Here is a 55,265-nt window from a genome sequence, read left to right on the forward strand (position 1 = left end):
TCGGTGCCCTCGATGGTGCCGTCGGTCTCGATCGTCATGACGTCCGGCTCGGCGGCGCCCAGCGCCTGGGTGCTGCTGCGCCCGCCCAGCAGCAGCGCGATCACCGACTCGAACAGCCGGATGCCGGTGCGCCGGGGCTTCTCGGCGTACCAGCGGTCGAAGACGGCGATCAGCCAGTCCGCGTACGGGGTGGCGGGGTCGTCGGGGTGGCGCCCCGGTGGGGGAGCGGACCAGTTGCCGTGCGGCAGCAGCAGATCCAGGCCGGGCGGGTCGAACTCCCGCAGGCCCTCGTAGACGGCGATCGGGTCGTTGGCCAGGTCGACAGTGCACAGCAGACCGGCGTAGCGGGCCCGGTGTTCGGGCCGGGCCAGCAGGCGCAGCGCGGCGGCCACCTCGTCGAAGCTGCCCCGCCCGTCGGCGTGGCGGCGGTGGCGGTCGTTGGCGGCGCGGTCGCCGTCCACGCTCACCCCGACGTCGATGCCGTGCGTGTGGCACAGGTCGAGCGCCGCCTCGTCGAGCAGCAGCCCGTTGGTCTGCATCGCCACGTCGAGCATGACGCCGGAGGGCATCGCGGCGCGCAGCGTGCGGACCGCCCGGTCGAGCACGGTGAGGCCGGCGAGCAGCGGCTCACCACCGTGCAGCACGACCCGGACCCGGTCGGTGCCGTGCCGGGCCACGTGCGCGGCGAGCCGGTCGGCGACCCGGCGCACGGTACCGGGGGCCATGACCCGTGGCCGGGTTCGCCAGTCCTGGTCGGCGTGTTGGTAGACGTAGCAGTAGTCGCAGGCCAGGTTGCATCGCGAGTGGACCTTCAGCACCACCTGGCGGATGCGGGGCGCGGCCACGACAGGGCGGTGTCGGGTGGCCGACGGCGGGGCGTCGGCCGGCACGGTCAGAAGCTCGACTCGAACGCCGACACGTCGCCGGGCCGCCCCGGCTCACCCTCGGCTGCCAGCGTGCCCAACACGTGGGCCAGCACGCCGTCACCGGCGCCGGCCAGCAGGTCCGCCAGGGGTACGTCGCCGAGCTGCACCAGAGCGGTGCCGACAGTGCGGGGGATGGGCGGCTGGTCGTGGTCAGCCACCGTGGACCGTCCTTCGGTCGAAGACCGGCACCTGCGTCACCGCTGCGCTCACTCCGCCTTTCTACACCATCGCACCCGGCCCCGGACGGCGCGACACCGCAGCCCGTACGCGCTGGCCACCGTGCCGTTACCTGGCGTACGACAGGCCCCGCTGCCCGACGGCCCTGGGCGCGCGTCCGTCAGCGGGGTAGGCCGGGAAGCGCGGTCAGGGCGGCTGTCATCTGATCCAAGCCCAGCGAACCCAGCTCCAGCGCCTGACGATGGAACGCGCGTCGGTCGCCGGGGAACGACGAGCGGCCTGCCAGCCACACGCGCTCACCCACCTTGTAGGCCAGCGCCTGCCCCGGCCGGCCCAGGTAACGCCCGAGCTCGGCGGTCGCGTAGGGGCCCTGGTGACAACGGTCCCGCAGCAGCTCCAGCGCGGCATCCGGCGTCCACACCGCTCCGTCACCGGAGGGCACCGGCAGTCGCAGGTGCAGGCCGATGTCGAGCACAACCCGGGCCGCCCGCAGGAGCTGCATGTACAGATGGCCCAGTCGAGCACCCGGCTGTTCATAGAACCCGAGCTCGTCCATGAACCGCTCGGCGTACAGTGCCCAGCCCTCCTGGCTGCCGGAGAGGCCGCCGAGCAGGTTCAGCCGCTGCCCGAGGCCTCCCCGGCAGGCCTCGGAGCCGAGATGGAGGTGGTGGCCGGGAACGCCCTCGTGGTAGGCGGTGCTGTAGGCGTACCAGGTGGGGAAGGACGCCGCGTCCTCCGGCAGGGACCACCAGACCCGGCCCGGCCGCGTCAGGTCCCGCGACGGCCCGATGTAGGCAATCCCGGACGATGTGGTCAACCGCGATTCGATGCGCCGCAGTGGGGCGGGGATGTCGAAGTACACGCCGTCCAGCCGCTCGGTGGTGGCCTCCAACAGCTCCTGCAGCCACGCGCCGAACGCCTCCCTGCTGTGCAGCGTTCCGGGTGCGTCGGGGCCGGCGAGCCAGGCAAGTACCTGTGGCACGCTCCCGCCCAGGGCTTTCGCCTCCGCGATCAGCTCTGCCTCTGTCGCTCGGAACTCGTCCCAGCCCCAGTCGTACAGCTCACGCACATCAGGTTGAGCCGCGAGGAAGGTGCGCACCCACAGTGTGTACCGCTGCTGACCGAAGGCTTCCTCCTCGACAACCCGCGGTGCCAGGTCCGCGGTCAGCATCTCGGCAAATTTCTGGTACGCCTCTCGCGCGCCCGTCGCTGCGGCCCGCAACGACGCCCGCTGACGCCCCTCGCCGTAGCGATCCACCAGGGCGACATCCTCGTCGACCCAGTTGTCGCACCGCTGCGTGACGAGCTCCACCTGACGCCGCGTCGGCAGATTGCCGCGCTCTGCGGCGAGTAAGAGGCTGCGGGCGTACCCGTCCAGGGCCGCCGGGATCGCGGCCAGGCGCACGCCGACACGAGCCCAGCCCTCCTCGAAGACCGCGCCCTCCGCGTCGAGGCCGGGAATCGCGGCCTCGACGGCCTGGCGGACGAGCTGGAGCGGACCGGTGGCCGCCGCGTGCAGTTCGCGCAGGTCCTCCCCGGCGTCGTGGAAGGCGAGACGCGTGTGCAGCCGTTCGGCGAGGTGGGCGTGCAGCGGGGTCACGGTCGGCAGTGCGTCACCCAGGAGATCGAGCTCGCGCAGGGCACGGGCCGCGAGGTCGGCGCGGGCCTGGTGGCCCTCCGGGCTGTAGTCGGTAAGCCCGTCGACATCCTGCTCGCCAGCCTCGACGACAGCTGTGCAGGGGTCGAGGCGGGCCATCTCGTACAGGAGCCGATCCGCGAATTCCTCGATCATGCGGGCAATGCTAGGGGTATTGCCGCCTCGGGGTGGGGGCCGTCGAGGCGTACCGGACGGCCGTCGCACTGACGGACAACGCGGCCGAACGGGCGTTCCTCACCGCACGCGCGACGGCCCTGAGCGCGCGTTTGTCACAGGGGTAGGCCGGGAAACCCGAGCGGCCGGCCGAAGCAGGGGATGGGAGGGGCCATGGCGTACCGTCCGACGACCGTCGAGACCGCGCCCGACCTCGGCACGCTCACCCTCGGCGTCGAGGAGGAGTTCCTGCTCCTCGACCCGAACAGCGGGCGGAACCTGCCGGTGGCCGACGAGGTGCTGGCCGCGCTGCGCGGTCCGGCCCGCGACCAGAGCCGTCAGGAGTTCCGGCACAGCATGGTGGAGATGGTCACCCCGGTCTGCGCCGATCTCACCGAGCTGCGCACCCACCTGGTCGCGCTGCGTCGATCAGCCGTCGAGGCCGCCGCCGCGGCCGGGGCCCGGCTCGTGGCGGTCGGCGCCACCCCGGTGACCGAGCCGCGCCGGACGGTGCCCGACCGGCCGCGCTATCACGCCATGTCACGCCGGTACGGGCCGGTGGCACACGACCCGGCGGTCTGCGGTTGTCACGTGCACGTCGGGTTGCCGGACCGGGAGCTGGCCGTGCAGGTCTGCAACCAGCTGCGGGTGTGGCTGCCGGTGGTGCAGGCGATCACCACCAACTCGCCGCTGCACGACGGGCACGACACCGGCCACGCCAGCTGGCGGTCGATGCAGTTGGAACGCTGGCCCAGCATCGGCCCCACGCCGTACTTCGACTCCGTCGCCGACTACGACCGCACGGTCGACGAGCTGATCGCCGCCGGCATCATGCTGGACGCGGCGATGGTCTACTGGTACGCCCGGCCGTCGTCGGCGTACCCGACGGTCGAGGTTCGTGTCGGTGACGTCTGCCCGACCGTGGACGACGCCGTGCTGGTCGCCGCCCTGGTCCGCAGCCTGGTCGCGACACTTGCCGACGACGTACGCGCCGGGGTGCCCGCCCCGTCCGTGCGCGACTGCCTCGTCGCCGCGGCGCACTGGCGGGCGGCCCACGACGGCCTGGACGGCGAGCTGATCGACCTGCGGGCCGGCGGTACCCGACCGGCGTGGGACCTGGTCGACGAGCTGATGGCGACGATAGCCCCGGCGTTGCTGCGCCACGGGGATCTCGGTTACGTGCTGGCCCAACTGGCCCGGCTGCGCCGTGACGGCACCGGCGCGACCCGACAACGACGGGTGCTGGAGGGCACCGGCGACCTGCTCGCGGTCCTCGACGACCTCGCCGTCCAGACCGCCGCCGCCTGACGGGCGACCCGTGTCTCGCGGGCACGGCGCTGCGGTTCACCGGATGTCGTGGGTCTGCAACCACAGTTCCAGCAGGCCGAGCTGCCACAGCTTGTTGCTGCCGGCCGCGGCCTCGGCCCGGTCCGGCTCGGCGAGCAGATGGGCGACGTACTCGGGGCGGAACAGGCCCCGCTCGCGCGCGACCGGTGCCTGCAACGCCTCGGCGACCAGCTCGCGCACCGGCCCGTCCACGTTGCGCAGCGCCGGCACCGGGAAGTAGCCCTTCGGCCGGTCGATCACCTCGGCCGGCAGCACCTCCCGGGCGACCTCCTTTAGCACACCCTTGCCGCCCTGCGCCACCTTGTGCTCAGGTGGGCAGTGCGCGGCGAGGGTGACCAGGTCCTGGTCGAGGAAGGGCGTGCGCACCTCCAGCCCCCACGCCATGCTCATGCTGTCCACCCGCTTGACCGGGTCGTCGGGGAGCATGAGGTGGGTGTCCAGGCGCAGCACGGCGTCCAGCGCGGTCTGCGCGCCGGGCGCGGCGAGGTGCTCGGTGAGCAGGTCCCGGCTGGCGTCGTGCTCCAGCGTGTACGCCGGGCCGACGATGGCGCGCAGCTCGTCGTGGTCACGGTCGAAGAACGCGGCGGCGAACGTCTCGGCGGCGCCGTGGCGGGGCGCCTCGGTCAGCGGCTGGTGGTAGCCGTAGCCGGCGAACACCTCGTCGGCGCCCTGCCCGGACTGCGCCACCTTCACGTGCCGCGCCACCTGCTCCGACAGCAGGTGGAAGGCGACCACGTCATGGCTGCCCATCGGCTCGGTCATGGCCAGCACCGCCCGTCGTACGGCGGGCGCCAGGTCGTCGTCGGCGAGCCGGATCCGGTGGTGGTCGGTGCCGTACGCGCGGGCCACCAGGTCGGAGTAGTGGAACTCGTCGCCGGACTCGTCGCCCCGGCTGTCGAAGCCGATGCTGAACGTGCGCAGGTGCTCCTGACCTGCCTCGGCGAGCAGCGCCACGATGAGGCTGGAGTCCAGACCGCCGGAGAGCAGCACCCCGACCGGGACGTCGGCGACCAGCCGTCGGCGTACGGCCGTGCGCAGCGCGTCGCCGACCGCGGCCCGCCAGTCCGCGGCGTCCATGCCGGTGTCGGACGGCTCCCGCACGTAGTCGGGCCGCCAGTACACCCGCTCCCGGCTGCGTCCGTCGGCCTCGATCACCCGTACCGTGGCGGGGGGCAGCTTGCGGACGCCGCGCAGCACGGTCCTGGGCGCCGGCACGATGGAGTGCCAGGACAGGTAGTGGTGCAGCGCCACCGGATCGATGCCGGTGTCCACGTCGCCGGCGCGCAGCAGCGCGGGTAGCGTGGAGGCGAACCGGAGCCGCCCGGGGGTCTCGGCGAGATAGAGCGGTTTGATGCCGAGCCGGTCGCGGGCCAGGACGAGCCGCCGCCGGGTCCGGTCGACAAGCCCGATCGCGAACATGCCGACCAGGTGGTCGACGAACCGTTCACCCCAGTGGGCGTACGCCACCAGGATCACCTCGGTGTCGCTTGTGGATCGGAACGCGTACCCGGCGTTCTGCAGCTCCTCGCGCAGCTCCGGATAGTTGTAGATACACCCGTTGAACACCAGGGCCAGGCCCAGGTCGTCGCGCACCATCGGCTGGCCGCCGGCATCGGACAGGTCGATGATGGTCAGCCTGCGGTGCCCGAGGATCACCCAGTCGTCGGCGCACAGGCCCTCGTCGTCCGGGCCGCGTGAGCGCATCGCCTCGCTCATCCGGGTGACGGCAGCCGCGTCGGGCCGCTGGCCGTCGAAGCGCGCCTCCCCGCTGATCCCGCACATCAGCCGGGACGGTGGGACGGGTGGGACAGCAGCGGCACGAGCGTCCTCCTGTCACCTCTCCCCGGCTGGTGGTGGCGGGGCCCGGCGAACGAACGGGGCCGCTGGCTACCCGTGCGCGGCGGGGGCAAACCCGCTGGTCTCAGGCGCGCAGGGTGCGCAGGATGCGGGCCAGCTCGGCGCGGTCGCTGTCGTCGAGGTGGCCGAAGAAGCGGTCCGCCTCGGCGCGGCGGGCGGCCCGGATGGCGGCGCTGATCCGGGTGCCCTCGGCGGTGAGCGCGACAAGGGTCGCCCGCCTGTCGGCCGGGTCGGGTCGGCGCTCCACGAGCCCTCGGGTCTGCAGGTCGTCGATTACCTCGGTGGCCGAGCGGGGCGCGATGTGCAGGTGCTCGGCGAGCGTGCCGGGGCGTACCTCCCCGTGGCGGCCGAGCACCCCGAGCGCCCGGGACTGGCTGGGGGTGACGTCCCACGGCGCCAGTGATTCCCGGGTCTGTCGGCGCAGACGGGACGCGACAGCCCAGAACGTCTCGGCCAGGCTCTCGTCGCCGTTGTCGGTGGTGTCCTCGGTCACCGGAATACGGTAGCAGCCGATGCCGTTGTTCCCTCATGTTGAGGTAACCTCAACATATCCCGACCGAAAGGCAGTGCCCCTTGGAACCCACCCCCATGCGCCGCGACCGCGGCCACCGCACCGTCAGCCCCGAAGAGAAGACGCAGGCCCGCCAGGTGTCCCTGCGCCGCATCGGCAGTCTGTTCACCCCGCACCGACCCGCGCTTGTCATCGTCACCGCGATCATCGTGCTCTCCTCGATCGTGGCGATGGCCAGCCCGTTCCTGCTGCGTACCGTCATCGACCGGGCCCTCCCGCAGGGCGACGTGACCCTGCTGGTCTGGCTGGTCCTCGGCATGGTGGCCGTGGCCGCCGTGACCGCCGCGCTCGGCGTCGTCCAGACCTGGATCAGCACCCAGGTCGGGCAGCGGGTCATGCACCGGCTGCGCACCGACGTGTTCAGCCATCTCCAACGGCAGTCGCTCGGCTTCTTCACCCGCACCCGCACCGGCGAGGTGCAGTCCCGCATCACCAACGACATCGGCGGCATGCAGTCGGTGGTCACCTCCACCGCCACCGCCGTCGCGGCCAACCTCACCACAGTCGTCGCCACCGCCGTCGCCATGGTCGCGCTCTCCTGGCAGCTCTCCCTGGTCTCGGTCGTGGTGCTGCCACCGGCCATCTGGCTGACCCGCCGGGTCGCCCGGATGCGCCGCGAGATCACCGACCAGCGCCAACGCGAGCTCGCCGACCTCAACGTCACAGTCGAGGAGGGGCTGTCGATCAGCGGCGTGCAGCTCGCCAAGACCCTCGGCACCGGCCCCGCCCTGATCGAGCGGTTCACCGCCTCCTCGGCCCGCCTCGTCGACCTGGAGCTGCGCAGCGAGCTGGCCGGCCGCTGGCGGATGGCCTCGATGAGCATCATCTTCGCCGCCGTACCGGCAGTCATCTACCTCGCCGCCGGCCTCCCCGGCACCGCAGGCACGCTGAGCATCGGCACCCTTGTCGCCTTCACCGCCCTGCAGGGCGGCCTGTTCCGGCCCCTGATGGGCCTGCTCAACGTGGGCGTGTCACTGACCGCCTCGCTGGCCCTGTTCGCCCGCATCTTCGAGTACCTCGACCTGCCCATCGACGTGGCCGACCCCGCCGATCCGGTTCGCCTCGACCCCGCCCGGGTTCGCGGACACCTGCGCCTGTCCGACGTCACCTTCGGCTACCCCGGCAGCGACACGGCAGCCCTCGCCGGCATCACCCTCGACGTGCCCGCCGGCAGCAGCCTCGCCCTCGTCGGCGAGACCGGCTCCGGCAAGAGCACCCTCGCCGGCCTGGTCAGCCGCCTGCACGACCCGACCGCCGGAAAGATCACCATCGACGGCGTCGACCTGCGCGACCTGCGCCTGGCCGACCTGGCCGCGATCGTCGGCGTGGTCAGCCAGGAGACGTACCTGCTGCACACCACCGTCCGGGAGAACCTGCGCTACGCCCGGCCGGACGCCACCGACGCCGAGATCGAGGCAGCCGCCCGCGCCGCCCAGATCCACGACCTCATCGCCGGCCTCCCCGACGGCTACGACACGATGGTCGGATCCCGGGGGCACCGGTTCTCCGGAGGCGAGAAGCAACGGCTCGCCATCGCCCGTACGCTGCTGCGCGACCCGCGCATCCTGGTCCTCGACGAGGCCACCAGCGCGCTGGACACGGAGACCGAACGCGCCGTGCAGAGGGCATTCGACGTGCTCGCGCAGGGGCGTACCACGATCACCATCGCCCACCGCCTGTCCACAGTCCGCGACGCCGACCAGATCGCGGTGCTCGACCACGGCCGCATCGTCGAGTCCGGCGACCACGCCAGCCTGCTCGACCGCAACGGCCGCTACGCCACCCTGGCCGCCTGACCCGCGCGCCGCGCCCCGCGCCCCGCGCCCCGCGCCCCGCGCGCCGCGCCCCGCGCGCCGCGCCCCGCGCGCCGCGCCCCGCGCGCCGCGCGCCGCTCCATGATCATTGCCGCCTGGGCGACTCGACACGCCGGGCACGGAGCTGCTGAGCTGCCAACGATCGGCGTGGGCTAGCACAAGGTGGGCGAGTGCGGGGGTTTTCCACACCGGGATCGCCGTCCACAGAGGTCGAGGTGGATCGTTGCGGACGCGGGGACGGAGCTGCACGGTTCGGGGTGTGAACGAGGTGCTGCGGAAACTGGTTGAGCTGTCGGGAGGGTTCGTGACCCGCGCGGCGGCCACGCAGGTGGTGCCGGAATGGGTGCTGGAGCGGGCCTGCGGCAGTGGCGATCTGGTGCGGGTGCTGCCTCAGGTGTACGTGGCTGCGCGCTTGCTGGACAGCCAGCGGGGCGCGCCGGACCTGAGGCAGCTCGACCCCGCGGTTGCCCACCGCGCGGCTCTCGCCTGGGCGCGTGGAACCGCCGCACTCAGCCACCTCAGCGCGCTCGCCTTGTGGGGCCTGCGTCCGCAGAATGCTGGCGAGCCGGTGCATCTCAGCGCACCGATGAACGTCGGCCCACGTACGCGACCGGGAGTGGTCGTGCATCGGCGCAGCTGTTTCCTGATCGAAGCGCCGCACGTGGTCGTGCGGAGAGGGCTGCACGTCACCCGGCTCGAGCAGTCCATCGTCGACTCGTGGCCGATGTTGCCATCCGCCGAGCGACGGGCGCCCGTGATCCGGGCGGTCAACGACTGGCTGACCACGCCTGAACGACTGACCGAGGCACTGGGCACCGCGCCGAAGTTGATTGGCCGGGCAGAGTTCCGAACACTGCTGGCGAGGCTCGCCGGCGGCTGTCGCAGCCCGTTGGAAATCTGGGGGCACGAGCATGTCTTCACCGGCCCGGGCATGCCGGCATTCCGCCGGCAGGTGCCGATGCGCCTCGGGCCGCGCACCGTGTACCTCGACCTGTTCGCCGAGCCGGAACGGGTCAACATCGAACTCGACGGGGCCACCACGCACGGCGACCCACGTCAGCGGGAGATCGACCTGCGCCGGGATGCGCTGCTGGCGACCGTCGGGGTCCTGGTGGTCCGCTTCGCCCACCGCCGCCTTGTTCACGAGGCCGACGACGTACGTCGGGAAACGCTCGCCATCCTGGCGAGTCGTATGGCGGCCTGACAGTCGAACTGAGCGACTCGGTCGGCATCTTCTGGGGCCGAGCGCGCGGGCGGAGGAATGACGTGCTGCGGGGTGGTCGAGCGTGCCCGATGCTGGCAGCCTCGGCGGCGTGAGCACGCTTCTGACGCAACTGCCGGCGCTCCTCGGCGTGCTGGTGGGCACCCTGGGGACGATCCTCGCCACCTCACTGGCCGACCGCGCGCGGTGGCGGCGCAACCAGAGCGTCCGCTGGGATGAGCGACGCCTCGACGCGTACGTCGAGTTTGCGCACGCCCTCAAGGAGAGCCACGCGGTGGCGCTGCGGATGACGGCGGACCTGCGCCCGGGGTCGTACAGCCACCCGATCGACCGGGACGAGGGCCTGGCCCGGTTGGCCGAGTCGGACGCGCGGCGCACCCTCGTCTGGGAGAACCTGCTGCTGCTCGGCGACGAGCCGACGGTGGTGGCCGGTGCGAACTGGCGCGACACGATCTGGCAGGTCGAACGAGTCGCCCGGGGGATCGTCGACGTGCAACCGGACATCGTCGAGATGGTGAGCCGGGTGAACGAGGCCCGCGACATCTACTACCGGGCGGCACGGCACAGCCTCGGCGTCCGAGGTGGGTCGGTGGAGCAGTCCGCCGCACTGCGGCAGGCACTCCTCAGCCGGCCCAGCGCGACGCCCACCGGCGGGACAACCGGCGATGACGGCTGACGAATCGTGGAAGCGGATCTCCCCACACTTACTCACCTGGCCGGAGGTCGCCCCCGATCAAGCTGACTGGTCGCTGTGGTCGAACCGATTGGCGGGCGGTCGAGTGGCGGCACCCCGTGCGTGGCCGATTACCCGACTGTGCCCGCAGTCCCAACGGCGTACCGTCCCGGGTCAAGCATGGGAGGAGTCGGATGAGTTTCCTGCAGCAGGCAGAACAGTCAGCGGACACCGAGCGGATGTTCGATGTCGACACGAAGGCGATGGGCTACCTGCCCAACTACACGAGGTTGTTCGCCCACAACCCGGCGGTGTATCAGGCATGGCAGCAGCTCAACGGTGCGGTAAAGGCCGGGATGGAGCTACGCCGCTATGAGTTGGCGACCCTCGCCGCGGCCCGGGCCCTGAAATCGTCCTACTGCGGCCTGGCACATGGAAAGGTCCTACGCGACAAGTTCTTCGACGCGCCCACCGTCGCCGCCATCGCGTCGGACCACGGCAAGGCCGGTCTCTCCGCGCAGGAGGTCGCCGTAGTCAACTTCGCCGGAAAGATCGCGGCCGATGCGAACTCCGTCACCGAAGCCGACGTCGCGAGCCTGCGCGGCCACGGTCTCGATGACGCGGACATTTTCCGCGTGATCCTCGCCGTTGGCGCCAGATGCTTTTTCAGCACCGTCCTCAGCGCTGCCGGGGCGGAGCCCGATCCGCAGTACAACGAGAGCTTGGACGTTGATCTGCGGCAGGCGCTGAGCTTCGGCGGTTAGATCCAAGGAGAACGTACCGACCAGGCTGTCCCAAGGCCAGCGGGCGTGTGGCAGCCGATCGAAGAGCTGCCCGTGCGGGACATCTTCGCCGTCGGTAAGCCGTGGGACGGTATCGCCCAGGTGCTTGTCGGCATCGGGACTGCAGATCGTTTCGGCCACGGCCATCAGAAATCTGACACCATCAATAGGTGCAGGCGGCCCGCGCACCCGTCTGCCAGCCGAGCAATCTCGCTGAAGTGGCGGAATGCCGGATTTTCAGCGACAGGATCTGATTGGCAGCGCTCGGCCAGGTGCTTAGGGTAGTTGGTGCTTCACTCCAAGCGACGGCGAGCCGATCGGCGGACTGCGGATGGCTGTGAACACGCACCCTGCGAACTGCGCCAACGCCCAGAACCCGGGCTGCACGTGCTCTCGCTGCGGCGGCTCCCTGCATGGCTGGGAGGGGTGGGCGAAGCTCGCCGTCGCGCCCCCGGCCGTGCGTGACGACCGGCGAACCGCGCTCAAGAGGGACATCGACAAGGATCGCAGTAGGGCACTGAAATTCAACGCCAAGAATCGGCAGAAGTCCATCGATCTCGCCCGTCTGGACCTTGCCAATCACCTGTGGGTAGCGGACCCGCGCCCCAAGAGTGACGCGCCGCTGCCGCGTCACTTCGACGTCGGCGACCGGGCGGCGGCATGCGACAACGGCCGGATGAACATCCTGGCCGATTCGATCATGGCTGATCCGTGGTATGAGATCTCGGAAGGTATCGACGACCTCGTCCAGAACAAGCAGACCGCCCGGGAGGTCAAGAAAGGGCTGGCAAGTCACGGCTGGTGCAACCTGCTGGTCGCGCTTATCCAATTGATCCAGAGGGTTGACAAGACCATCGGCATCCTCACCGACGCGGCCAAGCGGACCGTGAAGGATGCGTTGTCGAATCACCTCACATCCCGCATCCCACAGCAGGTCAAGGACGCCGTCGCCGGCATCGTCGTCGACAAGGTGTGGTCGGCCCTGGCGCGACTGTTCGAAGCTCACTTTCCCCTCCTGGGCGCGGACACCGTGCGTGTCCTGCGGATGTTGGCCGTGTTCGCCTGTCCGTCAGTCGAACGGCACCAGGACGTCTACCAGCACGCCGTCGTGCCGCTCATGGGTGACGCCCGAGGGCTCGTCACGGAGGAGGTCAAGGCGCAGGTAATCACTCTGTTTACGGCGTGGTGGCAGCGAAAGGGCCCCGCAACCGCCCGGTGACACCCGATGTTGAGGCATCCGTGAGTGGGTCGAGAAGCACCTGGGTGGTTCAGGTCAGCGAGCGCCTCGGCCGCCCTGCCCTCCTCGGGCGGGCGCGGCGGGCACGGGGCTGGGACGGAGGCCGGCGAGTTGGACGAAGATTTCTCGTTTGGCCGTCGCGTCGCCTCGGCGGTTGAGGACGTAGCCGGTCAACCAGACCCAGCCCTGGTACGTCGGCTGGTCCGACACGGAGGCGACGCGGAAGGTCATCGCGCGGTCCCCGGCGAACTGCACTGAGGCGTGACCGTCGATGACGAGCAGGTCGCTGGGGGAGGGACGCCTGGTCACCGGTGCCCGGAGTTGTCCTGCGGTGGCCGGCACTCCTGCGCGTGCATGATCTGCCAGTCGCGCAGCGCTCGCCTGATCCGGTCGTTCTCCCGGCTGAGCAGCCGTACCGTCTCGTTGAGCATCGTCAGCTCGTCGGCCACCCGGGCCTGGAACTCGCGTACCTCATCGGGGTCGACGCCGCGCTGATGCGCGGCGAACTCGTGGGTCCGCACCTCGTGCGGCGTCAACCGGGCCGGGTAGCCGTACACCTGAGCCACGACGGTCCTTTCTGAGGGCAGGCGGGAGCGCGGAAGGTCCTTGTGGTGGGTCGGGAAGGGCGGGCCGTCCGCGCGGGGGCCGCCGGCGACCCGCCCGCTCCGCCGCCGTAGCCCGATTCGGCGGTACGACAGCAGAGCAGTCCGGTGGGGCCGGGACGGGCACACGCACCCGCCCCGACCAGGGGATGAGCCGAACTCGTTGCCACGCGAGGAGCAGCTCGCGACCAACATATCTAGACATGCTAGGTAAGTTCGCTACGACGTCAGTCACGGAACCGTGCAGATGGCCTACGCCCGGCTGGAGGCGCTGCGGGTTATTCGGCGGCAGCAGGGCAAGGGCGTCTTCGTGACCGACCCGAAGACCTGGATGCGCGAGCCGTAGGTAGTGGCCTGACGACTCTTCCGAGGCGCGATTCAACGCACTCGTTCGTCCAGAGCGACGAGCCGACCAACGTCTCGCCCGGCTGCTTCGGTCTGGCGGCGGCAGGTGTCGGAGCTGCTATCGCTGGCCCTGGCCTACAGCCCCGGCGGACCTGTTCCCATGCCATCCAGATTGACCAGCGTCATGAATTCGACGACCATCGCCGAAGCGTGGTTCGGTGATGGCGCGCGCCACCTGCGCTGGACGATGGCTGTAGCACGCGCCGACCATCCAAGGACGACACGGGGGAAGCGTGGTCACGGAACTGGCAGCGGTCACCTCGGTGGCGATCTCGCTCGTCGCGCTCGGAGTGTCCCTCATCGTGCAGCGAGAGCAGCGGCGCTATCAGGATTTTGAACTCGCCCGATCCTTGCATCATGACGTGAGCACCGGCGAGGTAGCCCAAGCGCGGCACCTGCTCGGCACGCTGGTGCGCAGCAGTGAACCGATTGACGGGACGGCGAAGCGCGAGGCGTTGCAGGCATATTTCACCTTGCTCTGGTGCTTCGAGCGCATTTACGTCGGACACCAGACCATGGGTCCGGGGCGCCCGCAGCGCTTCCTCGCCGAGGCGGTGAGGTGGCACGTCCTGGAGTGGGATCGTGAGATTGGCGCCGCCAAGCGCAAGCTGGAGGATCAGCCTGGCGAGATCGACGATGTCCACTCCCGGGAAGGGCTCAGAAAGCTGGGGGAGTCGCTCCGGTAGTCGCAGCGCGCGGAAGGACGGGCACGATCATGGCTGCAGACGGTTTCGAGGTGGACTCCCAAGCGCTGCGAGCCCACGCCAACGCTGTCGACGACACCGCCGACGCGGCCGACGCATGCCGGCGTGCGGCGTCCTCGATCGCGCTGGGCCGTGATGCGTACGGTCGGATGTGTCAGCTGATCCCGGGCCTGCTCCACCCCATTCAAGAGGCCACCATCGACGGCTTCGGCGAGACGGTGCGGGCGTTGCAGGAGGCGGCCGACGGGCTGCGTACGGTCTCCGACCGGTACGAGCGGGGTGACGAACACGCGGCCAACCGGTTCGATGGTGTCACAAGGTGAGCCAGCCATCTCCATTGATCGCTGCCCGCCAGGACAGCACGACCGCGTTCAGTGGTGTCTTCATCGCGGAGGACATCGACGCCCTGATGGCGGGGTACACCTCCGGGGGCTGGATCGATGTCGCGATCGGCGGCGTCGCGACGTCGATGGATGCCCTGGCCTTCGTCACGGATCCGCTCGGACAACTGGCCGCGTGGGGAGTGGGCTGGCTGATCGAGCACGTCAAGCCGTTGTCCGACGCGCTGGACGAGTTGGCTGGTGACCCCGACCAGATCTCCGCGTACGTTCAGACCTGGCGCAACGTCGCCGTGGCCACGGCCGAGGCGGGCACCACCTTCGACGGACTGGTCGACAGCCAGGTATCAGGCTGGAGCGGTGCTGCCGCCGACGCGTACCGCCGGAACAGCGATCGGCACGTTGCCGCGATGATTGCCCTCGCCAAGGCCGCGGATGCCATGGCGGAGGTCACCACCGGCGCCGGGCTGCTCGTCGCTGTGGTCCGCAGTCTGGTCCGTGACCTCATCGCGGAGTTCGTGTCGGTGCTGGCGGTGCGCCTCTGGGAGTGGCTGGCCGAAGCCGGCCTGACACTGGGCGTGGCGACCCCGTGGGTCATCACGCAGGTGACCGCTCTCGCAGGCAAGTGGGCAGCCCGAATCACGCGCCTGCTGCACGGACTCATCGAGAGCCTGCGTCGGCTGGCACCCATCCTGCGCCGCCTCGAACAGCTCATGGTGGATCTGAAGGCTCTCGTCCGTGGCGCCACGCCCGGGGGAGCGTCGCCGGCGAGTGCGCTCGATCGCGGCACCCATCTGTTCCACGCCGACGCCGATCCGCTTCGCAAGTGGGGTCCGGCCCGACAGACCCACCCCGAGGAGTGGGAGGCGGCGATCCAGGAGGCGCGGAACCTGGGCGTCGACATCACCTTCCGCTCGGATGCCCTTGCCTACGGTCCGGCCCCAGGGCCCGGCAGCCCTGGCCAACTCGTTCTCGATCCCGAGGCGTCGTACGGCGCGCTGCTGCATGAGATGCAGCACCTGCGCGACGACCAGGCTGCCGGCTGGGCGGGCATGAGAGGCTGGTTCGAAGACCCGGTCGTGCGGTACGAGAATGAGGTTCGGGCGTACCAGCGAGAGATTGACTACGCCACATCGATCGGTGACCACGAGTCCGTCGAGCGCCTGAACCAGGCGATCCGCGAAGAGTGTTCGAGAATTTTCGGAGTTGAACCATGACCGCGCCACCCCCGCCCAGCCTCCCGGTCCCGCCGGTGCGGCAGATGACCAACGAGGAGTTGGCGAAACTGGCCGCGAGCGGAGGTCCGTACCGGGGCAAGGCGGTGTTCGAGCTGGTCGACCGCGCGCACTCCGACGACGATGCAGCTATCCGGCTCGATCGACTGAGCCGGCTTCCGGCGCTGCGCGAAGATCGCGCATTTCACCTCGTCTCCCTCGCCTGGGCGGCGATCATCGGCCTCCTTGCTACGGAGACCTCGCACGCGAGGGCGCGGGCTTACGCCGCGTTCGAGGCGCTGGCTCGCACCGAACAGACGGACTTCCTCGCGTACGTACGAGCGGAGCGCATCGAGGACGCGCATCCTCGGATCTGACCAACGCGGTTCGAGTCGGCGCGCTCAGCTGACGCCAGTCCGGGCGGTAGAGCGCGACGTCCACCTCGTCGGCCTCGCCGCCAACCATTCATGTCGGAATGACCGACGGTGACTAGGCATTGACACTTCTCGCTTCGCATCCCATGGTCGATGGATTCGTTCCTCCGTCGAAGGGCCGCAGGATGGTCAGCAGCGAACACCGGTACGTCATCGTCGGGGCGGGGCCCGCCGGCCTCCAACTGAGCTACTACCTGCAGCAACACGGTGCCGACTACCTGACACTGGAGAGCGGCGACGAGCCCGGCGGTTTCTTCCGGCGGTTTCCACGCCACCGGCGGCTCATCTCGCTGAACAAGGTGCACACCGACAGCGCCGATCCGGAGATCCGCCTGCGCTGGGACTGGAACTCGCTGCTCAACGACTCTCCGGACCTGCTGTTTCCACGCTTCAGCGACGAGTACCTGCCGGCCGCCGACGACCTGGTGCGCTACCTCGCCGAGTTCCAGCGGGTCCATCAGCTCAACATCCGCTTCGGCACGACAGTCGAGCGGATCACGCGGACCGGCGACGGCTTCACCGTCAGCACCGACCGGGGGGACGTGCGTGCGCGCTGCCTGGTCGTCGCGACCGGTTGGGGCCGGCCCTTCGTGCCGGCCATCAAGGGCATCGAACATGCCATCGGGTACGAGGACATGGTCGTCGACCCCACGGCGTACGACGGTCAGCGGGTCCTGATCATCGGCAAGGGCAACTCCGCCTTCGAGACCGCGTCGGCCATCCTCGGTCGGGCGTCGATGGTGCACCTCGCCAGCCGGCAGCCCCTGCGGCTGGCGTGGAACACCAAACACCCCGGTGACGTACGTGGCCAGTACGGCGCGATCCTCGACAGCTACCAGTTCAAGACCCTGCACTCGGTGCTGGACTGCACGATCGACGAGATCCGGCCCGTCGACGGGCGGTTCCGGGTGTCGATCACGTACACCCACGCCGAGGGGGAGACCGCCGAGCTGGACTACCACACGGTGCTGCGGTGCACGGGCTTCCGGATGGACACGGCGCTGTTCGACGAGACGTCCCGCCCCGACATGGTGCGCGACGGTCGCATGCCCGGTCTGCGCCCCGACTGGCAGTCGAGCAACGTCGACGACCTGTACTTCGCCGGCACCATCGCCCAGGCCCGCGACGCCAAGCACGCGTCGTCGCCGTTCATTGACGGCTTCCGCTACAACCTGCGGACGTTCACCCGGATCCTGCGGGAGCGCTACGACGGCGTGCCGCTGTCGTACGCGACGACGCCTGCCGACGCCGTGTCGCTGACCAAGCTGATGCTCGACCGGGTCAACTGGTCCTCGGCGCTGTGGACGCAGTTCGAGTACCTGTGTGACGCCTTCGTCCGCGACGACGCCACCGGCGACATCCACCACTACGAGGACCTGCCGGAGGACTACGCCGTCGAGCGCTTCGCGGCCGCCACGCAGTGGTACACGCTGGCGCTGCGGTGGGGCCGCGACGACTACGGCGACGTCTTCGCCATCGACAGGCACCCGACGCCCGACCGCGCCCGGGAGAGCGCTTTCATCCACCCGGTGATCAGGCGTTACCGCGGTACGGAACTCGTCGCGGAGCAGCATCTGCTGGAGGATCTGCTCGCCGAGTGGCGACGTCCGGACCGACACGTGGAGCCGTTGGTCGAGTTCCTGACCAAGGATCTCACCAGCGGACCATGATCTCGTCCAGGGGTTTGCGGGGCAGGTCGGGGACGTGGGCGTCCGCCGTGGGATAACCGACGGGCATCACGACGTACGGGCGTTCCTCCGGTGGCCGCTCGCACACCTCGTTGAGGAACCGCATCGGGCTGGGCGTGTGGGTAAGCGTGACCAGGCCGGCGTGGTGCAGCGCGGTGATCAGCAGGCCGACCGCGATGCCGACGGACTCCTTGACGTAGTACGGCTTCGGGCTGTGCGGCCCCTGGTGCACCTCGAACACGACGATGACGGCCGGTGCGGTCTCCAGGAACGGCTTGCGCCAGTCGGTGCCGAGCCCGGCGATCGCACCCAGCCACTCGGCCGAGGCCCGACGGTCGTAGAACGCGCGTTCCTCGGCTTCGGCGGCCTCGCGCAGCCGACGTTTGCGGGCCGGGTCGGTCAGGACGACGAACCGCCACGGCTGCACGTTGGCGCCGCTGGGCGCGGTCGACGCGGCCCGGATGGCGGCCTCGACCACCCCGTCGGGCAGGGGGTCAGCGGCGAAGTCGCGCACCGATCGGCGCTGCGCCATCCGCTGCGCGAACGCCTCGGCCTCACGCACCATGTCGGCCGGCGGCCTGCGGTGGTGCTGAACGGGGACCCTGGGTGTCAGGTCGGTGTCGTTCACCTGTGGCCTCCCCTGCCTCCGACATCCGGTTTCCCCAGCATGTCGGAGGCCGGGCGGCTTGTCGTTACGCAGGTGTGCCCTCTTCGGGCGCGGTCCGGCTGGCGATCTCGTCGACGACGTCGGCCAGTCGTCCGCGCACCGCGTGGGCGGCCCGCTGGCGGGTCGCGCCGTCGCCGTCCGCGGCGAGCCACGTCAGCCAGCGCTGCACCCGATCGCGGTCGCCCGCCGCGTCCAGCGCCGGCCGGGCGTACGCGACGAGCCGTTCGGCGAGGGCCGCCGCGGGCAGCAGCCGGCCCGTGGCGACGTCGACGCCGTGGCCGCCCATGCCGTCGCGGGCGGCCCGCCAGTAGGCGAGCCGCAGCAGCTCGGGGACCAGCCTCGGACCCTCGTCGCCCCGGTCGACGGCCTCCCCGGCGACGACCACCAGCGCCCGCACCAGGGCGGCGAGCGCCGCGGACTCGACGGCGGTGACGGGCACGTCGGACACCCGCACTTCAAGTGTGGGGTGGTGTGTGGACAGGCGTAGATCCCAGAAGATCGTGCCGTGGTCGACGAGCGCGCCCGCGTCGAGAAGCATGTCCACGTGGTCGTCGTACTGCCGGGCGGACGTCAGGTACGGCGGTGGGCCGGCCACCGGCCAGCGCCCCCACGTGACGCTGCGCCAACTCGCGTAGCCGGTGTCGCGCTCCGCCCAGTAGGGCGAGTTGGCGGTGAGGGCGATGAGCACCGGCAGGTGTGCGCGCAGGTGGTTGCCGATCAGCACGGCCCGGTCCCGGTCGGGCTGCTCCACGTGGACGTGGACCGCGCAGATCGCCAGCTCGTCGTGCAGGCCACGAAAGGTCGCGGTGCCCCGATCCTGCCGCGGCCCCTGGGTCAGCGGCGGCGGCACCGCCTGGCCCAGCACCGGTGAGCCGCTGGCGATCACCCGGAGACCCGCCGAGCGGGCGGCGGCCTGAATGGCGGCCCGGCCCTCGACGAGCTGGGCGGCGAGGTCGTCGAGGCTCTGGAACGGGTCGGTGCGTGTCTCGATCTGCAAGGTGGTGATCTCGCCGCCCACCCGGGGGCCGAGCGTCGGGCGCGCGCCGTCGACGACAGTCGCCGCCTGCGGTACGACCTCGCCCCGGTCGGCGTCGACGACGAGGAACTCCTCCTCCACGCCGAGCAGGGGCGGTCCCGAGAGCTGTCCCGTCGTCATGTCCCGTCCTCGCTGCCGGTCGTACGCCGGCACTGAGCACGTTACGGTATGTCGTCGACGGGTCGCTCGTCGAAACGCTCCATCGTGGACAGCGCGTCCACGAGCCCGGCCAACAGCGCCGTCCGTTCGGGCATCCGGTCGAGGCAGACGTACTCGTCGGCGGCGTGCGCTCCACCGCCGACCGCGCCCAGGCCGTCAAGCGTCGGTACGCCGAGCGCGGCGGTGAAGTTGCCGTCCGACGCGCCGGCGGCGTACGCGCCGGTCAGGCGCGGGATGCCCAGTCGGCGGGCGATCGACTGGGCCACCTCCAGCAGTGGCCGCGCGAGCTCCGCGGACATCGGGTAGCGGTTGATGCCGCCGTGCACGGCGAGCGTCGCCTCGGGCAGGAACGGGACGAGTCCGCGGATGGCGTGGTCGACGCGTTCGAGCTCGTCCCTCGTCCAGGCCCGGACGTCGACGGCCAGGCTGGCGCGCTCGGGCACCGTGTTCGTGGTGGTGCCGGCGGAGAGCACTGTCGGCGTGACCGAGGTGCCGCCGCTGTCGGCCGCACCGAGCCCGCCCAGCGTGAGTACCTGGTGGGCGACCTCGACAGTGGCGTTGACCCCACGCTGCGGCTCGACGCCGGCGTGGGCCGCCCGACCCGAGACGGTGACGCGGTAGACCGAGCCACCCTTGCGGGCCACCTTCAGGTGCCCGTCCGGGGTGGCCGCCTCGCAGACCAGGACCGCCCCCGAGCGCCGCGCCTCCCGTTCGATCAGGTCCCGTGAGGTGCCGGACCCGCTCTCCTCGTCGCAGGTGAGCAGCACGCCTACCGTCGAGGTGTCCTCGACCAGGCTCAGGGCCGTGACCATCTGCACGATGCCGGCCTTCATGTCGCACACGCCGGGCCCGGTCGCCACGTCTCCGCGCACGGTGAAGGGCCGGGACCGGATCGTGCCCACCGGGAAGACGGTGTCGAAGTGGCCGAGCAGCAGCACACGCTGGTGTACGGCAGGCCACAGCAGGTGCGGCAGACCGTCGATCACGACCCGGTGGGCGGGCCGGCCGAGCACGTCGCGCCCCCAGTCGGCGAGCAGGTCGGCGCAGGATTCGAGTTGGGGCAGCGAACCCGGCGCCGACTCGCGGGAGACGAGCGTGCTCAGCCGGTCGACCATGTCGGCTCGAAGCCGCTGGGCGGCGTCGAGCAGGAAGCGGGGACGGTCCATCGATCCCTCCAACCGCACGGCCGACGGGCTTCATCAGGCGTGCCAGTCGACAATCGCAGGGGGATCGGGGTGGGGTCACCCGTGGTTGTGCTCAGACCGCCGGCGCGTTGGCCGCCGACCCGTAACCGAATTCGACGATCCGGTGCGCCATCCCGACGTACGCCTCCTGGCCCTCGGGCGCGAAGGTGCCCAGCCCGTCGACGTACCTGTTGAACATGCAGAACGCGGCGGCGATCAGGACCGTGTCGTGGATCTCCAGATCGGTGGCGCCCTCGGCGCGGGCGGCGGCGACCAGTTCGGTGGTGACGTTGCGGCCACTGATCTGCACCGCGCCGGCGATCCGCAGCAGCGCCCGCAGCTTGGCCGAGATCGGTGCGCTGTCGAGGTCCGCGCGTACCTGGTCGACGAGGGTCATGCCCTCGTGGAGCTGCGCGGCGGCGAACGCCGAGTGCGACGCGCAACAGAAGGTGCACTCGTTGCGCCCGGAGACGTACGCGGCGATCAGCTCGCGCTCGCCGGCCGGGAGCGAGTGCGGGGCCCGCAGCAGCACCTCGGCCAACTCGTTGAGCGGCTTCGCCGTCTCCGGGCGGTACCGCATCGGGCCGCTGATGCCGGGAAACTCCTTCTCGTCGATCCCGAGATCGATGTGCGCCATGGTGATCCGCCCTCCAGCCGTGAACCGCGGCCCGACCGGACGACGCCTTTTGCGGCGGGACTGCCCGTGCGGGGCGGCGTGACAGTCGCCGCGCAGCCACGATCTCATCCTGTCCGCCGCGTGTCTTTCTTCATTCATGCTTTTCCGGGGCCCGACGGGCCCTATCACACAGAAACCGGGTGCGGGTCACGGTCCACAATCGCCCACGCTGTCCACAGCAGCTCGGGCTCGGGCGGCGATCGGCGGCAGGTCGCGACAGGGTGGGGCGCGTGGACCCGAAGCTGCACGAACTCGTCGTGCGCGGTGGTGGCCTGGTCGTTCGGCGGGACGCACTACGGGTCACGCCAGTGTGGACGATCCAGACAGCCTGGCGGGCGGGGCGGCTCGTGCGGCTGCTGCCCCGGGTCTATGGTGACGCCGCGCTGATCCGGGACACCACGTCCGACCTGCCACCTCTGGCCCGGGTCGATCCGGAGGTGGCCCGCCGTGCCGTGCTGGCGTACACCGACGGGCGTGGCGCTCTCAGCGGACTGAGCGCGCTCGACGTGTGGGGTCTCCGCCAGCAGCCACCCGGCGAGCCGCTGTCCGTCGACCTGCCCAGGGGATCGGGCCTGCGTGGCCGGCCGCATCTCGTGGTACGCCATCGCGTCGGCTTCGCGGTCGAGCCGCCGGAGGTGGTGGTGCGGGGTGGATTGCCGGTGACGCGGCTCGATCGGACCCTGGTGGACTGTTGGTCGCTACTGCCGCCGGTCGAGCGACCCAACCCGCTGATCCGCGCGGTAAACGACCGGCTCACCACGCCGGGGCGACTCGTCGCCGCCCTCGCCGAGGTGCCGCGGACGACCGATCGCGCCGCGCTGCGCAGTCTGCTGGATCGGCTCGCCGCCGGCTGCCGCAGCCCGCTGGAGATCTGGGGCCACGACCACGTCTTCAGTAGCCCCGGTATGCCGGCGTTCACCCGCCAGGCCCGGATACGGGTCGGTGCCCGAACCATCTACCTCGACATGTTCGCCGAGGCCGAGCGCGTCAACGTCGAACTCGACGGCGCCGGCACGCACGCCGGCCAGGCCGAGCGCGAGATCGACCTCCGCCGCGACGCCCTGCTGGCCACCATCGGAATCCTCGTCGTCCGCTTCACCCACCGCCGCCTTGTGGCGAACCCCGCCGAGGTCCGCCAGGAAACCCTCGCCATCCTCGCCGCTCGCCGTAACCCCCCATGATCATGTGATGAGAAGTAGGTCTCAGAGACCCTCCGGACCTATTTACCATCACTTGATCATGAGGAGCGTAGCCGGGCCGGGCCGGGCCGGGCTGGGTTGGGCCGGCGGAGCGGGAGGTGGTGCTACTCGGAGGCGCCGAAGGCCAGGGCTCCGCAGCCGATCACCAGGACGAGCACGGTCACCAGGACGATGCTCAGGATGGCGCCCGGGCGTTGGATCAGCGGCCTGCCGGGATCCAGGGGTGCCGGCAGCGATGCCGCGACGCCCGGCGTGGGCTGCGGTGGGGCGAGCCGCAAAATGCGACGCAGCCGGAAGCGGTCGACGCCGAGGAAGATCGGAATGCCGATGATGCCGACTCCCCACCACGCGGCGAGCATGGTCTTGTTCGCGTGGTGGCGGTACAGCGAGAGGCCGCAGTTACGGCACATCCAGCCGCGTTGTGCGGAGACGACGTACAGGATCACGATGCTGGTCATCGACTGGAAGGACACGTGGGCCGCGGGATGGCTGCCGCAGAACTGGCACTCCCCGTCGGCGGGTGGGCGGAGGGCCGGGGGCGGCACGGCCCCGGGCGTGGGCATCGTCGACATTGTGGGCTGCTCCGAGGGGGCGACGGGTCAGTTGGCCGGTGCGGGGTAGCGGTCTCCGCCGTACTGGCGCAGGGCCGCCTCGACCTGGTCGCGCGACTGCTTGGTGCTCTTCAGGTCGGCGACGTGGTAGCCCCGCAGACCCGTCAGCTCGACGTCGGGCGACAGCGCCCGCTCGGTCTGGTCGGCGACCCAGACGGTCAGGATGCTCGGCTTCTCCAGCTTGCCGGCGTTGGGCTTCTTCTCGACCGCGACCCGGCTCACGTCCGACCAGGCGAAGTCCACAGTCGCCTCGCCCCTGGTCCAACTGATGCCCTGCGCACCGATGCGGACAGCGAATGCCTGGCGGCTCTCCCGCACCGCGCCCAGGCCGGCGATCAGGGCGAGCAGCGCCATCACGTAGCCGACCCAGTTGCCGAAGGTGAACTCCCGGCCCATCGCCGACAGGATCTCCGGCGAGAGCGCCAGGACCACCGCCAGCGCGAGCAGTGCCGGACCCTTGGCGTACGGCTTCCAGTTGCGTTCGAGCTCCATGGCGTACGTTCCTCCCCGTGCCTTCCCGAGCGGAAGGACGGAAGGATGCTAGCCAGCTTTCCTCGTTGACGTGATCAAGATTTGGTAGCGCGGAGGTGAAGGAGTTCGCCGATCCACCTCGCGGCCTCCCTCTGGGCGTCGAGCAGGTGCTGACGGGCGTCAGCCACCTCCCGGTCGGCGTCCGCGTCGAGGTGGTCGCCCAGGATCGCCGTCCACCGTCGGCTCAGCTCCTCGGCGTACGTCGCCCTGCGCAACTGCTCGTCGAACTGGTACTCCAGTTCCACCATCCGGTCGACGTGCGGCCGGAGGGCCGGCATGATCCGTTCGTCGAGCCGGACGGTGGCGTCGGGTCGGCAGGTGATGAGGACGTCGCCGCGCTGGTAGCGCCACTCCGGCTCGTCGGCGAGCGCCCGCTGCAACGCCACCTCCAGGTCACCTGCCCGGTGCGGCGGCAGGTCCCGGGCGGCGTCGGCGGCGAGCCGGGTCAGCCGTTGGATCGCGTTCGGCTGGAAGTACTGCACGTACCAGCTCAACACCTCGGCGCGCAGGCTCGCCGGTGACGACCAGGCAAACGTGGCGCGGACGTAGAACGCGTACACGTACCCCCTGGCGGGGACCGCGATCAGCCGGGGCGCGTCGCGCTGGTCGATGAGCGGCCCCGGTGGGGACGGGTCGGCCCCGGCCCCGACGGGTGCCTCGTCCTGGAGCGCGGCCACCAGCCGATCCCACGTCCGTGCCCACCATCGCCAACCCCGGACACTCACGTCCCGGGCGATGGTCAGCCCATGGACGCCCCGCCGACGCCACAGATCCGCGGGCCTCGGCCTCTCCTCGGGAGCGTCCGTCATGGCACCCCTTCACGGTCACCGATCCGCATGCCACGCTAACAACCGATGACCGATATGCCCGTAGCCGCGCCGATGGCCCCAGGTTGGGCCGGCGTCGGGCTGCCCCCGCTGCCACCGCTGCCACCGCTCGGGGAGGGGCCGATCGCCCGGGGTTCACCGAGCATTGTGGAGCAGTTGGGGTGGTGTGGGCTGTCGCCGACGGCCGGCAACGGCGAGACTGACTCCGATCCGCCAACGACGTGGATCGATGGATCGGATGGTCTGGAGGCAGCCTGTGTCCACCCTCGTGTCCCCGCTGGCCACGCTCGGCGCGATCCGCCGGCGTACCACCACCCTCGCCCTGCTCCTCACCATGGTCGCCGCCGCGCTTGTCGGCCCGTCCGTGGTGGCCCCTCGCCTGACCGACTCCGCGTCGGCGGCCGTCTACGGCTCCTGCACCGTCAGCCGCTGCGCGGATGCGCGTACCGCCCGCTCCGGCTGGTCCGCAAAGGGCTTCCCGACCAGCCGTGGCTGGTACTCGTGGAGCGGTGGGCTGTCCAACTTCGCCGGCGGCCGGTTCTACAACTACGAGGGTCAACTGCCCACCAACGCCACCTACTACGAGTACGACGTGTATCCGCGTACCCAGGGCGCAGCCCGCGACGCGTACCGGATCGTGGTGAACCGCAGCACCGGCGCGACCTGGTTCTCACCCAACCACTACACCGACTTCTACCGGCTCTGACCGACCCGGGCCGGCCGGCCGCGGTCGGCCGGCCCGCGTCGTCGCCCCGGTCGGATGTTGCCCGGTCCGATGTCGTCGCGTCCGATCAGGAGGCACATGATGACCGATGAGAACGCGGGTCGGACACCCGACTGGCTTACCGTCCGCCGCGACGACACCCACGACGTGTCCGACGCGGTGGTGCTGGTCGGAGCCGTGACCCGGACCAGGGGTGACCTGTTTGCCGCGCTCGCCACCGCGCTGGCCCTGCCGACGTACCTGGGGGACACCTGGGACGCCCTCTCCGACGTGCTCGCGGACCGGCTCGACGCCGGCCCGCTCACCCTGCTGATCACCGACGCGGGCCAGTTGCTCGCCGACGAGCCGAACGAGCAGTACGCCCTCCTGCTCGCCGTGCTCGACGACCTCGCCACCAGCGCCCCGCACCCGCTGCGCCTCGTCCTGCGAGACGAGGGCGGCCCCCGGAGGTAGTTTTCGGTGCGCGCTACGGCTCAGAGGTATGAGCATGACTCTGAGGTATGTCGCTCGCACCAGTGACATGCCTCCGCGCAGCGGCTGGTCGCCGAACCCCTCACCCGCGCGCAGGCGACCACCTCGCTGACGTACGACAAGTACGCCCGCGCCGTCGCCGACGAGCTGGTGCGGCCGAGCGTCCACGCGGCCCGCGTCGCGGTGCTCTCCCGCGCGTGAACGCCGCGCCGAACCCCGCCGGTCAGCGCGAGTGCGCCGGCCGGTCGAGGATGGCGCTGAACCGCTCCTCGGCCAGGTCGAGCTGGCCGAAGATGTGGGCCTTCACCTCCGGCGACAGCGGGGTGTCCGGACGACCGATCAGATCCCGGAAGAGCGGCACCAGCGGCCGGTACTTCCGGGCCGACGACACGACCTTCGGCCCGATCGTGTGGATCACCCCGACGCCGTTGTCGGTGAAGTCCGACACCTTGATCACCCGCGCCCAGGGTTCCCGGTCCAGGCTGACCGCCAGGTGCTCCCGGTACTGGACGTTGCGGTCGCGCTGCGGGTCGTAGGCGGGGTTGGTGACGGCGGCGACCAGGGTTGCCACCCGGGGCCCGAACCGCGCGGCGAGCGTGGCCAGCGCGGCGTCGGTGCCGCCGTCGGCCAGCTCGGCCGGGTGGTCCTCCACCGCGTCGTGCAGCAGGCCGGCGACGATCACGTCGACGTCACCGACCTGGTAGTGGTGCATCAGCCGGATGGCCACCCGCAGGAGGTGGTTGAGGTACGGCTCGCGGACCCGCCGGTCGTCGCGGTGCAGCTCGGCGGCCAGGTCGAGCGCGGCGGTCAGGCGGACGCGTTCGGCGTCGTCGAAGCGCTCGACCTCCAGCCGGAAGCGCTCCAGCAGGCCTGGTTCGCCGTGGATCTCGGTGATCGCGTGCATCGGCATGCTGCCCAGGTGCGGCGGGAAGTCCATGCGTCACTTATAGCCGATCTTCCCCCCGTCGATGGCCCGCTCGGTCGCCGACCCGACCACGCGTTTGCGCGGTGATCGACTCCGCCGCCCGATGTCGGGGGGTCCGGAGCGCTCGGACCCGCGACAGCACGGAAAGGGAGTCGATCACCGCTGCCGGGCGGTCAGAGCGGCAGCCGATCGGCGCCGGCGAGCGGGCCCACCAGGAGCGGAACCAGTGGCGCGGGCAGGACCGGGTCGCGACGCAGGGTGGGCACCCAACCGGCGTCGGCGCCCAGGTCGGGATCGTGGATCGCGTTGTACGCCGCCAGCAGGTCCACCGGCCGGGCCGGGCCGCCGCCCTGACGCACCCACGAGCCCCGCTCGGTGAGCGCCGTGCCGCCCCAGTCGTAGAGCAGATCGGCCGGATCGAGGCCGGCGTCGAGGGCGAAGAAGTTGTTCTGCGCGTAGATCGCCGACTGCACACCGACGCCGAGGGCGTACTGGAAGCCGTCGCCGCCGAGCCGGTAGAGGTTGTTGTGCACGTCGACCTGGCCGAAACGCACCCGGGGCAGCCGCTGCAGGACGCCGTCGAAGGAATTGTGGTGCAGGGTGACCTTCAGCCGGCCCACGTCCGGGCCGACGGTGTTCGACGAACCGATGAGCATCAGCTTGTCCCGTCCCGTGAAGCGGTTCCAGGAGGCGGTGACACCGCTCGCGGTGTGCGTGACGTCCAACGACCCGTCGTGCACCTGGTACGGCCGTCCGAAGTAGGTCGGTTGCGCGCTGTCCGGGTTGTCGCCGTCGGTGAACGTGTTGTGGTCGACCCAGACGTGCTCGCTGCGGCGTACCGAGATCTGGTCGTACTGGCTGTTCCAGTTGCCGGCGTCGCCGTCGGTGGGGGACCACGCCGGAAAGCAGTCCCGGGCGTCCGCGAAGGTCAGGTTGCGCACGATGACGTTCGACGCCCGGTCGATCATGAGCGTGAGGCCGGTCAGCCGGGCGCCGCGCAGCCCGACGATAGTGGTGTTGGGGCCGACGTTCACCTGCGTCTGGCGGGTCTGGTTGGCCACCGAACGCACCCGGGCCTCCTCCAGCGGCCCCGCGGGCGGCACCCGACCCCAGACCGCCGGGTCGTACGCGGCCAGGTAGGCGTCCAGCCGGTACGCCGGGTCGGCCAGGTCCGCGCAGCTCAGCGCGGTGCCGTCCGGCCCCTCGAAGCCGTCGATGACGCCGTCGACGTAGATCAGTTTCGCGGTGGCGTCGGTGGCGTTGCTGGCATTGTCACCACCGAGCGCGGCGACCAGCCCGGCGCGGTCGTGCACCACACGCGTCCGCTCGGGCGCCGCCGCCGAACCGCCTGTGGTGCCGGTGCCCTCGGCCGCCCAGCCGTCCCGCTCGGGCAGCGCCTGCCGACCGAGCTGACGGGCCGACCAGGACAGTCGACCGGCGGAGGCCGGGTCGGAGCGGGAAGCGGGCACCGGTGCGCCGACCAGCAGGAGGGCAAGCGCCATCGCGCCCACGAGGGGTGTACGCATTGATTGTTTTCCGTTCGCTTGTGGTGTTTCGGCATCCACCAGGAACGGTAGGTTCACACTTTTACGCCGGTCAATATTTATTGTTTGCAGGAATGTTGCAGTGGAGGCGCATCCACGACGGGCCGCCGAGGCGGATACGACGTTCGTGGTATGTCGACGGGTCCGGCGGTCCGTACAGTCAGGCGGTATGCGGCGGTGGGTCGTGGAGACGATGATTGTGGCGGCCGTGGGCGTGCTGACGGCGTACCGGCTCGCGACGACGCCGGTGGCGCTGGGTGACCGGGTGCCGGACCTGTGGGCGTACGCTGCCGCCGCCGTGATGGTGGTCGTGCTGCCCGTTCGACGGCGGTGGCCGGTCGCTGTGTTGATCCTCGTGGGCGGGCTCTACCTGGCCTACCACATCCACCACTACCCGGGCGGCGCTCCGGCGGTGCCCGCGTGGGTCGCGCTGTACTCCGTCGGTGCGGCGTCGCGGCAGTGCGTGGGTCTCGTCGTCGCGGCCCTCTTCGTGCTCCTGGATGCCCAGGGGCGGATGGCGGTGGCCGGCGCGAGGCCGTTCGACGCGTCGCTGGACAGTTCGACTGTCGTGTTCGTGGCGGCGGTGCTGCTCGGCGAGGTGGTGCGCGGGCGCCGGACCCAGCTGGCGTTGCTGGCGGCCGACCAGAGCCGGGCCGCCGAGCAGCGGGTCGTCGAGGAGCGTATCCGCATCGCGCGGGAGCTCCACGACGTCACGGCGCACACCTTGGCCGTGGTGTCGGTGCAGGCGGGCGTCGCTGCCGACGTGCTGGACGAGGATCCCGACCAGGCCCGAACCGCGCTGCGCGAGGTACGCCGGGCCAGCCGCGAGGCGATGGTGGAGTTACGCGCGGCGGTGGGCGTGCTGCGCGACGGCACCCCGGCGGCCGGGCCGGAGCCGCCGACGCCCACGCTCGATCGGCTGCCCGCGCTCGCCGAATCGACGGGCGCGGTCGTGACCTGCGATGGCGAGCCGCGCGCGTTGCCGCGGGCCGTGGAGACCACCGCGTACCGCATCGTCCAGGAGGCAGTGACGAACGCGCTGCGGCACGCCGGTGCGGCCCAGATCGAGGTGCGTGTCGGATACCGTCCCGACGGCCTGTGCGTGACGGTGCGCGACAACGGACGGGGCGGCGTCCCGGTAGCCGGCAACGGGCTGCGGGGCATGGCCGAGCGCGCCGGCGGGCTGGGCGGGTGGCTTCGAGCGGGGCCGGCGGACGGCGGAGGCTTCGAGGTGCGGGGGTGGCTGCCGGTATGACGGTTCGAGTCCTGCTGGCCGACGACCAGACCCTCGTCCGCGCGGGCTTCCGGGTCCTTCTGGAGCGGGCGCCGGACATCGAGGTTGTCGCGGAGGCAACCGACGGGGAGGAGGCGATCGCTCTCACCCGGGCGCACCGGCCGGATGTCGTGTTGATGGACATCCGGATGCCGGGCACGGACGGTTTGACGGCCGCCCGGCGGATCCTCGCCGATGCCAGGCTGCCCAACGTACGCGTTGTCGTGCTGACCACATTCGAGTTGGACGAGTACGTCTTCGCGGCGCTGCAGGCCGGCGCGAGCGGGTTCCTGCTCAAGGATCTGGAGCCGGACGAACTGCGCCGGGCGGTACGCGTGGTCGCCGCCGGTGACGCGCTGCTGGCGCCCGCCGTGACCAGACGGCTCATCGCCGCCTTCGCCAGTGGTCCAGAGGTACCGGGCCTGGACAGCCTGACCTCGCGGGAGCGGGAGGTGGTCGCTCTCGTCGCCGCCGGTCTGTCGACGGTGGAGGTCGCGGGCCGGCTGGGAATGAGCCCGGCCACGGCGAAGACCCACACCAACCGGGCGATGACGAAGCTCGGGGCCCGCGATCGGGCACAGCTGGTCGTGTTCGCGTACCGCAGCGGGCTTGTCGGCCTACCGCGACGGCGTTAGGCCGACGCCCACCGATGGCGGATCCGGCACGGGGACGCCGCTCGTAGCGTTCGAATCATGTTTCTCATCCTGGGTCCGGCGTTGAATCTGCTCGCCGGCTTCTTCTGGCAGAACGACACTCAAGGCGTCACCGCCGGCACGATCATCGTGCTGTCGAACGCGTGCTGGCTCATCGGGCTGATCGGGTTGTTCGAACGGCTGCGGCCCACCACTCCGAAGTACGTCGCGGTCGGGTTGCCGGTAACGGTGTTCGGCGCGATCGGCGGGGTGGCGTACGGCGTACAGAGTATTCACGAGGGACTGTTCGCCGTCTCCCACGCCGATGCGGTCGAACGACTCGGCGAGCACCCGTTCGCCGCGTACGCGGTGTACTGGACGTGCGGACCGCTGTTTCCCCTCAGCCTGTTCGTCCTGGGCCTCGTGCTGGCCAAGGTGCGCGCGGCGCCACTTCCGGTCGGCATCATGGTCAGCCTGGGCGCGGTCGTGTTCCCGCTGAGCCGCATCACCCGGGAGGCGTCCATCGCGCACCTGGCCGACCTGTTCCTGCTGCTGCCGTTCCTCTATCTGGGGCTGCGGTCGATGTCGCGGTCCCCGCGCGGGAATCGGGCGATCGTCCCGCCTCGATCATGTGATGAAAAGTAGGCCCCAAGACAGTTCCCGACCTACTTTCCATCACATGATCTTCCTGCTCGTCGCACCCGTTCGGCCGCTAACCGCATTTCGGCCATGCGCTGTCGGATCAACGATTCGCGTCACCTTCGGTGGCGCGGAACCCTATCGCACGGGGGCACCGCACCCCATCCTGATTCCACGATCCCCTGCCGCAACGAGATCCGCCGCGCGGTCAGGCTCGCTGCCGCACCGATCCGTTGCCAGGTTCTCCGGTCAACGAGGGAGTACTCGAATCATGAATAGGTCCGATCCCGTCCCGCGCTGGACCCGCCGAGCGCTTCTCACCAAGACCGCTGGTCTGGGTGTGGCAGCCACTGTCCTCGTCACCGTGGGCACCGGTGCCCCTGCGTCCGCCTGGACGAACACCACGCACGCCCCGTACCGCTTCTGCGGCGACTGCTTCGTGATGTTCTACTGGGGCTTTGCTCCCAGCGGACGTTGTCCGGCAACCGGAACGACGCACCGTCAGGTCGGCTGGATCTTCAAAATCCCGTTCGGAGGCGGCTGGACGCCCAACGACCAGCCTGACTGGCGGTGGTGCCGGAACTGTTTTGGGCTGTTCTTCAGTGGATCCTGGCCCAATCAGGGCCGCTGCATCGGCACCAACGTCGAGAACATTCCCCACCGGACGGGATCCAACATCCCCTTCAACTACGTACTGCCGCACGACATCGGCGAGCCACCTGGCACCCAGGCGAACTGGGAGTTCTGCATTAACTGCTATCAGCTGTTCTTCAACGGCTACGCACCACAACGAGGGGTATGTTTCGCCGGCGGTGGGCCGCACGTTCCGAATCCGAGCGCATTCCACTTCGCCATCCCGGTCTCCAGCTACTAGGGCGTGTCCGGTAGGACGCACCCTAGGCGGTCAGTTCGGCCCGGTAGGGCGGCGTAGCCCAGGCCACGCCCCACTCGCTCGGCAGGGCTCCCTGCTCGGCGGAGCGGCGCAGCACGTCGACAACGCCGCGCAGGTGTCGGGCACGCTGTCCGCCGTCGTCCACCACGTCGACCAGGTCGCCGTCGAGCAGCCGTGGCTCCGGTGCGGCCCGCAGCGCGTCCAGCAGGGCGGTGAACGGCGCGGTACGGGCAAGCGGGGCGATCAGCGGCACCCCGCCCGGGTCGGCCCGATGGGCGAGCAGGTTCTCCAGCAGGCCCCGTCGACCGGGGATCCGTCGGGTCGCCACGTCGCCGGGCAGGCGCAACCGGTCCGTCGGATACTCCAGCACCGCCTGTCCCGTCGTGCCGGTCACCACCACCTCGCCCGCCACGAACTCCTCGGCGACGAGGGTGACCGCCGCCAGCACCGGTGGGCCGGCCCGGAACCGGACCCGCAGCACCGCTGTGTCCTCCACCTCGATCGGCCGCACCCGGTAGCGCTCCACCTCGATGGCGGCCGGCCACGGTGGGGCTCCGCCCAGCGCCTCGGCGACGGCCAGGCACTGCATCACGGCGTGCGCGAGCGGGTTGACAAGCGCACCGTCCAACACGGGACGGCCGTTCAGGACCCGGCGACCGGCCCACGGCGAGCGGGCGTAGTAGGCGTCCGGCCGCTGCCAGGCCGCGACCGTCGCGATGCGGGTCACCGCCCCGAGCCGACCGGCGGCAAGCGCGTCGGTAAGCGCGGTCAGTGCGGGCGAACCGAGCGCCTGGAAACCGATCTGGGCCACCCGGCCGGTCGTCGCCAGCGCGTCGGTCAGCTCCCCGTGCTCGGCCAGCGACAGCACCGGCGGCTTCTCCAGCAGCAGGTCCGCGCTGGCCGCGAGGGCGTCGCGGGCGATCGGCAGATGTGTGTGCGGCGGGGTGCAGACCACCACCACCTCCGGTCGGGTGGCGGCGAGCATCGCCCGATGGTCGGTGAACACCTCGACCCCCGGCGGGATCGGCGCCTCCGGTTCGTCGCGCACCGGTTGGACGTCGACAAGTGCGACCAGCCGCAGCCGGCGCTCGGCGTGCAGCGTCGCGATCACCCGCCGATGCGAGCGGCCGTGCCCGTTCGCCCCGATCACCGCCACCGTCGGCGGCCTCGACCCGTTCACGAGACGTCGGCAGGCGTCGCCCGGCTCACCGGAGCGCCGGACAGCGCCGACGGAACGCCGGCCGGCGCGGCACCGCTCACCGGGCACCGGCCAGGGTCGCCTCGACGCCGTGTCGTCCGAGCGCGGTGAGCCAGGCGGTGACATCGGCGCGTACCTCGTCGTCGTCGGCGACCTCGGCCGGGATGACCTCGCGCAGCGCGAAGACGGCGTCCACCGCGCCGGCCGGGCTCTGCGCGCCTGCGTCCAGGGCGGCCCGGATCGGCCCGGCGAGGGGGTCCTGCAACGGCAGCGGCGTGCCGTCGTCCGCGTACCCCAGCGCGAAGCGCAACCAGGACGCCACGACAAGCGCGCCCCAGCGCGCGGACCGGCCGGCCGCACGCAGGTCGGCGATGGTGTGCAGGATGCGCTGCGGCAACTTCTGCGAGCCGTCCACCGCGACCTGGAGGGTGCGGTGCCGGATCGCCGGGTTGGCGAACCGGGCGAGAACCTGCTCGCCGTAGTCGACCACGCGCACCCCGTCGGGCGGCGTGAAGCTGGCCGCGACGTCCTCGGCGATCAGCCGGCGCAGCACGTCGGTCAGGTGCGGTATCTCCAGGGCGTCGGCGATGGTCTCCCGGCCGGCCAACGCGCCGAGGTACGCCACGGCCGAGTGCACGCCGTTGAGGCTGCGCAGCTTCAACCGCTCCCACGGCCCGGCGTCGTCGGTGAGCACCGCCCCGGCGTGCTCCCAGCCCGGCCGCCCGCCGGGGAAGTCGTCCTCGATCACCCACTGCGCGTAGGGCTCCGCGGCGACCGCGGCCAGGTCGGTCACGCCGAGCGCCCGACGGGCCGTGTCGATGGTCTCCGGGGTGCTGGCCGGCACGATCCGGTCGACCATGGTGCCGGGGCAGGTCACGTTGGCGACCACCCAGTCGACGAGCCCGGCGGGCACCCCGGCGGCCCGCTCGACCGCCTGGTCGACCAGGCCGCGCAGCCGCCGGCCGTTGGCCGGCAGGTTGTCGCAGCTCACCAGCGCCAGCGGTCCGGCGTCGGCGGCGGCGCGGGCGGCCAGCCCGCGCAGCAGCAGCCCCGGCACTGTCGTCGGCGCCCGACCGCCGGCGAGGTCCGCGGCGAGCGCGGCGTCCGGGGACAGTCGGCCGGTCACCGGGTCGAGTTGGTACGCCTTCTCGGTGACGGTCAGCGTCACCACGCGTACCGCCGGGTCGGCGAGCAACGCGACAACGGCGTCCGGGTCGCTGGGAGCGTGCCGGACGCCGCTCAGCGACCCCACCACCCGGGTGGTGCTGCCGGCGGCGGAGAGGGTGCTGACGCTGAAAAGGTTGTCCTGCGCGGCGAGCGCCTCGACCAGTGCGGTGCTGCGCGGGGCGACTGCCACGATGCCCCAGTCGCCGCCGGCCGCGCCGACCGCCGCCTCGGTGTAGACGGCCTGGTGCGCGCGGTGGAAGGCGCCCAACCCCAGGTGTACGACGCCGACCGGCACCGTGCCCGGACGGACGAGTGGACGGGACTCGACGGGCAGGTGGCGCAGCACGCCCAGGCCGAGGCGGGAGGCGCCGACGGTCACCGCCATGCCGGGCCGTCCGGGAAGCGGAACTCGGCGATCGACGCCGGTTTCATCGTGGCGCTGTAGCCGGGTCGGTCGGGCAGCAGGTATCGGCCGCCGCGGGTGCGGACCGGGTCGACGAAGTGTTCGTGCAGGTGGTCGACGTACTCGATCATCCGCCCGTCCAGGCTGGTGCCCACCCGCAGGTAGTCGAAGATCGCCAGGTGCTGGACGTACTCGCAGAGGCCCACGCCGCCGGCGTGCGGGCAGACCGGCACCCCGAACTTCGCCGCCAGCAGCAGCTCGGCCAGGACCTCGTTGACGCCGCCGACCCGGCATGCGTCGATCTGCATCACGCCTATCGCCTCGGCCTGGAGCAACTGCTTGAAGATCACCCGGTTGGCGGCTACCTCGCCGGTGGCCACCCGGCACCGACCGCCTGTCAACTCGTCGACGGCGCGGGCGATCCGCGCGTGGCCGAGGATGTCGTCGGCGTGGGTCGGTTCCTCGATCCAGTAGGGGTCCACCTCCGCGAGGGCTGTCATCGCGGTGATCGCCTCGTCGACGTCCCACACCTGGTTGGCGTCCATCATCAGCAGCGCGTCCGGGCCGATCTCGGAGCGGATGATGCGGGCCCGGCGCACGTCGTCGGCGAGCGGGCCGCCGACCTTCATCTTCATCGCCCGCCACCCGTCGTCGTACGCCCGGCGGGTCAGCGCCCGCACCTTGTCGTCGGGGTAGCCGAGCCAGCCGACCGAGGTGGTGTACGAGGGGAAGCCGTCGCGGTCGAGCGTCGCCAACCGGTCGGTGCGGCCGTCGCGTCCCTTGTCCAGGATCGCTGCCGCGTCGTCCGGCGTGAGGGCGTCGGTGATGTGGTGGAAGTCGACGCTGGCGACGAGCTCGTCGGTGGGCAGCTCGGCGAGGAACCGCCACATCGGTTTGCCGGCGATCCTGGCCCGCAGGTCCCACACGGCGTTGACGAGCGCGCCGGTCGCCATGTGGATGACGCCCTTCTCCGGGCCCAGCCAGCGCAACTGCACGTCGGCGCTGAGCGAGCGCCAGAACGCCACCGGCTCGGCCGCGATCTCGGCGATCGTCCGCCCCTCGACGTGGTGGGCCAGCGCCCGCACCGCCGCGCAGGTGATCTCGTTGCCCCGGCCGTTGGTGAAGGTGAACCCCGCGCCGGTCGGCCCGGCGTCGGTGCCCAGCTCGACGTACGTCGCCGAGTAGTCGCCGCGGTTGACCGCGTCGGAGCCGTCGCCCCGCGCGGCGGTCGGGAACCGCACGTCGTGCACCTCGACGGAGGTGATGGTGACACTCACTGAGCCTGCCTCTCGTTCGCGACCGCGGGGCTCACCTGTCGTCCCCACCGACGTTGAAGACCCGCTTCGGCAGCCGGTACGCCAGGTCCACGATGGTCTCGGCCGCCTCGTCCAGCGGCAGCCGGTGCTCGGCGACCAGCCGGGCCAGGAAGCCGGCATCGACCCGCCGGGCGACGTCGTGGCGTACCGGGATGGAGCAGAACGCCCGGGTGTCGTCGACGAACCCGGTGGTGTTGTAGAAGCCGGCGCTCTCGGTGACCGTCTCCCGGAACCGGCGCAGCACCTCGGGGGAGTCCAGGAACCACCAGGGCGCGCCGAGCAGCAGCGCCGCGTAGCCACCCGCGAGGGGCGCCAGCTCACGGGTGAAGGTGTCCTCGTCGAGGGTGTAGAGCACCACCCGCAGGCGGGGATCGTTGCCGTGGCGCTCCAACAGCGGGGCGAGCGCGTGCACGAACTCGGTGGCCTGCGGGACGTCGCCGCCCACGTCGCGGCCGTGCCGGGCGTACAGCCAGCGGTTGTGGTTGCGCACCGCGCCGGCGTGCAGCTGCAGGACCAGGCCGTCGTCGAGCGACATCCGGGCGAACTCCATCAGCATGTGCGCTCGGAACGCCTCCGCGTCGGCCGCGTCGGCCTCGCCGCGCAGGCCCCTGTCGTACAGCCGGGCGGCCTCGGCCGGGGTCAGGTCCAGGGTGCGGGCCGTGGGGTGGCCGTGGTCCGACGAGGTCGCCCCGGCGGCGATGAACGCGGCCCGCCGGGCGCGCAGGGCGGCCAGATAACCGGTGTACGTGCCGGTGTCCTCGCCGGCCAGCTCGCCGAGCCGCGCCACGTTGGACGCCCAGCTCTCGTGCTCCATGTCCACCACGTCGTCCGGGCGGAACGTGGTGACCACCCGGCCGCCCGGCCCGCCCCACCCGTCGGCGGCGAGCTTGGCGTGCTGCGCGAGGTCGTCAAGCGGCGACTCGGTGGTCGCGAGGACCTCGATGTTGAACCGTTCGAACAGCGCCCGGGGCCGGAAGTCCGGCTCGGCGAGGCGGGCCGCGATCTCGTCGTAGAGGGCGTCGGCGGTGGTCGGGCCGAGCGGGGTGTGCACCCCGAACACGGTGCGAAAGGTCTGCTCCAGCCACAGCCGCGACGGGGTCCCCCGGAACAGGTGCCAGTGCGCGGCGAACCGCCGCCAGATCACCCGCCCGTCGGTCTCCACCGGGCTACCGTCGCGGGTCGGCACGCCCAGGTCCGACGGGGGTACGCCCTGACTGAGCAGCATCCGGGTCAGGTAGTGGTCGGGCACGATGAGCAGTTGCGCCGGGTCGGGGAAGGGCCGGTCCTCGGCGAGCAGGGCCGGGTCGACGTGCCCGTGCGGCGAGATGATCGGCTGCCGCGCCGCGAGGGCGTACAGCTCCCGGGCGAGCGCGCGTTGGCCCGGCTCGGAGGGCAGGAGCAGGTCGGTGTGGTCGGACGTCGACACGGGGTGGGGGCTCCTCGTCTCGTGGGTCAGCGGGGGATGAGCAGGTCGGCGACCCGGACGGGTTGCCCGGTCTCGAAGGACCGGTTGGCGGCCAGACCGGTGAGCAGGGCCAGCGCGCCGTCGTCGGCCGTCGCGGCACGGTCCAACGGATCGGGCTCGCCGCCGAGGAGCACCCGGGTCATCCGGGCGTCCGCGCCGCCGTGGCCGTGCCGGGTACGACAGTCGACCGGGATCTGCCGGGGCGATTCCCAGAACGGGCGCACTGTGAGCGTCGCGCCGCCGCCCTCGGCCGCCGCCTCGACGCCGTGCAACGCCGCGCCCTTGACCGCGCCGGCGGTGCCCCGGTCGACGAAGTCGTTCTCGGTCACCTCCAGCTCCAAGCGCCCCCGACTGCCGTTGACCATCACCCGGTAACCCTCCCAGGGGGCGTACGCGGTGAGGTGGTAGGTCATCGTCGCGCCGGTGGAGTAGCGGGCGAGCACCGCCATGTCGTCCTCGATGCTGACGCCGGGTGCGAACACGTTGCGGTCGCGCTGGTAGCCGTCCTCGGCCTCGGCGTCGAGGTAGAGCTCACGCAGCCTCGGGTGCGCGTCGAGGCGCAGCGCGAACGGGTCGTCGACGGCGGCGGGGGAGCCGTACGCCCGCTCGTAGTCGCGGGCGTAGCCGTGCCGGCGTCCGGCCTCGCCGTAGAAGAACAGGCGGCCGGCGGCGTACACCTCGACCGGGGTGGCTCCCAGCCACCAGTTGACCAGGTCGAAGTGGTGGCTGGCCTTGTGCACCATGAGTCCGCCGGAGGTGGCCTTGTCGCGGTGCCAGCGGCGGAAGTAGTCGGCGCCGTGCCGCACGTCGAGCAGCCACTCGAAGTGCACCGAGCCGATCTCGCCGACCGCGCCGTCGGCGAGCAGGCGGCGGACCTGCTCGTGCAGCGGGTTGTAGCGGTAGTTGAAGGCGACAGTCACCCGGCCGCCGGTCTCGGTCACCGCGTCCAGGATGCGCCGGCAGCGCGCGGCGTCCACTGTCATCGGCTTCTCGGTGACCACGTCCCGGCCGGCGCGCAGCGCGGCCACCACGTACTCGTCGTGGGTGACGTCCACGCTTGTGACAAGCACGACGTCGACGCGCTCGGAGTCGAGCATGGCCCCGAACTCACCGGCCGGGTAGGTGGCCACCGGGCGGTGGCCCAGCTCGGCGAGCCAACGGTTGTGCGCGTCCATCCGGGCCTGGTTGACGTCGGCGAAGGCGACCAGCTCGCTGGTGTCGGCGTGGTCGAGCACCAGGGCCCGGACGAACATCTCCGCCCGCGCGCCGGTGCCCACGAGGGCGTAGCGGACTCGCCCGTCGGATCTCGGTGACATGCCATAGCCCCCAGGTGATCCCTGCAAAGGTTTGCAGTGAAGTAATCACGATCAATGCGACGACGTCAACGACGATGGCGCAATCGGCGAGAAATGTCAGCGTTTGCGGCATGGGAGGTCACCAGGGGGAGCGCCAGCGCAACAGAGGCGCAACCATTGACCGTTGACACTGGAGCAACCGTTTGCATTAATTGGCGGCACCCACGTGACCGTCGCCACATCGGACGAAGGGCCCGCCGTGCCAGTCACCATCCGGGACGTCGCCCGCGCCTCCGGGGTGCACATCTCCACCGTGTCCCGCACCTTCTCGGCCCCGCACCTGGTCAACCCGGAGACGCGGCTCCGGGTGCTGGCCTGCGCGGAGGACCTGGGCTACCGACCGAACCGTGCGGCACGGGCCCTGATCACCGGGCGGACGCACAACATCGGGCTGATCATCGCCGACATCGCGAACCCGTTCTTCCCGCCGCTGATCAAGGCGGCGGAGAGTCAGGCCCGCCACCGCGACTACCACGTCTTCGTGGCCGACACCAATGAGGACCCGACAGCCGAGGAGGAGCTGGTCCACGCGCTCGCCAAGCAGGTCGACGGGGTGCTGCTGTGCAGTCCGCGGATGAGTAACAGCCTGATCGAGCAACTCAGCCGGGAGGTGCCCCTGGTGGTGGTGAACCGCCAGGTGACAGGCCTGCCCTGCGTCCTGATGGACGTCGGGCAGGGCGCCCGGGCGGCGATCGAGCACCTGATCGGTCTCGGTCACCGCGGCATCGCGTTGCTCGGCGGCCCGCGCAGCTCGTGGACCAACCGGGAGATGCGCCGCGCCGCCACCACGGCCGCCCGCGGCGGCGGCGCGGAGCTGACAGTGCTCGGCCCCAACGCGCCCACCGAGACCGGCGGCTTCGCCGTGGCCGAGCAGGTGCGGCGCAGTGGCGTCTCGGCAGTGCTCGCCTACAACGACCTGATGGCGATCGGCCTCATCGCGGGGCTGGACGCGCTCGGGGTCCGGGTGCCGCAGGAGGTGAGTGTCGTCGGGGTCGACGACATCGCCCTGAGCCGGCTCACCCGCCCCAAACTGACGACGGTGGCCACACCCACCGGGGCCGCTGGCCGGACGGCCGTCGACATGCTGCTGCAACAGGACATCGAGTCACCGCGCGGCGCGCGGAGCCCCGGTGCCGGCACGGCGCTCGGCGTCCGTCGTACCACCGCACAGGTAATGCTGCAGACCGACCTGGTCATCCGCGACTCGACCGGCCCGGGCCCACACGCCCGACCGGCACGTCCCCTGACCGCATCGCGTGGCCCGGCCTGCCCTGCGGGCCCGGGCGTCCCGACCGCGGCCACCGGTGACGCCGTCGCCTCCTAATGCCGAGGAGTGAGCGCACATGCACCCCGCAACGCCCCCCACCACTGACATGCCCGCCGGGCTTCGGCACGGTACCGTCCTGCCCCGGCGGCGACTCCTGCGCGGCCTGCTCGCCGTGACAGTCGCCGCGCCGCTGATGCTCGGCGCCGCGGCCTGCGGAGACGACGACGGCGCCGCCGACCCGAGCGCGCCGGTCAAGCTCTCCATCTTCTGGTGGGGCGGCGACGCCAGGGCCAAACTGACCGAGGACGCCCTGGCCCTCTACACCGCCAAGCATCCGAACGTGACCTTCGAGACGACCTGGCAGGCCAACCAGGGCTACTTCGACAAGCTGGCCACGCTCACCGCCGGCGGCAACCCGCCGGACCTGTTCCAGATCGACGACAACTACCTGGCGGAGTACGCGGCCCGCAGCACCACGCTCGACCTGACCCCCTACCAGAAGTCCGCCAAGCTGGACACCTCGAAGTTCCCCGAGAGCCTCTGGCAGTACGGCGTGGTCGACGGCAAGCTCGCCGGCCTGGCGGCCGGGGAGAACACCCAGGGCCTGGTCTACAACAAGACGCTGCTGATCAAGAACAACCTGCCCGAGCCCACCAACGGGATGACGTGGGAGCAGCACATCGCCTGGGCCGAGCAGGTCACCGCCGCGACCAGGATGCCCGGCACGCAGGACCCGAGCGCCGACTACAAGGCGCTCTGGGTGTGGCTGCGCCAGCAGGGCAAGGACCTCTACAAGGGCAAGGAACTCGGCTTCACCGCCGAGGACGTGACCAAGTGGTTCGACCTGTGGAAGGGCGCCCGGGACCGCAGGGCCACCCCGACCGCCGACGTCATCCACGAGGGCAACTCCAGCGACGTCACCAAGCAGCTGGTGGTCACCCGCAAGGCGGCCACCTCCTGGGTCTGGGCCAACCAGATGCCGGACCTGAAGAAGAACACCAAGGACGAGCTGGGCGTGATCGCCTACCCAGGCGATCCGAGCGCGCAGTGGGCCCGGGCCTCGATGTACTGGTCGGTGTTCAAGGGCAGCAAGAACAAGGACGTCGCGGTCGACGTGATCAACTTCTTGAACAACGACCCGGAGGCGGTCAAGCTGCTCGGCACCGACCGTGGCCTGCCGTCCAATCTGGACCTGCGTCGCCTGGTCAGCGACGGCACCACCGACCCGGCCATGAAGCAGTCCATCGCCGTCGAGGCGGAGCTGACCCAGAAGTTCGGCCCGTCGCCGCAGGTGCCGATCAAGGGGCACAGCAAGGTCAAGTCCGAGCTGATCAAGGCCGCCGAGAACGCCCAGTACGGCCGGGCCACCCCCGCGCAGGCCGCCGCCCAGTTCGTCGAGGCGTGCAAGTCCGCCATCGCCTGACCGCCGCACCAGGCGAGGAGAGGAGCCGTTCGTGGCGTTGACCACGGCGCCCGACCCGACCCGACGCGGCCCCGGATCCGGCCGGGCCCACCCCGCGAGGCGTGGGCCCGGCACCATCCGGCACAGCGAAGGTCTGGCGGGGTACGTCTTTCTGTCGCCGTGGCTCATCGGCCTGATGGGTGTCACGGCGGTCCCCATGCTGCTGTCGCTCTATCTGAGCTTCACCAACTACGACATCCTCACCCCGTTCTCCGATGTGGAGTGGGTGGGGCTGGCCAACTACGAGCGGATGTTCACCGCCGACCCGTCGTACTGGCACGCCGTGCGGGTCACACTGACCTTCGCGCTGGTCGCCGTACCGCTGAAGCTGGCCGCCGCGCTCGGCGTGGCGCTGCTGCTCAACCGCGCCTGGCGCGGGGTGGGGCTGTTCCGCGGGCTGTTCTACCTGCCGTCGCTGCTCGGTGGCAGCGTGGCGCTGGCCATCGTCTGGGTCAGCATGTTCAACCGCGACGGCGCGTTCAACTCGCTGCTGAGCCTCGTCGGCATCGAGGGCAAGCCCTGGGTCAACGACCCGGACTGGGCCCTGGAGACGCTCATGGTGCTGGCCATCTGGCAGTTCGGCGCACCGATGGTGATCTTCCTGGCCGGGCTCAAGCAGGTGCCCACCGAGCTGTACGAGGCAGCGTCGGTCGACGGCGCCGGCAGGTTCCGGCAGTTCCGCAACGTCACCCTGCCGATGCTCTCCCCGGTCATCTTCTTCAACCTGGTGCTGGAGACGATCAACGGCTTCCAGGGCTTCACCGCGGCGTTCGTGCTCAGCAACGGCACCGGCGGCCCGGTCGACTCCACCCTGATGTACACGCTGAACCTCTACATCGCCGGCTTCACCGAACTCCAGATGGGCTATGCGTCGGCGATGGCCTGGGTGTTCCTGCTCGCCATCGCGGTCATCACCGCGATCCTCTTCAGCACCGGGCGTTTCTGGGTGCACTACTCCGACGGGGAGGACAGGTGATGGTGACGGCGACCCCGACGCCTGCCGCCCGGCGACGTCCGACCGGGCGGCCCCTGCTGCGGCTGGTCATCCTGGTGGTGGTCGTCGCCGTGGTGCTCTACCCGCTGATCTGGATGGTCGGCACCTCGATGAAGTCGCAGGAGGAGATCGTCAACAACATCGGGCTGCTGCCCGAGCGGTTCACACCCGGCAACTACACCGCGGGCTGGTCCAACTTCGACGTCAGCTTCGGCCGGTTCTTCGTCAACAGCGCCCTGGTCAGCCTGCTCACTGTCATCGGCAACGGACTGTCCTGCCTGCTGGCCGCGTACGCCTTCGCCCGCCTGCGGTTCCGGCTGCGCGGCGTGTGGTTCGCCGTGATGATCGGCACGCTGCTGCTGCCCCAGCACGTGCTGATCGTGCCGCAGTACATCCTGTTCCGCACACTCGGGCTGGTCGGCGGCGACTGGCCGTACCTGCCGCTGATCATCCCGCAGTTCCTGGCCACCGAGGCGTTCTTCGTCTTCCTCATGGTGCAGTTCATGCGGGGCGTCCCGCGCGAGTTGGACGAGGCGGCCCGGATCGACGGCGCCGGCCCGTACGGCATCTTCCGGCACATCATCCTGCCGCTGAGCCGCCCCGCGCTTGTCACCACCGCGATCTTCTCGTTCATCTGGACCTGGAACGACTTCTTCCGCCAGTTGGTCTTCCTGTCCCAACTGGAGGACTACACCGTGCCTGTCGCGCTGACCCTCTTCATCGACTCGACCAGCCAGAGCGCCGTCGGGCCGATGTTCGCCATGTCGGTGCTGTCGCTGCTGCCCGTCTTCCTGTTCTTCGTCGCGTTCCAGCGGATGCTCGTCGAGGGGATCAACACCAGTGGCATCAAGGGCTGAACCGGCATCAGGGGCTGAACCCCTCGACACCGGCGGGCGGCGGGACTGGCGTGACGTCGCCCGCGACGCCGCCGACCTCGCGCTGCTGGGCATACTGCTGACCCTCGCCGCGGCGCCGGTGCTCACCGCCGCCGCGGCGGCCGGCGTGGCCAGCGCGGCCGTGCACGACTGGACGCGTACCGGCACCTGGCCGTCGGCGCGGGCCACCGCGCGCCGGTTCGGCCGCGCGGTGCTGCCCGGTGTGCCGGTCAGCCTGCTGGCGCTCGCCATGGCGGTGCTGCTCGCCGCCGACCTGGCGGCGCTGGCCGCCGGGCGGGTGCCGGGCGGCCTCCCGGCCCTCGCGGTGACCGCGCTTGTCGCGGCCGGTCTGGCCGGGTACGCCGGGCTGGTCGTCGTCGAGGTGGGCGGCTACGGGGGCGGGCGGTGGCGGGTCGCGGCCCGATCCGCCGCCCGCGCCTGCCTCGACGCTCCGGTCCGCTGGGCCGCCCTCAGCGGGGTAGCCACGCTTGCCGGGCTGCTCGCCGTCCTGGTCACCCCGGTCGCCGTGCCGATCCTCGCCGGCTACACGGTGGCCGCCCTGCACGCCGTCGCCGGTCGCCTGCCGACTCCCACAGGCGTCAACGCCGGCGGGCCGGACACTGTCGCCGTCGGCCGGCCGGGTTCGGCCGTCGCCGGTCGCCGTCCGGTCTCCGCGCGGCCGGAGCTGCCGTGAGCGTCGACCGGGGCCCGGCAGCCACCGGCCGGGACGCGGCGGCGCTTCCCGATCCCGCGCAGGTCGCCGCGCACACCCAGGAGCCGGCGCTTCTTGTCGACGGCACGGAGGTGGCCCGGTACGTCGTGGACCCGGCGCTGGACCCGCGGCACGGTCCCCGGCCGTACCTGCACCCGGTACGCACCCTGGGCGGCACTGTGGTCACCGACGCGCTGCCCGCCGACCACGTCTGGCACCTCGGCGCGTCCCTCGCGGTGCAGGACGTCAACGGCGCCAACCTCTGGGGCGGGCGCACCTACGTGCGCGACGTCGGCTACACGTGGCGCGACGACCATGGCGTCATCGCGCACACCGGCTGGACCGAGCGGGCCGCCGACCGGTTGGCGCACCGGTTGCGGTGGCGGGACCGACACGGCTCGGTGCTGCTCACGGAACAGCGGCGGCTCGCCGCCTCGGCGGTCGCGCCGGACGTCTGGCGACTCGACGTGGACTCCGCGCTCACCGCCCCACCCGACCGGGAGGTGCGCCTGGGCAGCCCGGCCACCAACGGCCGCCCCGGCGGGGCCGGTTACGGCGGGTTCTTCTGGCGGGCGCTCGCCGACGGCGAGCCGACGGTGTTCACTGCCGACGCCGCCGGGGAGGGGGCGGTCAACGGCAGTGCGGCGCCCTGGCTCGCGCTTACCGGCGTCGGGCCGGGCGGTGGGGCGTACACCCTGGTCTTTGATGGTCTGGGGCCCGGCGACAGGTGGTTCGTGCGGACCGCGATGTACCCGGGGGTGTGTGTGGCGTTCGCGTTCGACGTGCCGGCGGTGGTGCCGGCCGGTGCGACGCGGCAGGGCCGGTACCGGGTGTGGGTGGCCGACGGCCGCGTGGACCGAGACCGGTGCGCGGCCCTCGTCAGCGGGGTAGGGCGGCGGTCACCCGGACGGACTTGACTATTGCGGGGATGGAGCCGATCAGCAGGACCAGGCCCCAGATGATGGCCACGATGGCGAAGACAAGCGCGCCCACGTCGTCGAGGATGCTCACCACGATGACCGGGACGAGCCGGTGCAGGAACTCCAGCACGACAGTGCAGAGCAGCGTGGTGAGCGCCAGCAGCACGAGGCCCTTGTTCTGCGCGAAGCGCGGCTGGGCGAGGAGCAGCAGCACCACCCAGACCAGCTTCAGCAGCAGCGCCAGCCCGAGCAGCAGGCTCGCCTCGCCCACCGGGAAGAAGCCCCACAACGCCAGGTACGCCAGGGTGCCGAACGGCACGGCCAGAAAGAGCGACACCATGATGGTCAGCTCCACGAAGGCGATGATCAACAGCACGAGCGAGCCCAGGATCAGCAGGATCGAGAAGATCAGCGTCGCCACGCCCTGGATCCGGCCCTGCACCCGCTCGGACACGACCAGGCTCAGGCAGAACAGGCCCGTGGTCCAGAGCGCCACCACGTCGATGAGCGCCAGGTAGCTCGTACCCCGCCCGGACGGCTCGCTGATCCCGCCGCCGTCCACCTCCACGCCGAGGTCGGCCGCGTTGGCCAGGAGGGCGCCCGTGGCGTCCCCGCCCCCGGTGAGCAGCGACGAGCCGACCTCGATGAGGACCACAAGCGTGACCGCGACGAGCGCGAGCAGCAGGAAGGGCTTACGCAGGTCACCCATGTCGGGTCTCCTCGCGGTCGTGTCGGGGAACGGGCGCGCCGCCGGTGCCGGCCGGTGGCGGAGTCAGTCGGCGGCGACTGTGACAGCGCATCCGACACCTCCCGGGCAGCTCAGCAGCACGGTGACCGCACTGTCGACGGCGATCCGGGCGACCGCCTCGCCGCCGTCGTCCGGCTCGACCTCGGAGCGCACGGTGAGGTCGGCGTCGCGGGGCGCCGGAGCGCGCACCACGAACGGGCGACCACTGCGCAGCACAAGCGTCCGCAGCTCGCCCGGGTCGGCGACCCGCACCGCGCAGCCGCCGACGAAGCTGAGCACGTCGCCGGTACGGTCGCAGTCGGCCCGTACGGTCGCCGGGTCGACGCTCGTGCTCCCACCGGCGATCCGGCCCAGCCGCTCGACGACCCCCGGTGGGTCGTCCGCTCGGCCCCGGTCGCCGCCGGAGACGCCGACGGCGAGGACGAAGAACGCCACCAGCAGCGCCGCCACTGTCACCAGCACCACCTTCTGCCGACCGCTCATCGCTGCGCGACCGCCCCGGTCACCTCGGTGAAGCGGATCCGGTCCACGCCGGCGAAGTACCTGTCGACGCCCTGCGTCTTACCCACGGCGACAAGCGTGAGGGTGTGCCGGCCCGACCCGAGCCGGACGGTGCCCACGTCGGTGAAGTCCTGCACGACGACCTTCGGGGTGAAGCCGAAGAAGGTGCCGCCGAGCTGCGCGCCGTCGACCTGCCAGATCGTGTTGGCGTAGTCGAACGACGTGGTGCGCGTGGTGGAGAAGCGCCAGACGGCGTCGGCGGGCAGGTCGACTGTGAGACTCACCCGGTCGCCGGGCGCCAGGCCCGTGAAGAACAGCTGCTTGTCGCCCGACCAGGTCACCGCGCAGCAGTTCGGTTGCGCCCCGACCGCCGCGGCGGTCTTCGCCGGAGACTCCACCTTGGCGCCGTCGACGAGGCTCTCCGCCTCCAGTGTCACCACCCGTGGCGCCCCGGGTGACGGTGTGCCGTCGGGTCGGGTCAGTAGGTAGCCGACCACGCCGCCGACCACGAGCACCAGGGCCACCGCGGCGGCGATCCACGGCCAGGGCGTCCGCTTCGGCGCGGCCACCGCCCTGACCTCGTACGTCACCCGGCCGCTGGAGCGGGAACTCTCCTCCGGCGCGGTGTTCGCCGAGTACGCGAACCCGGTCATGTCGTAGCGGCGCGGCGCGGTGCCCGCCGGGACGGCGAGACGGACCAGGAAGGACACCGAGCCCTGCCCGGGGACCACCCGCTGCGGCTCGGTGACAGTGAACCAGGCCCGCTGGCTGCCCTCGCCGGGGGCCACGTCGAAGACCACGGTGTCCGGCGCCAGCTGAGGATTGGAGACGGTGAAGGTCAGCTCGCCGTGGTTGGCGGCGTCCAGGGTGAACTGTGAAGCGGCGGCGACGACTGTCCATTCGGTGGTCATGACGGCTCCTCTGCGGTCGGTGCCGCGCCCGGCGTGGTGGCTGGAGGCGAAGCGGCGACGACGATCTCGGCGGTGGTCGACGCGGGCTTCTCCGCCTCGACGATTCGGGTGATCACGGCGAGCTGACCGGCGGCGGCCGCCGGCACCCGCACCACGATGTGGAAGGGCCGCTCGTCGGGTTCGTCGATGACGAAGCCCGGCAACCCGGTGGCCAGCTCCAGGGCTCGGCGCAGCCCGTACGGGGTGCCGCGCCACCGGGCCAGCAGCGCGGCGTTGGCCACCAGGTCCCGCAGCCGTCCCACCGGCAGCGGCAGCGGGGCGTCCGGTCGGGGCGAGGCCACCACGTGGTCCATCGCCACCCAGCGGGTCAGCCGCACGACCAGGTGGTCGGGCGCCCGGTACGGGTCGAACAGGGCGTCCACCTCGGCGAGGATCGCCTCGTCCGGAGCGTGCAGCCCCTCCATGACCTCCAGCAGCGCCCAGAGCACGCTGCCCGGCACGCACGCCCGCTGGTAGGCGGCGGGCAGCAGCCGCTCAATCGCCGAGCGTCGCATCCTGGCGCACCACCTCGATGTCGTGCTCGCCGGAGCAGAGCAGCCACGTGTCCGGGACGGTCACCACGTCGGCGGTGGCCTGGTTGGCGCTGGCGGTCCAGTTGACCGCGTCGGGACTGCGGTACACACCGCGCTCACCGCAGGCCAGGACCAGGCGGTCCGCGGCCGTCGGACCGACGGTCGCCGGGCCGCTCACGGCGACGGCGTCCACAGGCACGAACCGGGTCCGGTCCCGCAGCGGCAGCCCGCAGTTGACCGACACCGACTGCCACTGCGGCTGGGCCGCGAGGGTGTCCAGCCGCAGCACCCCGCCGCTCTGCGTGGCCGCGAGGGCCTGCCCGCCGGCGAACGCCAGGTCCCGGCAGGTGCCGCCGACCCAGCCGGCCTGCACGGTCTGCCACTGCACGTCGGACTCGAACAGCCGGGTGCGGTGGCAGCCCTGGCCGGGCTTCTTCGGGTCCGGTTCGCCAGCGCCGCTCCAGAGCAGGGTGGCCGGGCCGTCGTACTGCACGGCGAGGACGCGGTTGTCCACGTTGGAGAGGCCGACGTGCCCGAAACTGCCCGGCCGGCCGCCGGCCGTCGACAGGTACACCCCGAAGCCGGCCTGCGCCGCGACTGCCACACCTGGCGCGCCCCGCTCGGAGACGAACGCGCGTACGGCGTAGAAGCCCCGGTCGGCGTCGGACGGGTCGACGAGGATCTGCAACGGCACCGCCCCGGGCAGCAGCGACACCTCGTACAGCCCGGTGTCGGTCGCCACCAGCAGAGCGCCCGCCCCGTCACGGTCCAGCCACGCCACGTCGGAGATGCGCGAGTCCAGGTCGGTCAGCAGCGACCACGTCTCGCCCAGGTCGGTGCTCAGGTGCACCCGGGAACCGCCGGACTCGCGCAGCGTCACCACCGCCACCGAGCCCGGTCGCGGGACGATGCCCGGTCGCACCGGCGCGGGAGCGGGCGCCACCCGCAGCACCGTCTCGTCGTCGAACCGGCCGGCCGGCTCCCAGCCGGCGCCCGCGTTGCTGGAACGGAACAGCACCGGGCCGCGCCCGGCGTACCAGGTGCGGGCCTGGTACTGGTCGACGGCGAGAGCACGGACCTGGGCGTCGGGCGCCTCGTCGACCACGAAGCGCACCGACTCGACGTAGCGCACGCCCGGCTCGGCGTGCTCCAACAAGCGGTACACGTTTGACGCCCGCAGCGGCTCACCGAAGGGCCACCCGGTCGGGTTGAGCGCGGTGGGCAGCGGGCTGAGCGTCTGGTGCAGCCGGTCGTGGATGCGTCGCCGGACCGCGTCGACGTCCTCCTCGCGGCGCACCACCACCCGGGCCCGCACCGACACCGCCTTGAACCGGGCCCAGGTGGCCCGGGAGCGGATGCCTACCATCCGGCGCTGTTCCAGGTCCCCCTCGACGCGGTGGCGTGCCTCGGGCATCTCGTGCTCGCGTAGCACCGCCACCGGCAGCCGGCCACCCGGGCGGGCCGTCGGCGGCACGTACGGCACCAGCACCACCTCGACCTCACCGGGCCGGGCGAAGCTGTACACGGCCGAGCGGGTGAACGCCCGCGCCCTGGCCACCGCGCCGGAGCTGGTGGCCAGCACCTCGAAGTCGCGGGCGGTGACCGCGCGCTGTTGGGCGAAGAACTCGTACGGGCCGCGCAGCAGCACCGATTCCAGCGCCTCCATCTCCCGGCCGCCGGCAGCGGGCGCGGGGTTGTCGACACGTACCCCGGGCAGTGGGTCGCGCAGGCTGGTCAGCGTGCCGGCGGCCACGTTGCCGGTAGGGCCGCCGCCGGCCCGGTACCAGAGGCGGACCTGCCGCCCGGCCGGCGGCACCGCCGCCACCGTCACCACAGTGCCCGGTCCGGCGGGCTCGCCGGGACCGAGGGGTGGTCGCAGGTCGAGGGCCGGGGCGAAGGTGACGGTGCCCGAGCAGCGGTCGACGAGGTACGCCTTGGCCTGCGGGCCGAGCCCGGCGAAGCTGTCCACCGGCTGCCAGATCTCGAACGTGCGGCCGTCGTGCTCGCGGGCCGCCGCCCCCAGCTCCACCGAGCCGGCCGGCACCTCCACTCCGAGCAGCAGGTCCAGCGGCTCGCCGGTGTGGGTGAGGGGGGCGTGGGCCGCCCGCAGCACCTGGCCCGGCTGGCCGGTGCCGACACCCAGCAGCTCCGCCGCGACGGGCTCGCAGTGGTGCATCCGGACCGTGACCGACGCCTCCCCGGCGGCCAGCACCGCCGGTTCGGTGGTGACGAACACGACCGGTCGGGGATCGGCGCCGCGTGCCGCCGCGACCCGCAGGCCGGCCGGGATCCGCACCGCGCCCCGGTCGGTGCCGGCGCGGGTGAACACGACGTCCGCCCAGGCCGCCGTGGGCGCGTGGCGCGCCACCCCGAGCAGGTTCAGAAACGAGACGTACGCCTTCTCCGGCAACTGGTTCAGCCGGTAGATCATCACCTCGGTCAGGTGCGCGAACGCCTCCACCAGCGCCATGCCCGGGTCGTGCGCCGACAGGTCGGTCCAGGCGGGGCAGGACTGCTGGATCCGCTCGCGGGCCTCGGTGACGAGGTCGAGGAACCCACGGTCGTCCAGGTGCGGAACGGGCAGCGTCATGACTGTCCTCCCGAGTCGTCGGCGGGGAGCAGGTCCACGGAGAACACCAACTGCCCGGGCGTCAGGCTGGCCCGCACCCGGTAGTCGAGGCGGATCACCAACCGCCACGCGTCGTCCGGGTCCGGCCCGGCGTCGGTGTCGATGACCTCGACACGCGGCTCCCACCGGGCGATGGCCTGCCGGACGTAGTGGATGGCCAGCCCGGCAGTCGTGTCGTCGTTGGGCGCGAAGATCAGCCGGTGCAGCCGGGAGCCGTACCCGGGTCGCATCAACCGCTCGCCGGGCGTCGTGGACAACAACAGAAACAGCGCCTGGCGTACGCTCTCGTCGCCCTCGGTCATGGCCAGGCCCCCGGCCGCGGTGAGCGCCAGCCCGCCGCCACGCCCGGCGTCGAAGCCCGCGCCGACGAAACGGAACGCCCTCATCGGTCCGCCCCCAGAAACTGCTGCTCGGGGTCGCGGACGATGTGGTGGACCGCGCCCGGTGGTGTGCCGTCGGTGAAGCCCTCCAGGTGGGAGAGCACCACCCGGTGCCCGTCGACGCGCAGCCAGTCGCTGTAGCCGACCCGGACGGTGAGCGTCTTTCCGCACGGCTTGATGGTGGGGCCGTAGTTCGGGCAGGCGACGATCTTTCGTCCCTCCGGGTCGTCGTCCACCAGCACGGGCACGGCGGTGACTGTCACCCACCGCTGCGACGGCTGGTTCTCGACCCGGCCGTCGTGGTCGCAGGTGATCACCGAGTCGCGGTGGATCCAGCGCATCAGCCGCCTCCTTCGTGGTGGGCGCGGGCAAGCGAACGGGCCTGCTGCGCCGCGGTGGTCGGGTCCTCGGTCGCCTCGGCGTGCAGGAAGTCCACGCTGCGGGCGCGGATCACCATGGCCCGGCCGGGCGCCGAGATCACCAGGTCGGACGCCGCGTGCAGGGTCGCCAGGTCGGGGGTGAGTTCCAGATAGCTGCCGCCCTCGGTGCCCAGTCGCAGGCTGCGCTGGACGTCGTCCACGACAATCGACTGCCCGCCGGCGGTCCGCAGCGACCAGCGCCGGGCCTTCCCGTCGTCGACACCGGCGTCGTACGGCTCGACGGCCCCGAACAGCGAGCCCAGCACGATGCCCGAGGCCGGCTCGCCGCCGGGCAGCACCACCAGCACGGTGTCGTCCGGATCGGGGAGCGCCACCAGGCCCTTGCCCCGTCCCGCACCGGGGCAGAGCACACCGAGCCAGCCCGCGTCCAGGTCCCCGTACGCCGGCAGGGTCAGGCGTACCCGGCCCAGCCCGTCGGGGTCGGCCACGTCGGTAACGGTGCCGAGGGTGACAGTGGCGCCGCCCGCCGTGCTCGGGGGCGCGGCCGGCGGCACGGTGGAGAACCGGGTCAGGTGCCCGTCGCCGTCCACCGTGTGCACCACCTCGGTCAGCACGTACGACCCGGCGAGCGGGTCGGGCACACCCGTCAGGTCGATCCGCCGGCCCGGCCGCAGCGCCGGATCGCCCTCGGCGACCCCCTCGGCGGTGGCCAGCGCGGCGGCGCGGAGGTCGAGTCGCGCCTGAGCGAGGGCCGCCAACTCGTCGTCGCTGCGCCCCGGCTGGTCGACTGCGGTGCGTACCCCGTCGGCGCCCACGTCGGCCGGGTCCGGCCGGTCACCGGCCGGCCGGCCGCAGCGCGCCTCGTCGACCTGCTGACTGATCGCCTCGGCCCGCTGCGGATGCCACCCCAGCGCGGCGCTGGCGCCGCTGGCCCGGTCCGCGTTCGTGGACAGCCGCAGGGTGTGCACACCCGCACCCAACCTCAGCGCGACGGGCTCCCCGTAGCCGGCGAGGGTGATCAGCCGGACGTCGTCGCCGTCGACGGCCAGGTGCAGCCCGGCCCGACCGGTGACCTCCCGCAGCAGCTCCAGGTCGCTGTGCCGGTGCTGGAGCAGCCGGTCCAGCCGTGGCCCGTCGCTCTCCGCCGTCACTGTCAACCCCACCTCGCCGCACAGCTCACCTGCCAGCTCCGCCGCCGTCACCGAGGTGAAGACCCGCAGATCCTGCCGCTTGCGCAGCCGGTGCAGCGCGTCGTACGCCCGCAGGCGCAGCACTGCCGCGCCGTCGGCGGCGTACTCGACCTCCACCGCGGTGACCTCCCCGGTGAACAGCGCGTCGGAGTGCTCGGCGAGCCGGACGTCGAGGGTCGTGCCCGGCCGCACCTCCGGGTCGAGAGCGCCAGCCCCGGCTGCGGTGGCGAGCACCAGCTCGGCCTGGGTGGGCTGGCCGAGTCGTGCGGCCACCCGCAACGAGCGGATCCGCTGTCGGGCCGTGGCATTCAGTTCCACACCGTCCAGCAGGACGGTAAGCGCGCGGGGCGCGACGCTCGTCATGGCGTACTCCCCGAGCCGGTGCCGAGTGGCGTGCCGCCCGGGTTGGTGCTGGCGGCTGTCGTACCTGTCGGTGTGGCCCAGCTCGCGGTGGCGATCGAGGCGCCCACGAACGACGCGCCGGCACCCACCGCGCCGGCCACCGCCCGCGCCATCCCGGCCAGCGTCGACTCCGGCCCGCCACCGCCCGAGGGGGGCGGGGGGACCGCGAGGGTCGTACCGGCCGGCACCGCGAGGGGATCGGTGATCCGGTTGTGCTCGGCCAGCAACCGCCACCGCAGCGGCGACCCGAGCGCGTCGTTGGCCAGCAGGTCGAAACGCACCCCGGAGCGACCCGGCTCGGCGGCACCGTCACCGGCGGCGACCACGGCGCTGCCCGGGGCGGCGGCCGGTGTGCTCACCGCGGCCAGCTCCTCGGCGAATCCCGCCTGCGCCTGGTCGGCCGTCTCGGCGGCGCGGACCAGCTTCAACCGCAGCCAGGAGCGCCGCGGCGAGCCCGTCCCGGTGAACGCATCGAACCGCTCGGCCACCGCGACGATCACACCTGGCACGTTCCACGTCTTGCCCCAGACCAGCCGCACCAGCGGCGGGCGCAGCCACCCGTGCTCGGCTGTGGAGTTCTCGGCAAGCATCCACAGCGGCCGCGTGAGCACCCGTACGTCGGCGGGGCGGACCTGCGCCTGGACGAAGTCGACGTCGAACAGCAGGTCCAGCACCAGCTCCGTACGACCGCCGCCGGTGAAGACCAGCGGATCGTCGGCCAGCCCCGCCCCGGTGAGCTGCCCGCCACCCGCCCCGCGATGACGGACGCCGGCGAGCCGGGTCACCTGCACGGTCTCCGGGTTGAGCAGGCAGTCCACCCGCTCCCCGGAGGAGTCGATGAGGAAGGCGACGCGTTCCATCAGCCGCCCGCCTGTTCCCGATCCAGGCGGTCCACGTGGCCCGCGTCGAGTCCCGCCCCGGGCACCGTCCACAGCGGCCCGTCATCGGGCAGCGCCGGCCACCTGTCGACGGCAGCCGCCTCGGCCGTCGACGCCCGGACCGCCGTGCCGACCGACAGGTGCCCGGCACTCGTCGCGCGCGGGTCATGGTGGCCGGGCTGGTGGTGCTCGTCGCGGTGGTGTCCGGCGTGCCGCGTACCCCGCTCGCCCGCCGGCCGCGCCGGCTCGCCCGGCAGGTCGGGCCACAACCCACGCCCCACCGCACGGCCGTCGTCGGTGCCAGTAGGAGATCTTGGTAGGAAAGTGCCCCGGGAGGGGCCGGAATCTACCAAGATCTCGCCCGGCTGGGTCTGGATCGCACGTACGGGCGTGACGTCGTCCCGCCGTGTCGGTGTCGCGGGGGCGGACCCTGCCGACACCGCCGACTGCGCTGCCGCGTCCCGCCGAGACGGTGAGCGACGGCGCCAAGCGCCCAACAGCCGACCCGGCAGGAGTCGGCTCCGGTCCGAGGACGCCGCCTTCGAGCCACGCACGCCCGAACCCCGAATGGCGTCGTCGACGCCGCTCGGGTTGGCGCCGCTCGGGTCGACGCCGCTCAGGTTGGCGTCGCTCGGGAGGGTGCCGCCGATCCCCGAACGGCCCGGTCGGCCGGTCGCACCGGACGCCCGGCCCGACCTTCCGAACTCACCCGATGGCCGCCCGTCCCGCTGCCCGTCCCGCTGCCCGTCCGGACGGGCGGCGTCCGCCCTGCTGGCGGCGTTCGACCCGTCGACCGTCGGGAAGCCGTCTGCTGTGGCGAACCAGTCCGCCGCGCTCAGGTTGCCTGCTCTGCTGCGGTCCTCGGCCGTGCCGAGCCCGTTCGCAGTGTCGAGCCCGTCCGTCGTGCCGAGGCCGCCTGTCGTGTCGAGGCCGGCCGCCCATGGGCCGCGACCGCCTCGACGACCGCGACCGCCCTCACCACCGCGACCGCCCTCACCACCGCGACCGCCTCGACCGCTGCGACCGCCCTCGTCACCACGACCGCCCTCACCGCTGCGATCGCCTTCACCGCTGCGACCGCCTCGACCGCTGCGACCGCTGCGACCGTCGCGACCATCGGATTGCGTGGCCGTCCCGGGCGCACGCAGTCCGGCCCGGTCGCCGGGGGACCGGGACCACTCCCCGACAGAGCCGAGCCGGCCCTCCATCGTGGACGGCCGAGGGTCGGTCGACGCCACGCCGTCGGCCTCGGATCCACCCGGGTGGTCGTCGGGGCCGCCTGCCCGGTCGGCGGTCGGACGGGACGGGTCGAGGTCCAGTTCGCGCAGCAGGCCGGGGGCGTGGGCGGCGACCAGGTTCAGCCAGTGCGCAGGCGGTTCCCCGAGACGACGCGGCGTCTCCGCGGGCGTACCTGTGGTCTCGACGCGGCCGGCGAGGCGCTGCACCGCGTCGGCCGTCGAGCGGAGCCGACCGGCCAGCCACCTACGCGGGCTTCGGCGCGGCGGCACCGCCGGTCTCCAACTCCAGGCCCTCGTAGCGCAGCGTCAGCGACGCGATGGCGATCTCGTGGCTGACCGTGTTGAGATGCGCCCCGCGCCACCGGGTGGGCCAGGCGTCGATCAGGTTCCAGCGCAGCACCTCGGCGGTTCCGGCGGAGTCCAGCAGCACGACCGACACGTTGCGGCGGTTGAGCGTGCCCTGGGCGGTGGCGTTCACCCAGTCCCACAGCTCACGCGACGCGGTGAGGCC

Annotated in this window: 56 protein-coding genes and 1 pseudogene (2 of these 57 running past the window's edge); 25 read left to right on the forward strand and 32 right to left on the reverse strand. The window is 71.8% G+C overall.

The window, feature by feature from the left end:
• From ACLQ26_RS19145 to ACLQ26_RS19155, 3 genes are all read right to left on the reverse strand, one after another.
• Positions 1-890 carry the 5' portion of an FxsB family cyclophane-forming radical SAM/SPASM peptide maturase gene (locus ACLQ26_RS19145; RefSeq protein WP_425745697.1) on the reverse strand. It extends 340 nt beyond the left edge of the window, so only the first 890 of its 1,230 coding nucleotides appear in the window; its start codon is at positions 888-890; the stop codon falls past the left edge of the window.
• Between the two features lie 2 nt (positions 891-892).
• Entirely contained in the window at positions 893-1,084 is a 192-nt protein-coding gene (fxsA, locus tag ACLQ26_RS19150; RefSeq protein ID WP_344360073.1) for an FxSxx-COOH cyclophane-containing RiPP peptide, read from the reverse strand.
• Positions 1,085-1,263: 179 nt separating this feature from the next.
• Positions 1,264-2,895 (reverse strand): DUF885 domain-containing protein, encoded by a 1,632-nt coding sequence (locus ACLQ26_RS19155; RefSeq protein WP_425745698.1) that lies wholly within the window; start codon positions 2,893-2,895, stop codon positions 1,264-1,266.
• Positions 2,896-3,087: 192 nt separating this feature from the next.
• On the opposite strand from ACLQ26_RS19155, the gene ACLQ26_RS19160 reads away from it, so the two are divergent.
• A complete protein-coding gene (locus ACLQ26_RS19160; RefSeq protein WP_425745699.1) occupies positions 3,088-4,221 on the forward strand; it encodes a carboxylate-amine ligase in 1,134 nt (377 codons plus the stop codon).
• Between the two features lie 36 nt (positions 4,222-4,257).
• On the opposite strand, the gene ACLQ26_RS19165 is transcribed toward ACLQ26_RS19160, so the two are convergent.
• Together ACLQ26_RS19165 and ACLQ26_RS19170 are read right to left on the reverse strand one after the other, a co-directional pair.
• Positions 4,258-6,042 carry an N-acetylglutaminylglutamine amidotransferase gene (locus ACLQ26_RS19165; RefSeq protein WP_425745700.1) on the reverse strand — a complete coding sequence of 595 codons (1,785 nt, stop codon included), beginning with the start codon at positions 6,040-6,042 and terminating at the stop codon, positions 4,258-4,260.
• 139 nt (positions 6,043-6,181) lie between these two features.
• Positions 6,182-6,610, reverse strand: coding sequence for a MarR family winged helix-turn-helix transcriptional regulator (locus ACLQ26_RS19170; RefSeq protein ID WP_393291871.1), 429 nt, complete (start codon positions 6,608-6,610; stop codon positions 6,182-6,184).
• A gap of 95 nt (positions 6,611-6,705) precedes the next feature.
• Between ACLQ26_RS19170 and ACLQ26_RS19175 the strand changes: the two genes are divergently transcribed.
• From ACLQ26_RS19175 to ACLQ26_RS19195, 5 genes are all read left to right on the forward strand, one after another.
• On the forward strand, positions 6,706-8,484 hold the full coding sequence (locus ACLQ26_RS19175) for an ABC transporter ATP-binding protein (RefSeq protein WP_425745827.1): 1,779 nt from the start codon (positions 6,706-6,708) through the stop codon (positions 8,482-8,484).
• Between the two features lie 277 nt (positions 8,485-8,761).
• Positions 8,762-9,706 carry a DUF559 domain-containing protein gene (locus ACLQ26_RS19180; protein ID WP_425745701.1) on the forward strand — a complete coding sequence of 315 codons (945 nt, stop codon included), beginning with the start codon at positions 8,762-8,764 and terminating at the stop codon, positions 9,704-9,706.
• A 109-nt stretch (positions 9,707-9,815) separates the two neighbouring features.
• The gene (locus tag ACLQ26_RS19185) at positions 9,816-10,400 is read left to right on the forward strand and encodes a hypothetical protein (RefSeq protein WP_425745702.1); all 585 of its coding nucleotides are present in this window, start codon (positions 9,816-9,818) and stop codon (positions 10,398-10,400) included.
• A 191-nt stretch (positions 10,401-10,591) separates the two neighbouring features.
• Positions 10,592-11,161: a peroxidase gene (locus ACLQ26_RS19190; protein ID WP_425745703.1), complete on the forward strand. Its 570-nt coding sequence runs from the start codon at positions 10,592-10,594 to the stop codon at positions 11,159-11,161.
• 349 nt (positions 11,162-11,510) lie between these two features.
• Positions 11,511-12,398 carry a hypothetical protein gene (locus ACLQ26_RS19195; RefSeq protein ID WP_425745704.1) on the forward strand — a complete coding sequence of 296 codons (888 nt, stop codon included), beginning with the start codon at positions 11,511-11,513 and terminating at the stop codon, positions 12,396-12,398.
• 54 nt (positions 12,399-12,452) lie between these two features.
• On the opposite strand, the gene ACLQ26_RS19200 is transcribed toward ACLQ26_RS19195, so the two are convergent.
• Complete coding sequence (locus tag ACLQ26_RS19200; RefSeq protein ID WP_425745705.1) at positions 12,453-12,725, reverse strand: hypothetical protein; 273 nt, start codon at positions 12,723-12,725, stop codon at positions 12,453-12,455.
• Positions 12,722-12,982: a DivIVA domain-containing protein gene (locus tag ACLQ26_RS19205; protein ID WP_425745706.1), complete on the reverse strand. Its 261-nt coding sequence runs from the start codon at positions 12,980-12,982 to the stop codon at positions 12,722-12,724. Before ACLQ26_RS19205 ends, ACLQ26_RS19200 begins: the two co-directional genes overlap by 4 nt.
• A 253-nt stretch (positions 12,983-13,235) precedes the next feature.
• Between ACLQ26_RS19205 and ACLQ26_RS19210 the strand changes: the two are divergent.
• The 6 genes and pseudogenes from ACLQ26_RS19210 to ACLQ26_RS19235 all read left to right on the forward strand — a co-directional run.
• A pseudogene (locus ACLQ26_RS19210) lies at positions 13,236-13,364 on the forward strand (GntR family transcriptional regulator); the annotation flags it as partial.
• Positions 13,365-13,656: 292 nt separating this feature from the next.
• The gene (locus tag ACLQ26_RS19215; protein ID WP_425745707.1) at positions 13,657-14,109 is read left to right on the forward strand and encodes a hypothetical protein; all 453 of its coding nucleotides are present in this window, start codon (positions 13,657-13,659) and stop codon (positions 14,107-14,109) included.
• Between the two features lie 29 nt (positions 14,110-14,138).
• Complete coding sequence (locus ACLQ26_RS19220) at positions 14,139-14,450, forward strand: type VII secretion target (protein WP_425745708.1); 312 nt, start codon at positions 14,139-14,141, stop codon at positions 14,448-14,450.
• Positions 14,447-15,682 carry a hypothetical protein gene (locus ACLQ26_RS19225; RefSeq protein ID WP_425745709.1) on the forward strand — a complete coding sequence of 412 codons (1,236 nt, stop codon included), beginning with the start codon at positions 14,447-14,449 and terminating at the stop codon, positions 15,680-15,682. Before ACLQ26_RS19220 ends, ACLQ26_RS19225 begins: the two co-directional genes overlap by 4 nt.
• 44 nt (positions 15,683-15,726) lie before the next feature.
• Positions 15,727-16,056 carry a hypothetical protein gene (locus ACLQ26_RS19230; protein WP_425745710.1) on the forward strand — a complete coding sequence of 110 codons (330 nt, stop codon included), beginning with the start codon at positions 15,727-15,729 and terminating at the stop codon, positions 16,054-16,056.
• Between the two features lie 182 nt (positions 16,057-16,238).
• Positions 16,239-17,783 (forward strand): NAD(P)-binding domain-containing protein, encoded by a 1,545-nt coding sequence (locus tag ACLQ26_RS19235; RefSeq protein WP_425745711.1) that lies wholly within the window; start codon positions 16,239-16,241, stop codon positions 17,781-17,783.
• On the opposite strand, the gene ACLQ26_RS19240 is transcribed toward ACLQ26_RS19235, so the two are convergent.
• The 4 genes from ACLQ26_RS19240 to ACLQ26_RS19255 all read right to left on the reverse strand — a co-directional run bounded on the left by ACLQ26_RS19240 (position 17,767) and on the right by ACLQ26_RS19255 (position 21,484).
• Entirely contained in the window at positions 17,767-18,366 is a 600-nt protein-coding gene (locus ACLQ26_RS19240) for a nitroreductase family protein (RefSeq protein ID WP_425745828.1), read from the reverse strand. The two genes, ACLQ26_RS19235 and ACLQ26_RS19240, sit on opposite strands and share 17 nt — an antisense overlap.
• Before the next feature lie 127 nt (positions 18,367-18,493).
• The gene (locus ACLQ26_RS19245; RefSeq protein WP_425745712.1) at positions 18,494-19,624 is read right to left on the reverse strand and encodes a carboxylate-amine ligase; all 1,131 of its coding nucleotides are present in this window, start codon (positions 19,622-19,624) and stop codon (positions 18,494-18,496) included.
• Positions 19,625-19,665: 41 nt separating this feature from the next.
• Positions 19,666-20,829, reverse strand: a complete 1,164-nt coding sequence (locus ACLQ26_RS19250; protein WP_425745713.1) for a M20/M25/M40 family metallo-hydrolase — start codon at positions 20,827-20,829, stop codon at positions 19,666-19,668.
• Between the two features lie 91 nt (positions 20,830-20,920).
• The gene (locus ACLQ26_RS19255; protein WP_425745714.1) at positions 20,921-21,484 is read right to left on the reverse strand and encodes a carboxymuconolactone decarboxylase family protein; all 564 of its coding nucleotides are present in this window, start codon (positions 21,482-21,484) and stop codon (positions 20,921-20,923) included.
• Between the two features lie 269 nt (positions 21,485-21,753).
• Here ACLQ26_RS19255 and ACLQ26_RS19260 point away from each other — a divergent pair, with 269 nt between their 5' ends.
• A complete protein-coding gene (locus ACLQ26_RS19260; RefSeq protein WP_425745715.1) occupies positions 21,754-22,704 on the forward strand; it encodes a DUF559 domain-containing protein in 951 nt (316 codons plus the stop codon).
• 122 nt (positions 22,705-22,826) lie between these two features.
• Here the strand turns inward: ACLQ26_RS19260 and ACLQ26_RS19265 are convergent, their stop codons facing one another.
• The 3 genes from ACLQ26_RS19265 to ACLQ26_RS19275 form a co-directional block, all read right to left on the reverse strand.
• Complete coding sequence (locus ACLQ26_RS19265; protein WP_425745716.1) at positions 22,827-23,180, reverse strand: hypothetical protein; 354 nt, start codon at positions 23,178-23,180, stop codon at positions 22,827-22,829.
• A 141-nt stretch (positions 23,181-23,321) separates the two neighbouring features.
• On the reverse strand, positions 23,322-23,825 hold the full coding sequence (locus ACLQ26_RS19270; protein WP_425745717.1) for a hypothetical protein: 504 nt from the start codon (positions 23,823-23,825) through the stop codon (positions 23,322-23,324).
• Between the two features lie 74 nt (positions 23,826-23,899).
• Positions 23,900-24,673, reverse strand: a complete 774-nt coding sequence (locus ACLQ26_RS19275) for a hypothetical protein (RefSeq protein WP_425745718.1) — start codon at positions 24,671-24,673, stop codon at positions 23,900-23,902.
• 352 nt (positions 24,674-25,025) lie between these two features.
• Between ACLQ26_RS19275 and ACLQ26_RS19280 the strand changes: the two genes are divergently transcribed.
• The gene (locus tag ACLQ26_RS19280) at positions 25,026-25,397 is read left to right on the forward strand and encodes a ribonuclease domain-containing protein (protein ID WP_377556929.1); all 372 of its coding nucleotides are present in this window, start codon (positions 25,026-25,028) and stop codon (positions 25,395-25,397) included.
• Between the two features lie 99 nt (positions 25,398-25,496).
• Entirely contained in the window at positions 25,497-25,868 is a 372-nt protein-coding gene (locus tag ACLQ26_RS19285) for a barstar family protein (RefSeq protein ID WP_425745719.1), read from the forward strand.
• Positions 25,869-26,109: 241 nt separating this feature from the next.
• On the opposite strand, the gene ACLQ26_RS19290 is transcribed toward ACLQ26_RS19285, so the two are convergent.
• Together ACLQ26_RS19290 and ACLQ26_RS19295 are read right to left on the reverse strand one after the other, a co-directional pair.
• A complete protein-coding gene (locus tag ACLQ26_RS19290) occupies positions 26,110-26,823 on the reverse strand; it encodes an HD domain-containing protein (protein WP_425745720.1) in 714 nt (237 codons plus the stop codon).
• 161 nt (positions 26,824-26,984) lie between these two features.
• Complete coding sequence (locus ACLQ26_RS19295) at positions 26,985-28,337, reverse strand: pectate lyase family protein (protein WP_425745721.1); 1,353 nt, start codon at positions 28,335-28,337, stop codon at positions 26,985-26,987.
• Positions 28,338-28,524: 187 nt separating this feature from the next.
• Between ACLQ26_RS19295 and ACLQ26_RS19300 the strand changes: the two genes are divergently transcribed.
• The 4 genes from ACLQ26_RS19300 (at position 28,525) to ACLQ26_RS19315 (ending at position 31,773) form a co-directional block, all read left to right on the forward strand.
• Positions 28,525-29,610 carry a sensor histidine kinase gene (locus ACLQ26_RS19300; protein ID WP_425745722.1) on the forward strand — a complete coding sequence of 362 codons (1,086 nt, stop codon included), beginning with the start codon at positions 28,525-28,527 and terminating at the stop codon, positions 29,608-29,610.
• Positions 29,607-30,263: a response regulator gene (locus ACLQ26_RS19305; RefSeq protein WP_425745723.1), complete on the forward strand. Its 657-nt coding sequence runs from the start codon at positions 29,607-29,609 to the stop codon at positions 30,261-30,263. The genes ACLQ26_RS19300 and ACLQ26_RS19305 overlap by 4 nt, the downstream gene beginning before the upstream one ends.
• A gap of 57 nt (positions 30,264-30,320) precedes the next feature.
• Complete coding sequence (locus ACLQ26_RS19310) at positions 30,321-30,905, forward strand: hypothetical protein (RefSeq protein ID WP_425745724.1); 585 nt, start codon at positions 30,321-30,323, stop codon at positions 30,903-30,905.
• A gap of 265 nt (positions 30,906-31,170) precedes the next feature.
• Positions 31,171-31,773, forward strand: coding sequence for a hypothetical protein (locus ACLQ26_RS19315; protein ID WP_425745725.1), 603 nt, complete (start codon positions 31,171-31,173; stop codon positions 31,771-31,773).
• A gap of 22 nt (positions 31,774-31,795) precedes the next feature.
• Here ACLQ26_RS19315 and ACLQ26_RS19320 read toward each other — a convergent pair whose 3' ends face one another.
• The 5 genes from ACLQ26_RS19320 to ACLQ26_RS19340 all read right to left on the reverse strand — a co-directional run bounded on the left by ACLQ26_RS19320 (position 31,796) and on the right by ACLQ26_RS19340 (position 38,656).
• Positions 31,796-32,971, reverse strand: a complete 1,176-nt coding sequence (locus tag ACLQ26_RS19320) for a Gfo/Idh/MocA family protein (protein WP_425745726.1) — start codon at positions 32,969-32,971, stop codon at positions 31,796-31,798.
• A gap of 76 nt (positions 32,972-33,047) precedes the next feature.
• Positions 33,048-34,541, reverse strand: coding sequence for a mannitol dehydrogenase family protein (locus ACLQ26_RS19325; RefSeq protein ID WP_425745727.1), 1,494 nt, complete (start codon positions 34,539-34,541; stop codon positions 33,048-33,050).
• Positions 34,532-35,836 (reverse strand): enolase C-terminal domain-like protein, encoded by a 1,305-nt coding sequence (locus ACLQ26_RS19330; protein WP_425745728.1) that lies wholly within the window; start codon positions 35,834-35,836, stop codon positions 34,532-34,534. The genes ACLQ26_RS19325 and ACLQ26_RS19330 overlap by 10 nt, the downstream gene beginning before the upstream one ends.
• A gap of 31 nt (positions 35,837-35,867) precedes the next feature.
• Positions 35,868-37,301, reverse strand: coding sequence for a glucuronate isomerase (gene uxaC, locus ACLQ26_RS19335; RefSeq protein ID WP_425745729.1), 1,434 nt, complete (start codon positions 37,299-37,301; stop codon positions 35,868-35,870).
• Positions 37,302-37,327: 26 nt separating this feature from the next.
• Positions 37,328-38,656: a Gfo/Idh/MocA family protein gene (locus tag ACLQ26_RS19340; RefSeq protein WP_425745730.1), complete on the reverse strand. Its 1,329-nt coding sequence runs from the start codon at positions 38,654-38,656 to the stop codon at positions 37,328-37,330.
• 238 nt (positions 38,657-38,894) lie between these two features.
• On the opposite strand from ACLQ26_RS19340, the gene ACLQ26_RS19345 reads away from it, so the two are divergent.
• The 6 genes from ACLQ26_RS19345 to ACLQ26_RS19370 are packed head-to-tail and all read left to right on the forward strand — an operon-like array spanning position 38,895 to position 44,922.
• Positions 38,895-40,019: a LacI family DNA-binding transcriptional regulator gene (locus ACLQ26_RS19345; protein ID WP_425745731.1), complete on the forward strand. Its 1,125-nt coding sequence runs from the start codon at positions 38,895-38,897 to the stop codon at positions 40,017-40,019.
• Positions 40,020-40,038: 19 nt separating this feature from the next.
• The gene (locus ACLQ26_RS19350) at positions 40,039-41,385 is read left to right on the forward strand and encodes an ABC transporter substrate-binding protein (protein WP_425745732.1); all 1,347 of its coding nucleotides are present in this window, start codon (positions 40,039-40,041) and stop codon (positions 41,383-41,385) included.
• Positions 41,386-41,416: 31 nt separating this feature from the next.
• Positions 41,417-42,400: a carbohydrate ABC transporter permease gene (locus ACLQ26_RS19355; RefSeq protein ID WP_425745733.1), complete on the forward strand. Its 984-nt coding sequence runs from the start codon at positions 41,417-41,419 to the stop codon at positions 42,398-42,400.
• A complete protein-coding gene (locus ACLQ26_RS19360) occupies positions 42,400-43,275 on the forward strand; it encodes a carbohydrate ABC transporter permease (RefSeq protein WP_425745734.1) in 876 nt (291 codons plus the stop codon). The genes ACLQ26_RS19355 and ACLQ26_RS19360 overlap by 1 nt, the downstream gene beginning before the upstream one ends.
• A complete protein-coding gene (locus tag ACLQ26_RS19365) occupies positions 43,259-43,987 on the forward strand; it encodes a hypothetical protein (protein WP_425745735.1) in 729 nt (242 codons plus the stop codon). The genes ACLQ26_RS19360 and ACLQ26_RS19365 overlap by 17 nt, the downstream gene beginning before the upstream one ends.
• A complete protein-coding gene (locus ACLQ26_RS19370) occupies positions 43,984-44,922 on the forward strand; it encodes a PmoA family protein (RefSeq protein WP_425745736.1) in 939 nt (312 codons plus the stop codon). Before ACLQ26_RS19365 ends, ACLQ26_RS19370 begins: the two co-directional genes overlap by 4 nt.
• On the opposite strand, the gene ACLQ26_RS19375 is transcribed toward ACLQ26_RS19370, so the two are convergent.
• The 11 genes from ACLQ26_RS19375 to ACLQ26_RS19425 all read right to left on the reverse strand — a co-directional run.
• Complete coding sequence (locus ACLQ26_RS19375; protein ID WP_425745737.1) at positions 44,885-45,634, reverse strand: hypothetical protein; 750 nt, start codon at positions 45,632-45,634, stop codon at positions 44,885-44,887. The two genes, ACLQ26_RS19370 and ACLQ26_RS19375, sit on opposite strands and share 38 nt — an antisense overlap.
• A gap of 63 nt (positions 45,635-45,697) precedes the next feature.
• Positions 45,698-46,156: a hypothetical protein gene (locus ACLQ26_RS19380; RefSeq protein WP_425745738.1), complete on the reverse strand. Its 459-nt coding sequence runs from the start codon at positions 46,154-46,156 to the stop codon at positions 45,698-45,700.
• The gene (locus tag ACLQ26_RS19385) at positions 46,153-47,085 is read right to left on the reverse strand and encodes a hypothetical protein (RefSeq protein WP_425745739.1); all 933 of its coding nucleotides are present in this window, start codon (positions 47,083-47,085) and stop codon (positions 46,153-46,155) included. Before ACLQ26_RS19385 ends, ACLQ26_RS19380 begins: the two co-directional genes overlap by 4 nt.
• Positions 47,082-47,639: a phage tail protein gene (locus tag ACLQ26_RS19390; RefSeq protein WP_425745740.1), complete on the reverse strand. Its 558-nt coding sequence runs from the start codon at positions 47,637-47,639 to the stop codon at positions 47,082-47,084. Before ACLQ26_RS19390 ends, ACLQ26_RS19385 begins: the two co-directional genes overlap by 4 nt.
• Positions 47,620-50,247, reverse strand: a complete 2,628-nt coding sequence (locus tag ACLQ26_RS19395; RefSeq protein WP_425745741.1) for a putative baseplate assembly protein — start codon at positions 50,245-50,247, stop codon at positions 47,620-47,622. The genes ACLQ26_RS19390 and ACLQ26_RS19395 overlap by 20 nt, the downstream gene beginning before the upstream one ends.
• Positions 50,244-50,672, reverse strand: a complete 429-nt coding sequence (locus ACLQ26_RS19400; protein ID WP_266243029.1) for a GPW/gp25 family protein — start codon at positions 50,670-50,672, stop codon at positions 50,244-50,246. Before ACLQ26_RS19400 ends, ACLQ26_RS19395 begins: the two co-directional genes overlap by 4 nt.
• A complete protein-coding gene (locus tag ACLQ26_RS19405) occupies positions 50,669-51,007 on the reverse strand; it encodes a hypothetical protein (RefSeq protein WP_425745742.1) in 339 nt (112 codons plus the stop codon). The genes ACLQ26_RS19400 and ACLQ26_RS19405 overlap by 4 nt, the downstream gene beginning before the upstream one ends.
• Positions 51,007-52,599 (reverse strand): contractile injection system protein, VgrG/Pvc8 family, encoded by a 1,593-nt coding sequence (locus ACLQ26_RS19410; protein ID WP_425745743.1) that lies wholly within the window; start codon positions 52,597-52,599, stop codon positions 51,007-51,009. The genes ACLQ26_RS19405 and ACLQ26_RS19410 overlap by 1 nt, the downstream gene beginning before the upstream one ends.
• Complete coding sequence (locus ACLQ26_RS19415; RefSeq protein ID WP_425745744.1) at positions 52,596-53,498, reverse strand: hypothetical protein; 903 nt, start codon at positions 53,496-53,498, stop codon at positions 52,596-52,598. The genes ACLQ26_RS19410 and ACLQ26_RS19415 overlap by 4 nt, the downstream gene beginning before the upstream one ends.
• Positions 53,498-53,797: a hypothetical protein gene (locus ACLQ26_RS19420; protein ID WP_425745745.1), complete on the reverse strand. Its 300-nt coding sequence runs from the start codon at positions 53,795-53,797 to the stop codon at positions 53,498-53,500. Before ACLQ26_RS19420 ends, ACLQ26_RS19415 begins: the two co-directional genes overlap by 1 nt.
• A gap of 1,201 nt (positions 53,798-54,998) precedes the next feature.
• A protein-coding gene (locus tag ACLQ26_RS19425; protein ID WP_363681520.1) for a phage tail protein crosses the window boundary here: on the reverse strand, positions 54,999-55,265 show its 3' portion. 216 nt of this gene lie beyond the right edge of the window; the window shows 267 of its 483 coding nt (coding positions 217-483); the start codon falls outside the window, past its right edge; the stop codon is at positions 54,999-55,001.

Origin of the sequence: Micromonospora sp. DT43, assembly GCF_049841645.1 — a bacterium.
Taxonomy (GTDB): domain Bacteria; phylum Actinomycetota; class Actinomycetes; order Mycobacteriales; family Micromonosporaceae; genus Micromonospora.

Coding starts and splice junctions, on each gene's coding strand:
- ACLQ26_RS19385 (WP_425745739.1), bottom strand. CDS start 47,085: ATGACCACCGAATGGACAGTCGTCGCCGCCGCTTCACAGTTCACCCTG.
- ACLQ26_RS19415 (WP_425745744.1), bottom strand. CDS start 53,498: ATGGAACGCGTCGCCTTCCTCATCGACTCCTCCGGGGAGCGGGTGGAC.
- ACLQ26_RS19325 (WP_425745727.1), bottom strand. CDS start 34,541: ATGGCGGTGACCGTCGGCGCCTCCCGCCTCGGCCTGGGCGTGCTGCGC.
- ACLQ26_RS19380 (WP_425745738.1), bottom strand. CDS start 46,156: ATGAGCGGTCGGCAGAAGGTGGTGCTGGTGACAGTGGCGGCGCTGCTG.
- ACLQ26_RS19280 (WP_377556929.1), top strand. CDS start 25,026: ATGGTCGCCGCCGCGCTTGTCGGCCCGTCCGTGGTGGCCCCTCGCCTG.
- ACLQ26_RS19410 (WP_425745743.1), bottom strand. CDS start 52,599: ATGACGAGCGTCGCGCCCCGCGCGCTTACCGTCCTGCTGGACGGTGTG.
- ACLQ26_RS19375 (WP_425745737.1), bottom strand. CDS start 45,634: ATGGGTGACCTGCGTAAGCCCTTCCTGCTGCTCGCGCTCGTCGCGGTC.
- ACLQ26_RS19340 (WP_425745730.1), bottom strand. CDS start 38,656: ATGTCACCGAGATCCGACGGGCGAGTCCGCTACGCCCTCGTGGGCACC.
- ACLQ26_RS19290 (WP_425745720.1), bottom strand. CDS start 26,823: ATGGACTTCCCGCCGCACCTGGGCAGCATGCCGATGCACGCGATCACC.
- ACLQ26_RS19245 (WP_425745712.1), bottom strand. CDS start 19,624: ATGACGACGGGACAGCTCTCGGGACCGCCCCTGCTCGGCGTGGAGGAG.
- ACLQ26_RS19240 (WP_425745828.1), bottom strand. CDS start 18,366: ATGGTGCGTGAGGCCGAGGCGTTCGCGCAGCGGATGGCGCAGCGCCGA.
- ACLQ26_RS19255 (WP_425745714.1), bottom strand. CDS start 21,484: ATGGCGCACATCGATCTCGGGATCGACGAGAAGGAGTTTCCCGGCATC.
- ACLQ26_RS19165 (WP_425745700.1), bottom strand. CDS start 6,042: ATGTGCGGGATCAGCGGGGAGGCGCGCTTCGACGGCCAGCGGCCCGAC.
- ACLQ26_RS19265 (WP_425745716.1), bottom strand. CDS start 23,180: ATGACCAGCATCGTGATCCTGTACGTCGTCTCCGCACAACGCGGCTGG.
- ACLQ26_RS19195 (WP_425745704.1), top strand. CDS start 11,511: ATGGCTGTGAACACGCACCCTGCGAACTGCGCCAACGCCCAGAACCCG.
- ACLQ26_RS19175 (WP_425745827.1), top strand. CDS start 6,706: ATGCGCCGCGACCGCGGCCACCGCACCGTCAGCCCCGAAGAGAAGACG.
- ACLQ26_RS19275 (WP_425745718.1), bottom strand. CDS start 24,673: ATGACGGACGCTCCCGAGGAGAGGCCGAGGCCCGCGGATCTGTGGCGT.
- ACLQ26_RS19160 (WP_425745699.1), top strand. CDS start 3,088: ATGGCGTACCGTCCGACGACCGTCGAGACCGCGCCCGACCTCGGCACG.
- ACLQ26_RS19390 (WP_425745740.1), bottom strand. CDS start 47,639: ATGCGACGCTCGGCGATTGAGCGGCTGCTGCCCGCCGCCTACCAGCGG.
- ACLQ26_RS19305 (WP_425745723.1), top strand. CDS start 29,607: ATGACGGTTCGAGTCCTGCTGGCCGACGACCAGACCCTCGTCCGCGCG.
- ACLQ26_RS19310 (WP_425745724.1), top strand. CDS start 30,321: ATGTTTCTCATCCTGGGTCCGGCGTTGAATCTGCTCGCCGGCTTCTTC.
- ACLQ26_RS19270 (WP_425745717.1), bottom strand. CDS start 23,825: ATGGAGCTCGAACGCAACTGGAAGCCGTACGCCAAGGGTCCGGCACTG.
- ACLQ26_RS19285 (WP_425745719.1), top strand. CDS start 25,497: ATGACCGATGAGAACGCGGGTCGGACACCCGACTGGCTTACCGTCCGC.
- ACLQ26_RS19190 (WP_425745703.1), top strand. CDS start 10,592: ATGAGTTTCCTGCAGCAGGCAGAACAGTCAGCGGACACCGAGCGGATG.
- ACLQ26_RS19400 (WP_266243029.1), bottom strand. CDS start 50,672: ATGAGGGCGTTCCGTTTCGTCGGCGCGGGCTTCGACGCCGGGCGTGGC.
- ACLQ26_RS19220 (WP_425745708.1), top strand. CDS start 14,139: ATGGCTGCAGACGGTTTCGAGGTGGACTCCCAAGCGCTGCGAGCCCAC.
- ACLQ26_RS19360 (WP_425745734.1), top strand. CDS start 42,400: ATGGTGACGGCGACCCCGACGCCTGCCGCCCGGCGACGTCCGACCGGG.
- ACLQ26_RS19350 (WP_425745732.1), top strand. CDS start 40,039: ATGCACCCCGCAACGCCCCCCACCACTGACATGCCCGCCGGGCTTCGG.
- ACLQ26_RS19395 (WP_425745741.1), bottom strand. CDS start 50,247: ATGACGCTGCCCGTTCCGCACCTGGACGACCGTGGGTTCCTCGACCTC.
- ACLQ26_RS19315 (WP_425745725.1), top strand. CDS start 31,171: ATGAATAGGTCCGATCCCGTCCCGCGCTGGACCCGCCGAGCGCTTCTC.
- ACLQ26_RS19250 (WP_425745713.1), bottom strand. CDS start 20,829: ATGGACCGTCCCCGCTTCCTGCTCGACGCCGCCCAGCGGCTTCGAGCC.
- ACLQ26_RS19300 (WP_425745722.1), top strand. CDS start 28,525: ATGCGGCGGTGGGTCGTGGAGACGATGATTGTGGCGGCCGTGGGCGTG.
- ACLQ26_RS19230 (WP_425745710.1), top strand. CDS start 15,727: ATGACCAACGAGGAGTTGGCGAAACTGGCCGCGAGCGGAGGTCCGTAC.
- ACLQ26_RS19295 (WP_425745721.1), bottom strand. CDS start 28,337: ATGCGTACACCCCTCGTGGGCGCGATGGCGCTTGCCCTCCTGCTGGTC.
- ACLQ26_RS19405 (WP_425745742.1), bottom strand. CDS start 51,007: ATGCGCTGGATCCACCGCGACTCGGTGATCACCTGCGACCACGACGGC.
- ACLQ26_RS19155 (WP_425745698.1), bottom strand. CDS start 2,895: ATGATCGAGGAATTCGCGGATCGGCTCCTGTACGAGATGGCCCGCCTC.
- ACLQ26_RS19235 (WP_425745711.1), top strand. CDS start 16,239: ATGGTCAGCAGCGAACACCGGTACGTCATCGTCGGGGCGGGGCCCGCC.